This is a genomic window from Nocardia altamirensis NBRC 108246 (genome assembly GCF_001612685.1).
Taxonomy (GTDB): domain Bacteria; phylum Actinomycetota; class Actinomycetes; order Mycobacteriales; family Mycobacteriaceae; genus Nocardia; species Nocardia altamirensis.
The window spans coordinates 1-55,588 of sequence record NZ_BDAY01000081.1; the positions used below are offsets into that span (position 1 = coordinate 1).

Here is a 55,588-nt window from a genome sequence, read left to right on the forward strand (position 1 = left end):
GGTCAGCCGCCGCATCGCCCCGTCCCGCCTGCGCAGCAGCGCCCCGGACCGGGAGCGCCACCGACACAGCGGCCCCGGCAGCGGGTGGCCGGAGACTTCGGTGGGCCACCCGCACCACGAAATCAGCTTCCCAGTACGGCAACTCGGCCGACGCTCGACCGCGACCCTCCGGGCAGGGCCCAGCGGCGTCGCCGACCGACGGCCACAAAGAAATCACGATGGCGCATCGTCCGTCGCGTCTGCTACCTCCTGCTGGCGCTGGCCATCATGGTGCCGAGCGCGATCTTCGCGGTCGCCTACACCACGGCCTCGGTGCCCCAGCCGAGTGCGCTGAAGACCAACCTGGTGGCGACCATCCTGGAGTCCGACGGCAAGACCGTGCTGAACAAGGTGGCCCCGCCGCAGGGCGAGCGCACCGACGTCTCCATCGATCAGATCCCAGCGCATGTGCGTAACGCGGTGATCGCGATCGAGGACCGAACCTTCTACACCAACCCCGGGTTCTCGCTGTCCGGTTTCGCCCGTGCGCTCCGCGACAACCTGCTCGACCGCGACGACGCGGGTGGTGGCTCGACAATCACCCAGCAGTACGTCAAGAACGCGAATGCCGACAACGAGCACAGTCTCGACCGCAAGTGGCGCGAGCTGGTGGTCGCGGCGAAGATGGCCCGACAGTGGAGCAAGGACGACATCCTCACCGCCTACCTGAACATCATCTACTTCGGTCGCGGCGCCACCGGCATCAACGCGGCGGCCAGGGCCTACTACGACAAGAAGGTGCAGGATCTGACGCCGGCCGAGGGCGCGATGCTGGCCGCACTCCCCCGGGAACCGTCGAATCTGGATCCGGAAAAGAATCGGAAGGGCGCGGAGGGGCGCTGGAACGACGTACTCGACGCGATGGTCGACACCGGCGCCCTGCCCAAGGCCGACCGGGCGAAGATGCAGTTCCCCCAGGTGGTTTCGGCGGCACAGACCGGTGACGACAACGCCGATCAAGGCCCCAACGGCCTGATCAAGAGGCAGGTGCTCGCGGAGTTGGCCGACGCGGGCATCACCGAGAAGCAGCTCAATGCTCAGGGCCTGCAGATCACCACCACCATCGACCACAAGACACAGCAGGCCGCGATCGATGCGGTCCAGAAGAATATGCAGGGCGAGCGGCCGGAAACCCGCAGCGCGGTGGTGTCGGTCGACCCGAAAACCGGTGCGGTGAAGGCGTATTACGGTGGCGACAACGGTCGGGGCTGGGACTTCGCAGGCAACCCGTTGCAGACCGGCTCGACGTTCAAGGTGTTCGGTCTCGCGGTCAACCTGGAGCTCGGCATTCCGCTCTCGAAGGAGTACGACAGCTCCGACCTGACCGTGCCAGGCGTCAAGGGCAAGATCACCAACGCTGAGGGCCATGGCTGCGGCACCTGCACGATCGCCGAGGCGCTCAAGCTCTCGTTGAACACCAGCTTCTATCGAATGGAGATGGATATGGGATCCAGCGGCGCGAACAAGATCGCCGCGATGGCCTACAAGGCGGGTATCCCGGACACCATTCCCGGCCTCGGCAAGACGCTGGTGGAGCCGGACGGCTCGCCGCCCAACAACGGAATCGTCCTCGGCCAGTACTCGCTCCGTGTGCGCGATATGGCTTCGGCCTACGCGACATTCGCGGCCTCGGGTGTCTACCGCAAGCCGCACCTGGTGCAGAAGGTCGTCACGGCCGAGGGTCGGGTGCTGCTGGACAACGGCTCGGTGGCCGGCGAGCAGCGCATCTCGAAGGCGGTGGCGGACAACGTGGTCGCGGCGATGGAGCCGATCGCCGCGTCGTCGCGGAATCATGGATTGGCCGGTGACCGCAAGTCCGCCGCCAAGACCGGGACCACTCAGCTCGGTGACACCGGTCAGAACAAGGACGTCTGGATGGTCGGCTTCACCCCGTCGCTGTCGACCGCCGTCTGGGTGGGCACGCCCGACGGCACCCCGCTCAAGACGTCGGCCGGCAACGTCATGTGGGGATCCGGGCTGCCGTCCGACATCTGGAAGGACACGATGGACGCGGCACTACAGGGCACTCCGAAGGAGGAATTCCCCAAACCCGCCTCGATCGGCGGTCAGCCCGGCGGCGTGCCGACCTCCACCGTCGTGCCCTCCTCGACCCCGTCCGTCCTGCCGACCGCACCACAAGGCTGTGGACAACCCTTCCCCATGCTGCCTCCCTCGTTCTTGAATCCTTGTGCGGAGCAACCGCCGCAGGATTCGGGTCGGTAGCCCGGCCGGCGTCTCGCGCTGGTCCGCACACACGAAAGTGGCCCGGAACCGATGGATGGGTTCCGGGCCACTTCCCATGTGCCCGGGAGCGTGGCCTTTACGCTCGACCAGGCGCGCGGTTCCTCCGGGGACGGCAGCCGGCGGAGCCGGCGGGGTGGGTAAGCACTGTCCCGTGCCGCGCTGGTGGAACTACACCTGCGGCGGCTCGATGCCGAGCTCGCGCAGGCTGTTTCGGTACTGCTCCACGTTGGCCAGCTTGATGTCCTCGTAGCCGCGCACCGCGTCGGCGAGCGCGGCGGCCTGGACCGCCCGGTCGTAGCCCGCCTCGTCGAGCGTGTCCGCGAGGGTGGTCACCATCGCGGTGTAGTGGGCGAGCAGCGCGCGCTCGACCCTGCGGACGTGGGCATAGCCGAAGAGATCGAACTTGGTGCCGCGCAGCCGCTTCCCCTTCGCCAGCACCTTCAGGCTGAAGTGGCCACGCGGACCGATGCCGATCTTCTTCTTGCGACCCATCGCGCGCAGGATCGGCGGGTGCAGCTTGTAGGTGAGGTTGGCACCTTCGGGCAGCTGGCCGGCGACATCGTCGAGGAAGGCAGGATCGGTCAGCCTGCGGGCCACCTCGTACTCGTCCTTGTACGCGGTGAACTTGTAGAGGCCACGGGCCACCTCCTCGCTGAACTCGGTGCGATCGGTGACCTTGCGCTGTCCGTCCCAAACACGTTGCACGGCTTGCACATAGTCGCGAGCAATGCGCACACCCTGGAAACCGATCAGCTCGGCGGCACGCAGTTCGACCAGCCGCTTGGTCTCCCCCGTCGCGGTCAAGCCGTCGAAAAGGTCAGCGGGAACGACGATCTCGGCGCGCTTGGGCTGCTGACGGATAGCCACCGCGGCGAACTCGTCCGGCCGTTCGATCGCGATCCGGCCCCAGCGGAACGCCTCGATGTTGGCTTTCACTGCGACACCATTGATCTCGATGGCTTCCTCGATCGCCGCAGCGGGCAGACGAAGACCACCGAGCTGGTAGGCCGCGCCGACCAGCAGGAAGTTGGCGGCCGCGGTGTTGCCGAACAGCACCTCGGCGGCGGTGAGCGCGTCGAACGAGCGCACCTCCCGCGACGCCTGTGCGAGCCTGCCGAGCAGCGCGGGCGTCTCCGGGTACTGAACGGCCTTGTCGTACACCATGTCCCCGGTCGGGGTCTTGCTGGTGGACGCGACCGTCATGGTCGATTCCTTCGAGCCGTACGCCAGGTTCTTGTTGTCGGTGGCGGTGAGCAGATCGAACGCCACGATGCAGTCGGCGGAACCCGGCGTCAGCCGGTTCGCCGGCTCCAGCGCACCGGAGACGAACCGCAGGTGCGAGACGACCGGTCCGGCCTTCTGGCTCAGGCCGATCTGGTCCAGGCTCGCCACGTCGTAGCCTGCCCGCAGCGCGGCGGTGGCAAGCACCTGGTTCACGGTCACGATGCCGGTGCCGCCGATGCCTGCGAGGAAGACGTTCTGTGTCGTGGTCGGCGCGGCCTGCCTGACGTCGGGCAGCACCGGCGGCTCCGGACGCTGCATCGCCTTGCGCTTCTTGGCCTTCCCCGGCTCGGGCAGCTCCACCGTGACGAAGGACGGGCAGTCGCCGTCGAGGCAGCTGTAGTCGGTGTTGCACGAGGTCTGATCGATCCGGGTCTTGCGGCCGAATTCGGTGTCCACCGGCTGCACCGACAGGCAGTTGCTCTTGACGCCGCAGTCGCCGCAACCCTCGCAGACCGCCTCGTTGATGACGACCCTGGTGCGCCGGACCGGCAACGTGCCGCGCTTGCGCTGGCGGCGCGCGTCGGCGGCGCAGTGCTGGTCGTAGATCAGCACGGTCACGCCGGGGATCTCGCGCAGCACGCGTTGCGCCTCGTCGAGCCGGTCCCGATGCCACAGCCTGGTGCCCGCAGCGAGATCACGCTTGCGGTACTTCTTCGGCTCGTCGGCGCAGATGATGATCTGCGCGACGCCCTCGGTGCTGAGCTTGTGCGTCAGCATCGGCACGGCGAGCGCACCCTCCGCGTCCTGTGCGCCCGTCATCGCGACGACGTCGTTGTACAGCAGCTTGTAGGTGATGTTCACCCCGGCGGCGATGCAGGCCTGCACGGCAAGCTGACCGGAGTGGAAGAACGTGCCGTCGCCGATGTTCTGGAACAGGTGCGGCACGTCGGTGAACGGCGCCTGGCCGATCCACTGAGCGCCCTCACCTCCCATCTGGGTCAAGCCGGTGACCTTGCTGTCTTCCCGGCCCGACATGGTCACCATCGTGTGGCAGCCGATGCCGCCGCCTGCGATCGAGCCCTCCGGCACCGCGGTGGAGCGGTTGTGCGGGCAGCCGCTGCAGAAGTAGGCGGCGCGCTTGGCGGGCAGCACCGCAAGCGACAGCGGCTGCGGCAGTGGCCGTTTCATGTCGAGGAAGCCGTCGAGCGCGCGGGCCAGCGGCTTGGCGATCCGTCCTGTAGTGAGTTCGCCGTCCTGGCTGAACAGCGGGCGGCCCGCGGCATCGCGCTTGCCGATGATCTCAGGGGCATCGGCGGTGCCGTAGAGGATCTCGCGGATCTGGGTCTCGATGAAGGCGGTCTTGTCCTCGACCACCACGAGCCGGGTCAGCCCCTTCGCGAACTGCTGAACGCGTTCGGGCGCAATGGGAAACGGCATACCGATGCGCAGCAGCCGGACGCCGGCGCGCATGAGGGCGTCGTCATCGACACCGAGGTCGATGAGCGCCTGCCGGACGGCGTCGAAAGTCGTTCCGGTGGCGGCGATGCCGATCGTGGCGCGGGCCGGGTTCACCTCGATGACGTCGAGTTCGTTGAGGGTGCTGTAGGCCTTGACCGTTTCCCAGCGTCCGCCGTACAGGTCGGCCTCGGCGATCACGCTGTCGGTCGGTGCCGCCATCGGTCGCTGGAGGTAGCGGAACGGCCTGCCCTCCCAGGAGATTTCGGGGACAACGATGTCGATGTCGCCGACCGTGCCGTCGACCGACCAGGCGCCGTCGGCCACGTCGGCCACGATCTTGAGCGCGACCAGGCAGCCCGAGGCACGCGACAGCGCGACACCGTGCAAGCCCATGGTGATGATCTCGCGGGCGTTGCGCGGGAACAGGACCGGGATGTTCATCGCGGCCAGCGAGCGCTCGCTCACCGCTGGCACCGTCGAGGACTTCGAGGCCGGGTCGTCGCCGACCAGCAGCAGCACCCCGCCATTGGCATTCGCACCGTACATGTTCGCGTGCCGCAACGCATCCGTCGCGCGGTCGAGGCCCGGTCCCTTGCCGTACCAGACACCGACAACGCCGTCGTGGGTCGCGGCGCCTGCGGGCAGGTCGGCCTGACTACCCCACACCGAGGTCGCGGCAAGTTCTTCGTTCAACCCGGGCACGAACGAAATGTCGTGCTCGGCAAGCACGCCGGGCATCCCGCCGAGCATCTTGTCGACGCCGCCGAGCGGACTGCCCTGATACCCCGAGACGAACGTGCCGACGCGCCGCCCGGCGCGCAGGTCACGCACGTGCTGTTCCACCAGCTGGCGTGCGATCGCTTGGACCCCGGTCAGAACAACGGTGCCCGCGCCGACCCGGTAGCGGTCGGCGAGGTCGTACGGAGCCGGGATCAGGTCGTGATCGGCGAGCTCGGTCATGCAGTCCACCCGTCCGGACGGCGCCGATCGGGCGGCGTCCTAGTTGAGCACTTGATGCCGCATACCCTGCCCTTAAAGCGCGAATTGAACAATAGTGGCGAAGAAATTTGAGCAGACTGCTCAATTTAGCAGCTTGTGAATGGGCACACACTATGCACGGTGCGAGGTGCGCTGTGACCTCCACCACCGAGCGCCGGATCCCACCCGACGCCGAAGACCCGACCGACCGGTACCCGAAGGGCAGCCAGGGACACTCGAGCGGAGGCCGCACCGACTGCCCGCGCACCGGCTGGCCCTGCAACGCGGCACCCAGGGACACGACCGAAGCGATCGAGCACCCTTTCCATGATGACGTGCTGCGGTAATAGCCAATAGCTTTCGCAAACGGTCGGCTATCGGCATCGACGGCGCCGGTAGTGATCTCGTGCAACTGCACAGGAAATGCGCTGTGAATTATCAAATAATGCCCACCCGGTGATATACGGTGACGGACACGGCGCTACGTTTGCGTACGGATGGTTTCGCCGAGGTGCGGCGGTCCACAGGTTGACCCGAAAGGTGGTGTGCCGGTCCGCTCCTCGGGTGCGGCCGTGGGTTCCAGCTATCCGCCTGCGCGGCAAACGACGACGTTTACCGCGCATCTTCCATGCAGTGGTGGTCCACCCGAGTCGCCGAGAAGTCTGTCGGGGTCGGTGAGTCGATGGTGGCCGAAAGTCGAAGGAAAGCCGTGCGAAGAGTTCCGTTCAGGATTGCGATCCTGATGTTGAGCATCGTCTCGATCGGGCTGGTTGGCCTGCCCGTGAATGCTCAACCGCTGTATCCGACCCCGGATCCGGATGTTTTCTACACTCCGCCCGCCGAACTGGCCGCACTGAAACCCGGCGATGTGGTGCGCGCCCGCAAGATCGACACCGGCATGTATGTCGGCACCGAGGGCTGGCAGGTCGCGTTCCGGTCCACCAACTCGATGAGCAAGCCGGTGATGGGGGTGACCACGGTTCTGCTGCCCATCGGCGTCAAGAACCCGCCGCTCGTCTCCTACCAGGCCCTCATCAATTCGCTTGGTACCCAGTGCAACCCGTCCCGGTCGCTGTTCAACGGCGAGCTGCAGGACGCGGCAGGCGCGATGCTCCCGATCGGGCGCGGCTGGGCGGTGTCGCTGCCCGACTACCTCGGCCCGACCTCGGCCTACGGCGCAGCCAGGCTCAGCGGCATGATGACACTGGACAGTGTCAGGGCGGTACAGAAGGTGGCCGAACTCGGCCTCGCCAATTCGCCTGTCGCCCTGGCGGGTTACTCCGGCGGCGGCATGGCCACCTCGTGGGCGGCAGCGCTGCAGCCCACGTACGCGCCCGATCTGAAGCTCACCGCCGCGGTGGCAGGCGGCATCCCCGCCGATCTCGAGGAGATGGCGCTTTCGCTCGGCTTCGCACCGCACCCCGGTTTCGGGTTGGCGTTCGCCGCCGCGATGGGACTGGAGCGCGAGTACCCGGAGAAGCTGCCGATTTCGGATCAGCTGAACGAAAACGGGCTGTGGTTCCGCGAATTCACCCATGACGCCTGCCGCAGGTTCCTGCTGTTCCACGGGGCCTTCCGCAACGCGGAGCAAATGGCCGCATCGAAGAGCCTGATGGACAGCCCCGTTGCCCGCGAAGTCCTGCGCCAGAACAGCTTGCGGCACTTCGACGGCATCCCGTCCGTTCCGGTCTTCATGTGGCAGGGACGCTTCGACGAACTCACCTTCTTCCCGCCGGTCGCCGAGGTCGCCGACCGCTACTGTCGCGCGGGTGCCCGACTCGAGTTCCGCCCCTACGAGATTGCCGAGCACATGACAACGGCTGTGGCAGGCTTCGCCGACGCGTGGAACTACGTCGAGGCCCGCTTCCGGGGCGAGCCGGCTCCCACCACCTGCTGATCCCGACATCACCGGCACGAAACGGCCCCGGAGAACTTCTCCGGGGCCGTTTTTCGTCCGCGACCGGGCTCAGCTGATCGAGCGGACCTGTTCCTCGTATGCGGCCCTGACCTTCTCGTCGGCGGGATGCAGGGCGCGGTCGCCGTCGACGAGGCGGCGCACCAGGCGCACCGCGCGCTCCGGCGCGGCCGCCAAGGCAATGTCGATCGGGCCGAGATAGTTCGGCACCGCGACCTCCCCCTTGCGGGTGGCGACCGTGCGCAGGATGGCGGCGGCGACGTCTTCCGGATCGACGGTCGGCATGCCGTGGCCGAGGGCCATGCCGGACGACAGCCGGGTACGCACGGCCGACGGCATGACACAGCTGACGCTGACGCCCTGCGGTGCGAACTCCAAACGGGTTGCGGCGGAAAGGCCTACGGCGGCGAACTTGCTCGCGTTGTAGACGGCGAGACCAGGAAGCGGGATCTTGCCGGCCAGCGAGGCCACATTGACGATGTGGCCGCGGCCGCGCTCGACCATGCCCGGCGCGACGGCGCGCATGCCGTGGATGAGACCCCAGACGTTGATGTCCATCGTGGCCTGGCCGACCACGTCCGGCTCGTCGAGGAAAGGACCGGCAGGCATGACGCCCGCATTGTTGACGAGGACGTCGACGTGGCCGAGATCGGCGATCACCTTGTCCCACTGGCCACGCGAGCGCACATCGAGCTCGTAGGCCTTTGCTCCGATCGCGCCTGCCGCCTCCTGCGCGGCCTCGACGTCGACATCGGCGATCACCACCTCGGATCCCTTGGCCGCGAACAACTCCGCGGTGGCGCGGCCGATGCCGCGGCCTGCTCCGGTGATCAGAACGCGGGCGCCGCTGAGCGCGACGTCGGGGTAACCATGACCGAGAATTCTCATGCGAAGGTTCCTTGTTCGAGCGCACGGCGAGTGCTGCGCAGACTGTGCTGATAGGTGTCGAGACGGCGACGGCCGTCCATGAAGTTGGGGCCCATCACCGCGAGGTCGTCGGCGGTGGCGGCCACGTGCAGCACCGTGGTTCCGGTCGCGCGTAGCTGGGCGATCTCGGCATCGAGCTTGGCGCTCATGCGGTTTCGCATCTGGCGTTCGAGGAGGTGCCCTGGGCCGGTCGCGGGGATCTTCCCGGTCGATGCCATCGGGGTGAGGACGACGAGCTCGTCCAATTTCGCGGAGGTCAGCAGATCCACCGACGCGGTCGAGCCTGCACCACCGTCGATGAAGCGGCGTCCGGCGATCGGGACCGGCGGAAACCAGCCGGGCACCGCCCATGACGCGCGCAGCGCAGCGCCGAGCGGCGCGGTCGGCGCATCGGGCGAGCCGAACGGAACCCGTTCTCCCGTCGCATAATCCATGCTCACCAGCCAGGTCGCCGGGTGCGGCACCCAGGATCGGCCCGGGTTCAGTCGCTCGGCGAGCTGCTGCAACCAGCTCGCGTCGCCGCCGCCGACCGGCAACAGCCCGCTGCCCGCGGTGAGCAGACCCTGGCCGGAATCGGTGCGCCGCAACGGCAGCCGGACCGAACCGAGGCGAGGGCGCGGCACCGGCGGGAATCGACCAGGCCCGGACCGCATGTGCGCCAACAGGATCGGGTCGGTGGAGGTGCCGTCCTGCATGGCGGCCAGCTCGTCCACCGAGATTCCGCTGCCGAGCATGGTCACCAGCTCCGCGCCCGCCGAGGTCCCGATGAGCACATCGGCCTCGCGCGGATCCCAGCCGAGTGCGTCACGGACCGCGACCAGCGCCGCGACGATCCACGCCGCGCCGAGCGTGCCGCCGCAACCGATGGCCAGGCCGCGCCGCTGCGACCCGTTGTTGTTACTCATGGTTCCAAACACTAGCAGAATTCAAATACCCTTGGTATCCGAAATCCGACGGTACGTAGAATCGCGGCATGGCACGTCTGACCCGCTCCGAAAGCCAGGCCCGCACCCGCGCTGACCTGATCGCCACGGCACGCGACCTCTTCCTGGCCGATGGCTACGCGAGCACCAGCCTCGAGCGGGTCGCCGAGGAGGCCGGGTACTCGAAGGGCGCCGTCTACTCGAACTTCCGCACCAAGAAGGAACTCGGCCTCGAAGTGCTCGAGCTCATCCACGCGACCAAGTTCCAAGAGGTGACCGACCTGCTCGCGGCCGACGACAGCTTCGACGCACAGCTCGAGCGGTTCCAGGAGTGGGCCGAACGCACCGTCGGCGACGTCGGCTGGACGATGCTGGAATTCGAGTTCGCCACCGTGTCCAGGGACGATCCGGTCCTGCAGGCCGCGCTCGTTTCCAGCCTCGCGGTGGTGCGCGGCGCGGTCGCGGCCCAGGTGCAGACGCTGGCCGACACGATCGGCGTCGACCTGCCGGTACCCGCAGAGGACGCTGCGACGGGCATCCTCAGCATGGGCATCGGCCTCGGCATGCAGCGCGCCATCGACCCGTCGATCCCGGCCCGGTTGATCACCGACGCCGTGCGGCTGCTCATCACCCTCGGCACCGGACCGCTCGCCGCGAAAAGCGGTGTCACGCCGTGAAGTGCAAGGTCCACTCGCCGCGGTAATGCAGCCGGGTCACGCTGCCCGGCGGAATGTCGATCCGCCAGAACGATTTCGGCGGCGCGTCCAGCGTCACCAGCAGTGCCGCGCGGATGACGGCGGGATGGGTGACCGCGATGGTCGACTTGCCGTCCGAGGCGATCTCGGCCATCCAGTACCTGGTCCGCTCGATCACGTCCACCACCGACTCCCCGCCGTGGCCGCGGAACATCGGATCGGTGAGCCAGGCGTACAGCTCGTCCTGCGGCACCGACATCAACGCGCCGCCGCGCCACGCACCCGCGTCGAGATCCCGTAATCGCGTGTCCTCTTCGCCGGGCAGCCCTAACAGCGCCGCGGTCTCGACGGTGCGGCGTTCCGGTCCGGTCAGGACGCGATGGGCAGCAAGCGGCGCACTACCAGAGATGGCACGGCGGCCTGCTTCGGTCAACGATTCGTCGACTGGAAAACGTGCCTTCCGCATCGCCTCGGTCATGCCATGGCTGACCAGGTCGAGTCTGAGCACCTTTTGCACGCTCGAAGCGTACGACTATGCGCATGTGGCTGTTCCGCTGCTCACGAAATCAGTGGGTTTTGAAGCGGTCCCAGGTTGTCGGTGGGTGGGTGCAGACTGAAGAGCATGGCTCAGTTCTCGCCCGCTACACAGGAGTGGTTCGACGGTGCGTTTCCTGCGCCGACGAGCGCGCAGTTGGGGGCGTGGGCGGCGATTGCGGCGGGTGAGCACACGTTGGTGATCGCGCCGACCGGGTCGGGCAAGACGTTGTCGGCGTTTTTGTGGGCCATCGATCAGTTGGCTACTCGAGAGAAGTCGACAGAGCAGGTCGGGACCTCAGTCCTGTATGTGTCACCGCTCAAGGCGCTCGCGGTGGATGTGGAGCGCAATCTGCGGGCGCCGTTGGTCGGGGTGACACAGACGGCGAAGCGGCTCGGATTGGATCCGCCCGCGATCACCGTCGGGGTGCGGTCCGGGGATACCACGGCGGGCGAGCGTCGGACGATGCAGCGGACGCCGCCGGACATCTTGATCACCACGCCGGAGTCGCTGTTCCTGATGCTCACCTCGGCGGCCAGGGAGACGCTGCGGGATGTGCGCACGGTGATCGTTGACGAGGTGCACGCGATCGCGGGTTCCAAACGTGGGTCACATCTGGCGCTGTCGCTGGCCCGGCTCGATCAGTTGACTACAGCGTCGCGAAGCGACTCCGTGGAGGGTGAGCCCGGGCGTCCTGCGCAACGCATCGGGTTGTCGGCGACCGTGCGGCCGCCGGACGAGGTCGGGCGGTTCCTGGTGGGCAACGCGCCGATCACCATCGTGTCGCCGCCCGCGCCGAAGACCTTCGACCTCTCCGTGCGAGTGCCGGTGGCGGACATGACCGAACCCGGCGAATCCGATCAGCCCGGCTCGATCTGGCCGCACGTGGACGAAGCCATCGTGGATCTGGTGCTCGAGCATCGGTCATCGATCGTGTTCGCGAATTCGCGCAGGCTCGCCGAGCGGCTCACGGCCCGGCTCAACGAGAACTATGCCGAGCGGCTCGGGGAGCCCGTCGACACCGAACACAAGCCGCCCGCACAGCTCGGCGCCTCGACCGAGGTGATCCACGGTGCGGGCCCACTGCTGGCTCGTGCGCACCACGGATCGGTGAGCAAGGAGCAGCGCGCGCTCATCGAAGACGACCTGAAGAGCGGCAGGCTGCGCTGCGTGGTCGCCACCAGCAGCCTCGAGCTCGGCATCGACATGGGCGCGGTCGATCTGGTGGTGCAGGTGGAGGCGCCGCCCTCGGTGGCGAGCGGACTGCAGCGGATCGGCAGGGCCGGACATCAGGTCGGCGAGATCTCGCGCGGCGTGCTGTTCCCGAAACATCGCACCGATGTCATCCACTGCGCGGTGGCCGCGCAGCGGATGACCGCCGGACAGATCGAGGCCATCCAGATCCCGGCGCATCCGCTCGACATCCTGGCCCAGCAGACCGTCGCCGCGTGCGCGCTCGAACCGATCGACGTCGACGCCTGGTTCGACATGGTCCGCGGGACAGGAAGTTACGCGACGCTGCCGCGGTCGGCGTACGAGTCGGTGCTCGATCTGCTGTCCGGGCGGTACCCGTCCGACGAGTTCGCCGAGCTGCGGCCGCGGCTGGTGTGGGATCGAGACGCGGGCACGCTCACCGGGCGGCCCGGCGCGCAGCGGCTCGCCGTGACCTCGGGCGGCGCGATACCGGATCGTGGTCTCTTCGCGGTGTACATGGTCGGCGAAAAGGCTTCGCGGGTCGGCGAACTCGATGAAGAGATGGTCTACGAATCGCGGGTCGGCGACGTGTTCGCGTTGGGCGCGACCAGCTGGCGGATCGAGGAGATCACCTTCGACCGGGTGCTGGTGACGCCCGCGTTCGGCCAGCCGGGACGGCTGCCGTTCTGGCACGGCGACGGCCTCGGGCGGCCCGCCGAACTCGGCGGTGCGCTCGGCGAATTCATGCGGAAGGCAGGCCAGCACCAGGAGAACCTCGAAAAGCTCACCGCGGCAGCGGGACTCGACGCCTTCGCGACCGGCAACCTCGGCACCCTGCTCGACGAGCAGCGGACCGCCACCGGTCATCTGCCCACCGACAAGACGCTGGTGGTCGAGCGTTTCCGGGATGAGCTCGGCGACTGGCGGCTGGTGCTGCACTCCCCCTTCGGGCTGCCGGTGCATGCACCGTGGGCCCTGGCCATCGGCGCCAGGCTGCGCGAGCGGTTCGGCGTCGACGTCGCGCCGAACGCCTCCGACGACGGCATCGTGGTGCGGCTGCCGGACACCACCGACGATCCGCCCGGTGCCGAGCTGTTCGTCTTCGAACCCGACGAGATCGACGACATCGTCACCGAACAGGTCGGCGGCTCAGCGCTTTTCGCGTCCCGCTTCCGGGAGTGCGCGGCCAGGGCGCTGCTGCTGCCCCGGCGCGATCCCGGCAAACGCGCCCCGCTGTGGCAGCAGCGGCAGCGCTCGGCCCAGCTGCTCGACGTGGCACGCAAGTTCCCCGACTTCCCGATCCTGCTGGAGACGGTGCGCGAATGTTTGCGCGATGTCTACGATCTGCCGTCGCTGCGTGATCTGCTCGGGCGGGTCGCCCGGCGCCAACTGCGGTTGGTCGAGGTGGAGACCGCGACACCGTCGCCGTTCGCGAACGCTCTGCTGTTCGACTACATCGGACAGTTCATGTACGACGGGGACAGCCCGCTCGCCGAACGCCGCGCCGCCGCACTGTCGCTCGACTCGGGGCTGCTCGCCGAGCTGCTCGGCCGGGTGGAACTGCGCGAACTGCTCGACGCCGCGGTCATCGACCAGACCGAGCGGGAACTGCAGCGGCTCACCCCGGAACGCCATGCGCGCGATGCCGAAGGGTTGGCCGATCTGTTGCGCCTGCTCGGTCCACTGACCGCGGCTGAGGCCGAGGCACGCTGCGTCGCCGATCCCACGGACTGGTTCGCCGAGTTGGTGACCTCGCGCCGCGCGCTGGAGGTGTCCTTCGCGGGCCGCACCTGGATGGTGGCCGTCGAGGACGCGTCCCGGCTGCGTGACGCGCTCGGCGTGCCGCTGCCGATCGGGACGCCTGCGGCCTTCATCGAGCCCGTCGCCGATCCACTCGGCGATCTCGTCGGCCGCTACGCCCGCACGCATGGACCGTTCAGCACCGAGGCGGTCGCCGCCCGCTTCGGCCTCGGCACCGCCGTCGTCGCTACCGCCCTGCACCGACTGATCACCGAAAAACGGATCGTAGAAGGCGAATTCACGCCGGGTGCGGCAGGCTCCGAATGGTGCGACGCACAAGTGCTTCGCCGCCTACGCCGCCGCTCGCTTGCGGCGGCAAGGCACGAGGTCGAACCGGTGTCGACCGCCACCTTCGGCCGTTTCCTACCGTCCTGGCAGCACATCGGCACCGGCGAGCTCCGCGGTGTCGACGGCGTCGCGACCGTCGTGGAACAGCTGGCGGGCGTGCCGATCCCGGCCTCCGCCTGGGAGTCACTGATCCTGCCCGCCCGGGTCCGCGATTACTCCCCCGCCATGCTCGACGAGCTGATGGCCACGGGCGAGGTCATCTGGTCCGGCCACGGCGCCATCACCGCAAAGGACGGCTGGGTCGCCTTGCACCTCGCCGATCAAGCCGCCTTCACCTTGGCCCCGCCAGACGACATCGAGCTCTCCGAGGTGCAACTCCGCCTGCTCACTGCGCTCGGCGCCACCCTCGCCCCGTGGACGCCCGCACCAGATCCGGTGGGGTCGATGGATCCGATATCGCTCGACCCACCAGGCCCTGGCGATGCCGCTGCCTCGTCACCGACACCTCCCGGCTCGCCAGGACGCGATTCGGCGGCCAAGAACGGCGCCGACCGCAGCGGCAAGGAACACTCGAAAGTAGTGGGGCCGAAGCACACTCGCCGATCGTCGACAGACGCCGCGGCCGTGCCCGGTTCGGCAGCTCCACGACTTGCGCCCGTGTTGCACGGCGGCGGGGCGTACTTCTTCCGCCAGCTGTCCGACGCCACCGGGTTGCTCGACGACAGCGGGGTTGCGGACGCGCTGTGGGAGTTGGTGTGGGCAGGCATGGTTTCCGGCGACACGTTCGCGCCGGTTAGGGCACTGCTGTCGGGGACGACTCGGACCACGACGGCGCATCGCACGCCACGCCGTGCACCGCGTGGGCGGGCCTATCTGCCGCGGCCGAGCATGCCGACGCGGTCCGGGCCGCCGATGGTGGCCGGGCGCTGGTCGCTGCTGCCGGAGCGGGTGTCGGACAACACTGTTCGCGCACACGCGACGGCGGACATGCTGCTCGAGCGGTACGGGGTGCTAACGCGTGGATCGGTGCAGAACGAGGGGGTGTCCGGTGGGTTCGCGCTGATGTACCGGGTGCTGACCGAGTTCGAGGACCGCGGGCGTTGTCGCCGTGGCTATTTCATCGATTCCTTGGGCGGCGCCCAGTTCTCCACCACCGACGTGGTCGATCGGCTGCGTTCCTTCGACAGCGAACGCGTGCGACCCGGCGAGACAGCGCAGCAGACCGGTCACGCACTCGCGCTGGCCGCATGTGATCCGGCGAACCCGTACGGTGCGGCACTGGTCTGGCCGAAGGGCGACGGCGACGGCGGGCACCGGCCGGGTCGCAAGGCCGGAGCCCTTGTCGTGCTCGTGGACGGCGAGCTCGTGCTCTATCTCGAACGCGGCGGCAAAACCCTGCTCACCTTCACCGAGGACCCGAACGCCCGCCAGTCCGCCGCCAAGGCGCTCGCCGACCTGGTGCACACCCGCAGAGTCGACTCCCTCGTCATCGACAAGGTCGACGGAGAAACCGTGCACGGCAACACCTTCGCGGGTTTCCTCACCGAGGCGGGTTTCTCCGCCACCCCCCGCGGCCTTCGCCTCCGGGGCCGCCCGTGAGCCGCCGACCTGCCCGCGGTGTGCTTGGGGTGCCGCATGCCCGAGGGTGACACGGTATTCCTGACCGCTGCTCGACTCCGTGCGGCGCTGGAAGGGAAGACCTTGACCGGCAGCGACTTTCGGGTGCCCCGGTATGCCACCGTCGACCTGCGCGACGAGGTGGTCACCAGCGTCGGCAGCTACGGGAAGCATCTGTTCATCCGGACACCGACGGTCAGCATCCACACCCATCTGAAGATGGAGGGTTCGTGGCGAACCTTCCACTGCGGGCAGCGGTGGACCAAGCCGAGGGTGACCGCGCGGCTCGTGCTGCGCACCGACGAGGTCGAGGCCGTCGGGTTTTCGCTCGGCAAGGTGGAGGTGCTGCGGATCGACGAGGAGCACCAGGTCATCGCACACCTCGGACCGGACCTGCTCGGTCAGAACTGGTCGGTCGAGGAGGCCGTGCGCCGACTGCAGCGATATCCGGACCAGCCGATCGGACTCGCGCTGCTCGATCAACGCAACCTCGCCGGGATCGGCAACATCTACCGCAGCGAGATCTGTTTCCTGCGCCGCGTCCATCCCACCACTCCGGTCGGCGCGGTCCCCGATCTGCTCGCGTTGGTCAACGAGGCACACCGGGTGCTGACCAAGGCCGCGCACGAACCACCGTGGCGCCCACTGGCCTACGGCCGCACTCGGCGACCGTGCCAGCGGTGTGGCACGCCCATCGTCGTGCACCTCCTCGGCGACTCCGCACCCGATTCGGACCGGATTGCCCACCGTGAGCGCGGCATCTACTTCTGCCCGCGCTGCCAACCTGCCCCCGGCAACTGAGTCGAGGCCGATTCCCGCCGACAAAGTTCGCGTCGAGACCAAACCCTTTGGTCAACCGCACCGAATCAGTTGTGCAACCTGTCGGACCGCCCGGCGTGCCAGCACGCTATCACCGGCCGTTCCTGTAATTTGCCACTCAGTTGCTAACGATCGGCGCATTCGGCACGACTACTTCCCTGGCGTTCACCACACGGCACAGGAGCGGATCATGACGACGGCAGCGAGAACGGGCAGACGACTGCTCTTCGCGATCGGCAGCCGCCTGCTCTTCGCCACCCTGGCGACCCTCGCCACCGTGCTGTTCAGCTACGTACTGCTGCATCAGAATTCGAATGCCGATCCGCCGCGGGCCCCGTATCCGCCACTCACCACGGTCGTCCCCGGCCCTTGACGCCGACCACACTTCGGACCTAACTTGCAACTTGTAAGTTAGTGAGGAGTGTGGCATGAACGACCAACGGCAGTATGTGGTCATCGGCGGCGGACTGGCCGGGCTGGCCGCCGCGGTCTGGCTCGCCGAGGCAGGCAAGCAGGTCACCCTGTTGGAACGACGCGGCAGGCTCGGCGGTCGCACCCATGCGATGAAGGTCGACGTGGTCGACGACCTCCCCGACAACGGCCAGCATGTGATCGGCAGCGGCTACGACCATCTGTTCCGATACCTGACCAGCATCGGCACCCGCCAGTACGTCGCTTTCCCGCACCATGCCACCCTGCGTTGGCCCGACGGCCGCAGCGTCACCATGCAGACGAAGGGACTCGGCGCACTGCGCACCCTGACAGGCGCGCACCCCGACGCCTCGCTGGTCGAACGAGCCAGGACCCTCGTCGCCACGCTGAAGCTCGGCCGGCAATGCCTGAACCAACCCGCCGACCTGGCCGACCTCAGCACCGAGCAATGGTTCGACCGTGTCGGCATGCCGGCGAAAGCCCGTGAGGCGCTGTGGGATTGGCTTGCCCTCGGGGTCGCCGCCGAACCGGTGCAACGCGAATCGGCGAAGGTGCTCGCCGACGTCATGGCCACCGGCATCCGCCTCGGCATCAAACATCGGCGGCCGGCCACCATCGGCTACCCCACCACCGACCTGGACACGCTCTACATCACCGGTGCGCTGAAATTCTTTGCACAGCACGGGGTTCAGGTCCGATACCGGGCAGTGGCCCGCCGGATCACCATCGTCGACGGCAGCGTCACCGGGGTGACGCTCGCCGACGGCACCACCCTGCCCGCGGACGCGGTGGTGTGTGCGGTGCCGAACTCCAACATCAACGGCCTGCTCGACGACCTGCCCGAGCACGCCGAAATCTACGCGGCCGCAGACAAACTGGGCTACACGCCGATCGTCAGCACCAACCTGTATCTGGATCGCCCGCTCGGCACCACCGCCGAATTCGAGGCGCTGATCGGCGGCACCGGCGTGATCGACGAGGTCTTCGACCGCCAGCGGATGACCGGCCGCGCCACCGATCGGGCCTGGTTGTACTGCCTGACCACCAGCGGAGCCTACGAGCAGATCCACAAGAGCAACGAGGAGATCGTCGCCGAACAGGTCGAGCTGCTGCGCCGGTACTATCCGGCCGCGAAGGAAGCGAAAGTCCTTCTCGGACACGTGGTTCGGATGCCCAAGGCGACGTTCTCCCAGGTAGTCGGCACGCACGCGCTGCGGCCTGCGCAGAGGACCTCGGTGCCGACGCTGGTGCTCGCGGGCGACTGGACCGCCACCGACTGGTCGGCGACGATGGAAAGCGCGGTCCAGAGCTCGGCCAACGCGGTCGATTTGCTGCTTGCGCTACCGTCGGTGCCGTGACCACGGAGCGCACCGCGTCCGAGCACATCGCTCGGTCGCCGTCCACCGGGGCTTCGATCGCCGAGGCCCCGACCGATCAGCCGTCCCCGAAGCGCAGGATGTCGGCTGCAGACCGGCGCGCTCAACTCCTCGATGTCGCCCGCGACATCGTGGCCGCCGATGGTTTCGGCGCGGTCAGCATCGACCGGGTGGCGCGCGAGTCCCAGGTCGCCCGCGCCCTGGTGTACCAGCAGTTCACCGACCTCGGCGGCCTGATGACCGCGCTGCTCGATCGTGAATCGGCGATCGCGCTGGCTGGGGTCGGCAGCGTCGACTGGTCCGACGCCGTCGACGTGGACCGGGTCGGCCGCGGCATCCTCGCCTATCTGCATGCGGCGCCGACCAGTTGGCGGATCATCCTCAGCCCGCCGGACGGCGGCCCGCCCGACCTGCGCACCAGGCTCGAACTCGGCCGCGCCTACGCCCGCGCGATCGGCGCGCGCCACCTCTCCCGCTACACCGGCGTCCGCGTCGACCCGGACGGTCCCACCGAGCGGATCATGTTGGCAGCCCTGGAGGAGCTGGCCCGGCTGCACCTGACCGATCCGGTTCAGTACCCGGACGAGCTGGTGCTGCGCTATCTGCGCTCGCTCGTCGGCTGGGCGGTCCGCCTCGAAGCACCGGACACCCTCGGGACACCTCCCTCCTGAGCAACCAACCTCGACCGGCTTCGTGGCCCTGACCTGCGGCGACGGCCACCTCATGAAAATCTCACGGACAGCTTGGTTTCCTACTTCCAGGCGCGGAACAGCGCGCCAGGGAGAAAGGAAAACAGCATGAAGATCAGCACCCTGCTCGCGGCCGTCGCGCTCTCGGCAGGCCTCGTCGCCGGAGGGTCGGCGGTGGCCAACGCGGAGACGATCTACGTCGGCACGTACGGCACCGAGGCGGCCTGCCGCGCCGACGGGTCGAACGCGCCTGCACACCCGGACTGGAAATGGTGGGAGTGCCAGCAGACCCCGACCGGTGAGTGGGATCTCTACTACTCCACCAACTGATCTCGGCGACCCGGTGGTTCGGCGGGGGCCGGGCCACCGGGCGGCCCACTGTCTCAAATGACCTATTCTCAGATCTCGTGCGGGTGTTGGTAGTGGAAGACGATGAGGGTCTCGGCATCGAAGTCGCGGCCGGATTGCGAGCGGCCGGTTTCGCGGTCGACCTCGCCTACGACCTCGCCGACGCCGACCTGAAGATCGCCGTCAACACCTACGACGTCCTCGTCTTGGACCGCGGCCTGCCCGACGGAGACGGGCTGCACCTGGTCGCCGCGCAGCGCGCCGCCGGAGCCCGGGTGCCGGTGCTGATGCTCACCGCCCGCGACGGCGTTGCCGATCGCGTCGCCGGTTTCGAGCACGGCGCCGACGACTATCTCGTCAAACCGTTCGCGCTGCCCGAACTCGCCGCCAGGGTGCGCGCGCTCAGCAGGCGCCGCGAACATCCGGCACCCGCGCGCCTGGTACTCGGCGATATCGACATCGACCTGCCGCGCCGACGGGTCGTGCGCGCAGGCATCCTGCGCTCGCTGACCCCCAAGGAATTCGCGGTGCTCGAACTGCTCGCCACGCGCGCGGGCAGCGTCGTCTCCCGCAGCGAACTCATCGAGTGCTGCTGGGACGAGATGGCCGAGCCCGCCTCGAACGTGGTCGACGCGGTCGTCGCGCAGCTACGTCGCAAGCTCGGACCACCGCCGGTGATCGAAACCGTCCGTGGCACCGGATTCATGATCGGAAGTGAAGCATTCGCACGTTGAGCCAGGCCGAGCCGCGCGGCGACGTCACGAGCCTGACCAATCCCCGCCCCGCCGTCGCCAGGCTGCGCCGCACCCGCTGGCTGCTGACCGCGCTGATCACCGTGATCACCGCGACCTGCCTGGTCATCCTCGGCGTCCTCGCGGCGACCATCGACGCACGGTCCAGGCACAACGCGGTCGACAACAGCCTCGACCGGGTGGTGACGGGGCTGTGGCGCGCCCTCGACTTCGACCCGGACGAGCAGGCCATCAACCTGGACCAGATCAAGCAGGACGATCTGGCCAACGGCGAGATGGCGGTCATGATCGTCACGACCGACGACAACGGACGCTGGCGCGAGATCTACGGACATCTGCGCTCCTGGCTGCCGTCGAGCAACGGCGTTGCCGCGATGGCCGATGACGCCGTGCGGGCCGCCGGCACCGTCTTCCAGGACAGCCGCGACAGCGCGGGACGGCCGGTGCGGCTCGCGGCGACGCCGGCCTACTGGGAGGACACGAAGACCCAGGCCGTCGTCATCGCAGGCACGAATCCCGGTCTGCACGACCGGGATCGGACGTTGTTGCTGTGGGGCTTGGTGGTCGGCGGACTCACCCTGGTCGCCTTGTCCGCCATTGCGGCACACGGTATTTCGGGCCGGAGCATGCGTCAGGCGCTGGCGTTGATCGAGGAACAAGAACGCTTCCTCGGCGACGCCGCACACGAATTGCGCACGCCGCTCACCACTTTGGGGCTGGTCACCGCGCCACGCAGGCGCAACCCGCACGAGGTGGAGCGCGCGCTCACCGATGCCAGCGCACTCGGGGCCAAGATGGAGCGGATCGTCGCAGGCCTGCTCGCGCGGGCCAGGATGCAGGCAGGCGTGACGACGATGGAGCGGGTGCAGTTGCTGCTCGATCAGCTCACCGAAGCGGTGGTCGAGGAATTCAAGTCCGAGATCCTCGTGCAGACCCATCCCACGGTGGTCGTCGGCGACCCGAACCTGTTGAGCCTCGCGGTGCGCAACCTGATCGAGAACGCCATCACGCACGGCGCCGTCAATCCCGGCGCGCCGGTCGAGGTGTACGTCGGCGACGGGCGGGTCAGCGTGCGCGATCACGGCGCCGGACTGAATCCGCAGCTGTCGAGCAACCCGTTCCAGCGCGGCGTCACCGGCGGCCGCGGCAGTGGCATCGGCTTGGCGCTGGTCGCCTGGATCGCCGAACTGCACGGCGGCGCGGCGACCATGGAACCGGCGCCGGGCGGCGGCACCATCGCCACCATCGCCCTGCCGCCGCCAACGCTGTAGCTTGCGTCGAATCAGGCTGTCACCTGATGGAATTGGATGAGGTTGCCGCAGGTGTCGTCGAACACCGCGGTGGTCGTCGTGCCCATGTTCGTCGGCTCCTGGGTGAACTCGACGCCACGCTTGCTCAGCCGCTCGAATTCGGCATGCACGTCATCGACGCCGAAGGTCGTGACCGGGATGCCGTCGGCACGCAGCGCATCCCGATAGGGAGCGACGGCGGGGTGCCCGGCGGGCTCGAGCAGCAGCTCCGTGCCGTCCGGATCCTCCGGCGAGACCACGGTCAACCAGGAGGCGGCGCCGAGCGGAATATCGTTCTTCTTCACGAACCCGAGCACATCGGTGTAGAACTGCAGCGCCTTCTGCTGGTCATCGACAAAGACGCTGGTGACGACGATCTTCATGGATTTGCCTTTCCGTTGTCGGCGAGCCATCGATCAACCAGGCCCACCAGTGGTTTCCGGTCGATGTAGTGGAACTTGGACCGGCCGGCCCGCTCCGTCCTGACCAGCCCCGCCTGCTCCAGCACATCGAGATGTTGCGAGACCGCCTGACGCGAGGAACCGAGCCCGTGCAGCATGGTCAGCCGCCCGCAGATCTCGAAGAGCGTCTGACCGTCCCGCTCGGCCAGCCCGTCCAGAATCGCCCGGCGGGTCGGGTCGGCGAGCGCCTTGAACACGTCACTCACAGCTCCGACAATAGGCAAGTATTTACTTGCATGTCAATCCCCGCACCCGCGGTCCGCGTGCTCGGCCGGCGGGCGGCGGGTGTTCAGCCGTCCAGCGGAACCGGCTCCAGAATTTCGGGGCGCGGCTCGGGGGCGGCGACGCGCAGTGCGTCGGCGGAGGTGTCGTCGGGCTGGGTCTGCGAGCGGATCTCGGCTTCCACGCGAGCCTGATATGTGGTTATCTCGCGGGCGATTTCGGCGTCGTCCCAGCCGAGGACGGGGGCGACGAGACGGGCAACCTGATCGGCGCAGGCACTGCCGCGGTGCGAATATTCGATCGAGATCCTGGTACGACGGGCGAGGATGTCGTCGAGATGCAGCGCGCCCTCGGCTGCGGCCGCATAGACGGCCTCGACCTGCAGGTACGAGGGCGCCTCGGTAATCGGTTGCAGGAGTTCGGGTTTGCCGTCGGCCATCGCCATCACCTCGTCGATGAGGGAGCCGTAACGGTCGAGCAGGTGCTTGATCCGGTAGGGGTGCACGCCGTACGCCTCGGCGAGTTGGACGGTCTGGTTGACGAGGGCGAAGTAGCCGTCAGCGCCGAGCAGCGGGACCTTTTCGGTGATCGATGGCGATACCCGAGCCGGAATGTCTTGTGCCGCTTCGTCCACCGCGTCATAGGCCATCACACGGTAGGTGGTGTACTTGCCACCCGCGATGCCGACGAGACCGGGCGCGACGCGGGCGACCGCGTGTTCCCTGGACAGCTTGGAGGTTTCGTCGCTCTCGCCGGCCAGCAGCGGACGCAGGCCCGCGTACACGCCGTCGATGTCGTCGTGGGTCAGCGGGGTGACCAGCACCTCGTTCACCCGGTCGAGCAGGTAGTCGATGTCGGCCTTGGTCGCCGCGGGATGGGCGAGGTCGAGGTTCCAGTCGGTGTCGGTGGTGCCGATGATCCAGTGCGTGCCCCACGGGATGATGAACAGCACCGAGGTGGGGGTGCGCAGGATGATCGCGGCATCGCTGACGATGCGGTCGCGCGGCACCACGATGTGCACGCCCTTGGAGGCGCGCACATGAAAACGACCGCGCTGGTGCGACAACGCCTGCACCTCGTCGGTCCAGACGCCGGTCGCGTTGATCACCACGTGCCCGCGCACCTCGGCGGTGCGGCCGTCCTCGCTGTCGCGCACCTTCACGCCGACCACCCGGTCCGACTCGCGCAGGAAGCCGACGACCTGGGTGGAGGTGCGGATCACCGCGCCGTAGTGCGCGGCGGTGCGGGCGACGGTCATGGTGTGGCGGGCGTCGTCGACGACGGTGTCGTAGTAGCTGACGCCGCCGATCAGCGAGCTGCGCTTGAGGCCGGGCGCCAGCCGCAGCGCGCCCATTCGGGACAGATGCCGTTGCCCTGGTACGGATTTCGCGCCGCCCATGGTGTCGTAGAGCACCAGGCCCGCCGCCACGTACGGGCGTTCCCACGCCCGATGGGTGAGCGGGTAGAGGAAGCGCAGCGGCTTCACCAGGTGCGGCGCCAGCGTGGACAGCGCGAGCTCGCGCTCACGCAGCGCCTCGCGCACCAGACCGAACTCCAGCTGCTCCAGGTATCGCAGGCCGCCGTGGAACATCTTCGACGAGCGGCTCGATGTGCCGGAGGCCAGGTCACGGGCCTCGACCAGGGCAACCTGCAGCCCGCGCGTCGCGGCATCGAGCGCAATGCCCGCACCGACCACCCCGCCGCCGATGACGACCACATCGAAGTGGTCCTTACCGAACCGCTCCCAGGCCGTCCTACGCTGCTCCGGACCGAGGAACTGGGATTCCGGTTTCTTGGTCATGCTCGACTCCTCCAGCCGCGCCGGTTGTCGACGACGTAGTGGTCTTTCTCGGGCATTCGTTCGAGCTGCTCCCGTACAGGCTATGCGAACCGGTACGGATCTCTTCGACCGTCACCCCGTCCGTGTCGTCGATCACTACCCATCGGTAACTGACACCGACCCTAATCGAGCGACGCGGCGACGGCAGGGCAAGGCAGCGGCGAGACCCGCGCACGCCACAATCGACCACACGCGGGCCCGGTTTTAGTAACCTGCACGAATGCGTCGCTATGTGGCCGCCATCGACCAGGGCACGACTTCGAGTCGCTGCATCGTCTTCGATCGGCAGGGGCGCGTTGTCGGCGTCGCCCAACGGGAACACGAGCAGATCTTCCCGCGCCGGGGCTGGGTCGAGCACGATGCCGAAACCATCTGGACGAATACCGAATTCGTGCTCGGCGAGGTGCTGAAGCAGACGAAGCTCGGCAAGGACGACATCGCCGCGGTCGGCGTCACCAACCAGCGCGAGACCACGGTGGTCTGGGATCGCGCCAGCGGCAAGCCGATTCACCACGCCATCGTCTGGCAGGACACCCGCACCGACCGGCTCACCACCGAACTCGGCGGCGACATCGGGCCGACCCGCTATCAAGAACGCACCGGCCTGCCGCTGTCGACCTACTTCGCGGGCCCCAAGCTGCGCTGGATCCTCGACAACGTCGACGGTGCGCGTAAGCGCGCCGAGGCGGGCGAGCTGTGCTTCGGCACCATCGACAGCTGGGTGCTGTGGAACCTCACCGGCAAGCACATCACCGACGTGACCAACGCCTCGCGCACCATGCTGATGGATCTGCGTACCCGGCAATGGGATTCGCAGATCTGCGCGGAGTTCGGGGTGCCGGAGTCGATGCTGCCCGAGATCCGCAGCTCCTCGGAGGTCTACGCGGAGATCACCGCTGGCCCGCTGGCAGGCGTCCCGGTGGCAGGCATCCTCGGCGATCAGCAGGCCGCCACCTTCGGCCAGGCCTGCCTGTCCCCCGGCGAGGCCAAGAACACCTACGGCACCGGCAATTTCATGCTGCTGAACACCGGGACGACGCCGGTGGTCAGCAAGCACGGGTTGCTGACCACCGTCTGCTACCAGCTCGGCGACCAGGAGGCCGTGTACGCGCTGGAGGGCTCCATCGCGGTGACCGGCTCACTGGTGCAATGGTTTCGGGACAACCTCGGCATCATCTCGTCCGCGGACGAGATCGAGCCGCTGGCCCGCAGCGTCGAGGACAACGGCGGCGCCTACATCGTGCCCGCCTTCTCCGGCCTCTTCGCGCCCCGCTGGCGACCGGACGCGCGCGGGGTGATCGCCGGGCTCACCCGGTTCGTCAACAAGGCACACCTGGCGCGAGCGGTGTTGGAGTCCACCGCCTTTCAGACCCGCGAGGTGGTCGACGCGATGCGCGCCGACGCGGAATCCGAATACCTCGACCTCGAGCTGACCACGCTGAAGGTGGACGGCGGCATGGTCAGCAACGACCTGCTCATGCAGTTCCAGTCCGACATCCTCGACGTGCCCGTGGTGCGGCCGGTGGTCAACGAGACCACCGCGCTCGGCGCCGCCTACGCGGCAGGTCTCGCGGTCGACTACTGGTCGGGGACCGACGACATCAGGGAGAACTGGGCGGCCGACAAGACCTGGCAGCCAACGATGTCCGAGGACGACCGCGCCGAACACCTGAAGGCATGGAACAAGGCCGTCGAACGCACCTACGACTGGGCCGACTGACCGGCGCGCAGCGGCGACCGTTCGTCAGCCCGCGGCGCCTGCCAGCCTGTCCACCGCCGTGGTCAGGGTGTCGGCGTCGGAGGTGGTGAAGCACAGGCGCATCGAGTTCCGGTAGCCGCCGTCGACGGCGAACGCCGAGCCTGGCACGTAGGCGACGCCCGCGTCGAGCGCACGGGGTAGCAGGGCTTCGGTGTCGGTGCTGTCGGTGAAATCGGCCCAGACGAACATGCCACCGGTGGCGTCGGTGCAGCGCAGCCGGTCGCCGAAACGGGTACGCAGCGCGTGCACAAGGGCTTTGGCGCGTTCGCCGTATGCGTGCCGGACGGTGTCGATGTGGCTGGTCAGCCAGGCTTCATCGGTGAGCAGCTCGGTCGCGATCTGCTGGGTGAGCGCCGAACCACAGAGATCAGCACCCTGTTTGAGCAGTTCCACGGCACGGCAGACCGGATCCGGCGCGACCATCCAGCCGACCCGCAACGTCGGCGAGATGATCTTCGAGGCGCTGGAGAGCCGGATCACGTTGGGCGCGTAGGTCGCCACCGGCTCCGGGGTCGGCCGGTCGAACCACAGCTCACCGTACGGATCGTCCTCGATCACCCAGAACCCGTTGGCGACAGCGAGTTCGGCGAGCTCCCTGCGGCGCGCCGGACTCTGCGTCACGCCGCCCGGGTTGTGGAAGTTGCTCACCGTGTGCACGAAGGCAGGCCGCTCACCCCGCGCGAGCAGTTCCTTCAGCACGTCGACGCGCATGCCTTCGCCGTCGAGCGGCACCGCGACGATCCGCGCACCGGCGGCCCGGAAGACTTGCAGCGCACCGACATACGCCGGGTCCTCCACCACGACCAGCGCGCCAGGATCCAACAGCACCTCGGCGAGCAGCGACAACGCCTGCTGCGAACCGTGCGTCACGAACACCTCGGCGACCTCGACCGGACGCCCGAGCCGCGCCGACTCGCGCGCCGCGAGCACCGCACGCAGCGGCGCCCAGCCGGACGACTCGGTGTACTGCAGGCACCCGGTCCCCCGCAACGCGTTGTCGGCCGCGATCGCCAACCGCTCGCGCGGCATCAGCTCGGCATCCGGCAACCCACCGGCGAGCCCGATCACCTCGGGCCGCGCGGTGAGTTTCAGCAGGTCACGTATCGCCGAGCTACGCAGGCCGCCGAGCTTGCCCGCGAGCGGCGGAAGGGTCGCCGACATAGCTCAACTGTGACATACCGCTACCAAGATATGAAACTAGTTTCCCATTATTTGAGACGGGTATCGATCGAGTACAGCAGGAACTTGCCGTCACGCACCACCGTCGTGATGGTCTGCGGGTAGAGCCGCTCCGTCCCGTCCGGCTTGAACTCCTGCAGGTCGACCTCGTACGTCCCCGATGCGGTCTCGGCGATCCGCAGGCAGTGCTTGGTGCCGACGGGGATCTCGGCGTTGATGGCGTCCTGGATGTTCGTCGCGGGTGACACGTTGATCGTGTCGTCCGCGACGAACTTCCTGGCCCGCTCGCCGCTGCGCTCCACGTAGAAGGCGTACTGGAAGCCGAGAATCGCGCCTGCACCGCTCGCGGTGTCGCCGGGGCCGTTGCCGACGGTCACGTTGCCGTCCTTGCTCGCCGGACAGCTCCCCGCCTTGGTCGACACCGGCGGCGGCGCCGCGGTGTCGCCATTGTTGTTGCTGGACACCATGATCACGGTCACCGTGAGCCCGATGAGGATGGCGACCGCAACGAGACCGGCGAGCCAGTTCCTGCCCTTGTGCGAGTTGGCCTGCCGCGGCGGCGGTGGCGTCGGAGACGTCGGCGCCAGCCGCTGCGCGATCGGATCGTCCGCCCAGGACAGGCCGGGCACGGCCAACGGCGGCGGCTTCGGCACGCTGCCCGTATCGGTCGGACGCGTCCACCAGGTGTCCTTGTCGGCGTCGGCCTGCGCCGACTCGGCAGCCGGAACCCGTTGCTGCGGAGGCGGTCCCGGCCGCTGCGCGGGCGGCGGCGTCGGATAGACCGTCGAATCGGGTGCGCGATACTGCGCGGCCTGCGGCGGCTCCGGTTCGGCCGCGGGCCGCCACACCAACTCGGGATGGTCCGCGGCCTGATCTGGCACCGGCCAGCGCGGACCGGTGTCACCCATCGGCGGACCGAATTCCGAGACAGGCGGACCGAATTCCGAGACGGGAGGACCGAATTCGCCCACCGGCGGACCGAAATCCGACGCGGGCCGCTCGTCGGATTCGTTCTCCCTCGGATCACCGTCGGAGGTCACACCCACTCCTTTCCCCAGGACACACGTGTGGGGCGGTCGCGAACGACCGCCCCACCCGTCGAATCACATCGTGTCAGTACTGGAGTGAACCACCCCACTGGGTGGTAACGCCACCCACTTCGACAGTCTGCGGAGCCAAATCGCCCGGCTGCAGCGGAAGTTTAACCTGCGCCGCCGCTTCCAGTGCTGCGGCACCACCCGGCTGCTCCTTGATCCAGTTCTCGACAGCCGCTTTCGCCAGGTTGGCCTGGGTGGTGTCGAAGACCGAGATCGTCTTGTTGTCGGCGAGGCCGACGCCGCCGGTGTAGGTGGTCACCTTGACGGTGTTGGCGTCGACGTACTCGACCGAAACACCGGCCTCACCGGCACCGGCCGGGGTGCGGTACCCGATGGTGCCGACATAGCCCGACTCGTTGTTGAAGTGGTGCGTGTTGGCCGCGTAGCCGGGCAGCAGGTTGCCGCCGTCGATGTTCGCACCGATCTCCTGGTGCGGACCGGTCATCTCGACGACCGGGGCAGGCGGCGCCGCCTCCAGTCGAGGCGCCTGCCAGCGCGGCTGCTGCTGCGGCTGCTGCAACGTCTCCGGCTGCCGCGCCTGGGTGTTCTCGTCGCCGGGCGCGGCCTGCGTACCCGGCGACTGCTGGGTACCCGGCTGCGCAGGCTTCTGCTGGTCCTGCGGGGTATCCGGCGTGATCGCGGGCTGCGCAGGCTGGTCCGGCTTGCTGCCAGGCACCGGCAGCGGCGCGACACGCGGGGTGGTGACACCCGGCTGCGACGGCTGCGCCAGCTTCGGGTCCTTCGGCGGATTCGGCATGGCCGGATCCGGGGTATTGACGCCTGGCTGGCTCGGCGGTGGGTTGGTGACGCCCGGCTGGCTCGGCGGCGGGTTGGTGACGCCCGGCTGGCTCGGCTTGTTCGGATCCGGCTTGGTGGTCTCCGGACTCGACGGCGTCTCCGTCCCTGGCTGCACCGGGGCAGGGGCCGGCGGCGCGGTCGTTGGTGGAGTGGTCGGCTGATCGTTCGGCGCTGCCCCCGCAGGCGCCGCGAAGAGAGTGGCCACGGCGGCCGCGGTAGCCAGTGGCAACGAGGTGCTTGCCATCGCTCGCTGCGCCCGACTCGGCTTACGATGTTTCACTTGTCGCATTCCCTTTCCCGTGTTCGACCTGGTTCGGCCGCACACAGTTGTCTCTGACGAGACGCCCGGTCACCGAACGACGCGTAGGCCGTCCGACGTTTCGACTGGGAAAAGCTTCCATCCCCCCGAACACCGAACCCCGCGACCGCCCGCCGATCGCATCTCTGCCGGAAGTGAACCATATGTGAACCTGATGGGCAATGCGTGTTGAACACTTCGGCAGTAACGGCAGTGCACCGCAGGACCATTCAGTCCAGATCGTCGTGCCGCATCAGCTGACGCGCAGCTTCGGTCACCGAACCGGTCAATGACGGGTACACCGAGAAAGTCTGCGCCAGGTCGTTGACGGTCAAATTGTTCTGCACGGCAAGGGCGATCGGCAAAATGAGCTCCGACGCGATCGGCGCGACCACCACACCGCCGATGACGACACCGGTGGCCGGGCGGCAGAAGATCTTCACGAAACCCCTACGCAGGCCGAGCATCTTGGCCCTCGGGTTGGTGTTCAGCGGCAGCATCACCGTGCGGGCCGGGGTCTGGCCGTTATCGATCGCGGTCTGGCTGACACCGACCGTGGCGATCTCCGGCCTGGTGAACACCGCGGACGCCACCGTCTTCAGCCGGATCGGGCTGACGCCCTCGCCGAGCGCGTGATACATCGCGATGCGGCCCTGCATCGCGGCCACCGAGGCAAGCGGAAGCAGGCCGGTGCAGTCGCCCGCGGCATAAATGCCGGGCACCGAGGTACGGGACACCCGGTCCACCCGCAGATAACCACCGCGGTCGAGTTCGATGCCGACCCGGTCCAGGCCGAGGCCCTCGGTATTCGGCGTCGAGCCGACCGTCATCAGCGCGTGCGACCCGGAAACGGTCCTGCCGTCGGACAACTTGACCACGACACCCTCGGCGGTGCGCTCCACCGCGTCGGCGCGGGCGTGCTTCACCAATTCGACACCGCGCTCGGCGAGAGCATCCTCCAGCACGAGCGCGGCGTCGGCGTCCTCGCCGGGCAGCACGCGGTCGCGGCTGGAGACGAGCTTCACCTGCACACCCATTTCGGTGTAGGCCGAGACGAACTCGGCGCCGGTGACGCCGGAACCGACCACGACCAAGGTCTCCGGCAGGTCCTCGAGGTCATAGAGCTGACGCCAGTTGAGGATCCGCTCACCGTCGGGCTCCGCGCCGGGCAACACGCGCGGGCTCGCCCCAGTGGCGATCAACACAACCTCGGCCTCGATGGTCGACTCGGTGCCGTCGGCCAGCGTGGCGCGCACCCGGTGCGCGGCGAGGCCGGTGGCGTCGTCGGTCAGCTCCGCACGACCGGCAAGGACCGTCACGCCGACCGTCTGCAACTTGGACCGGATATCGGAAGACTGGGCCAGCGCCAACGCCTTCACACGGCCATTCACCTCGGACAGCTGCACGGTCGCCTGGTTCGGGTCGAGCGTGATGCCGAGATCGCGGGCACGGCGCAGGTCGGTGCGCACGCCGGTGGAGGCGATGAACGTTTTCGAGGGAACACAATCCCAGAGCACACATGCCCCGCCGATGCCGTCACTATCGATCAGCGTCACCGACGCACCATGCTGGGCCGCCACCAGCGCCGCTTCGTAACCGGCCGGTCCGCCACCGATGATCGCTATGCGGGTCATTGATACCTCCGCTTCTGGTTGCGCACCGGGATCTCCGGTACCTGTCAACGTTATCGGGCGAGGCAGGTCACATAGTCGCCGCCCGGCCACCACGGAATCGCTACGCGATGCAGGTCCACATAGTCGCCGCGCCCGGAACGCGCCACAGGATTGCCGCATCTGGTCGGGATAGAGTCGATCCCCGGATGTTATTGGCTACCCTTTGCTGGTGCCGATCTACGCCGCCTACGGGTCCAACATGGACTCAACCCAGATGCTCGAGCGCTGTCCGCACTCGCCCATGTCCGGAACGGGCTGGTTGGAGGGCTGGCGGCTCACCTTCGCTGGTGACGACATCGGGTGGGAAGGGCCGCTCGCGACGGTCGTCGAAGAACCAGGCGAACGAGTTTTCGTCGTGCTCTACGACGTATCCCCGGAAGACGAGCAGCGACTCGACCGTTGGGAAGGCTCGGACTTCGGTATCCACAAGAAGATCCGGCTACGCGTGACCCGCAGCGAAAGCGGCGCCGAACCGACACTGTCCTGGCTGTACGTGCTCGACGCGTACGAAGGCGGCCTTCCGTCAGCGCGCTACATCGGCGTCATCGCCGACGCGGCCGAAAAGGCCGGTGCGCCAGAGGACTACGTCCACTCGCTGCGAACCCGCAACAGCCGCAACGTCGGCCCAGGCAACTTCGGATAGTTTTTGGTCGCGTGACCGAGGCGTGGTTGCCCCTTAAAACTCGCTCCATGGTGGATACGACTAGTGGGCACCGATCTTTGATCGGTGCCCACTTGTATGTCTCGGTCTTCGAGCGGGATTCAGCTTTGTTCGGCGCTCAGCACGATGTTGCTCAGCACCCGCACGCCCACCGCGAGCGCACGCTCGTCGATGTCGAACGTGGGCTGATGCAGATCGAGCTGCTCGCCGTGCCCGGACCAGACGCCGAGGCGCGCCATCGCGCCCGGCACCTCCTCCAGGTACCACGAGAAGTCTTCGCCGCCACCGGATTGCATGGTGTCGGCCAGAGCGTCCGGGCCGATCCGGCGGATCGCGTCCTCGAACATCCTGGTGGACTGCTCGTCGTTGACCACCGGCGGCACGCCGCGACGGTAGTTCAGCTGGTAGCGCACGCCGGTCGGGGCCAACAGGCCGTCGACGATCTCCCGCACCATCGGCTCCAGCAGCGACCAGGTCGCGTGATCGCCGGTGCGGACCGTGCCGGTGAGCATGCCGGTCTGCGGAATCGCGTTGGGCGCCTTGCCTGCGCTGACCGCGCCCCACACCATGACGGTGCTGGTCCGCGGATCGATGCGGCGGCTGAGCAGCCCGGGCAGCCCGGTGATCACGGTGCCGATCGCGTAGACCAGATCGCTGGTCAGATGCGGCCGCGAGGTGTGCCCGCCCGGCGAATCCAGGACCAGCTCGATCGTGTCGGCCGCCGAGGTGATCGCGCCGACGCGGACGCCGACCCGGCCGACCTCGAGGCGCGGATCGCAGTGCAGCGCGAAGATCCGCTCCACACCTTCCATCGCACCGGTGGCGACCACGTCGATCGCACCGCCTGGCATGACCTCCTCGGCAGGCTGGAACACCAGCCGCACGCCGACCGGCAGGTCGGGCACCTCGGACAACGCGAGCGCGGTGCCGAGCAGAATCGTGGTGTGGGCGTCGTGGCCGCAGGCATGCGAAACGCCGGGCACGGTGGAGGCGAAGCTGAGGCCGGTGAACTCCTGCAGTGGCAGCGCGTCCATGTCGGCACGCAAACCGATCCGCGGCCCGTCGGGCCCGATGTCGACGATCATCCCGGTGCCGCCGGGCAGCGGCTGCGGGGTGAGACCCGCCTTGATCAACCAGGACGAGACGAACTCGGTGGTGGCGAACTCGGTGCGCGAAAGTTCCGGGTTGGCGTGGATGTGCCTGCGCCACTGGACCAGGTCGACCATGTGCTCGGCCAGCCAGCCCTCGACCGCTGCATACCCCGTTACCGTGGTGTCCGGCATCGCGATGCTCCCAGCAGTGTCCGTGACTGCGCACGCTCCCGCTTGGCCAATCACGCGTCCCGCCGAACGGCCGGTCGTACTCACCGAAGTTCCTCCTGTCGTTGAACGAGCCGTTGCAACAACCTGTCTCTGTGTTCTCCATCGCCGGCGGCGGTGATCGCGGTACGCGCAAGTGCGAGCGCACCATCGATGACCGCGCGATCCGCCGAGGCGTTGACACTCGCCGCGGCGAAATCTGGTTGGTGCGTCACCGCACCGCCGGCATCAATGCCGATAACCGGGTGTATGCCCGGAATGACGTTGGTGACGTTTCCCATGTCTGTGCTTCCGAGCGGTCGCGCGGCCTCGAGCTCGGGTGCGATCGGCACTCGGCCCAATTTGGTTATCTGCTCGCGGTAGGCAAACAGTAACGCCGGATCGGGCGTCAGCTCGGTATATGTCGGTGCGACAGTCCGAATTTCCTGGGTGCAGCCGGTCGCGAGGGCACCCGCCTCGAAACAAGCCGACGCTCGTCGCATCAGATCGTCGAGAGATGCGGAGTCGACTGCGCGTAGGTAATACAGCAGTTCCGCACGTCCGGGCACGATGTTGGGGGCTACGCCACCATGGCCGACTATACCGTGAAGTTGCTGGCCAGGCTGAAGATGCTGACGTAGCAATCCAAGAGCAACCTGCGCGACGGTGATCGCGTCGCCCGCATTGCGTCCCAACTCCGGGGCGGCACTGGCGTGCGCCTCGCGGCCGTGGAACGTGATGGCCAGATCCGCCATCGCCAGCGAAGTCGCGCCGACGATGTCGAACGGGCCGGGATGCACCATCATCGCCATCGCGACGTCGTCGAACACGCCGTGCTCCAGCATCAGCACCTTGCCGCCGCCGCTTTCTTCGGCGGGCGTGCCCAATACGAGCACGGTCAGCCCGAGCGCATCGGCGACCTCGGCGAGGCCGAGCGCGGCGCCGACCGCCGACGCCGCGATGATGTTGTGCCCGCAGGCATGTCCCATCCCGGGCAGCGCGTCGTATTCCGCACAGATGCCGACGGTGAGCGGGCCGCTGCCGTACTGGGCGCGGAACGCGGTCGGCAACTCGGCGACGCCGGTCTCGATCTCGAAACCACGCTCGGCCAGCGGCCGGATGGTCTTGGCGACGCTGCGGGTCTCCTCGAACGCGAGCTCAGGTTCGGCGTGAATCGAATGCGACAGATCGATCAGCGCGTCGCCGACGGCCTTGATCGCCGCGTCCGACTGCTGCATCGCCTCGGCGCGCGCGACCTCGTGGTCGGTGCGCGATTCCTGGTGCCCGCTGCGCGGTGGTGGCATGGAACACAGTGTTGCACTGCGCCGCAAACGCGGCGCGTCCATTACCGCCGCGTGCGCCGCACCAGCCGATCAACCTGCGGCGAAGGCCAGATTCTCCGGTGTCGTCGGCACTGCGAGACCGGCCAGCGCCTTCGCGTGCAGCGCGCTCTTGATCACCGGCAGGTTCGGCTTGCGGTTGCCCGTCAATGCCGCGGCACGCGCGACCGCGGTCGCGAGCAACGACTCGGCCTCGGCCTTGCCGTCGACGATGCCTGCGGCGATCGCCTCGTCGGCCGGGTAGCGGTGGCCGGTCGTCATCGCCTGCACGCAGACCTGGTTGGACAGGCGCTCGGTCAGCAGCGCGTTCATGCCGACGGTGAACGGCATGCCGAGGTGCACCTCGGGCAGGCAGTAGAAGCCGCGGTCGGCGCGCATCACCCGGAAGTCGTGCGAGGTGGCGAGCATCGCGCCCGCGCCGAACGCATGGCCGTTGATCGCGGCGACCGTCGGCATCGGAAACTGCAGCAGCCGGGTGTAGAGCGAATGCACGCGATCCAGGTAGCTGTGCGTCTTGTCCAAGTTGCCGAACAGCCAGTCGGTGTCGAGACCGTTGCTGTAGAACTTGCCGGTCGCCACCGTCACCAGCGCGGCGGGTCCCTCGGAGCTCTCGACCTTGTCCAGCACACTGTGGAACTCGTCGATCCAGTCCGGGTGGAAGCGGTTCTCGCTGTCGGTCTGCCCGTCGTTCCCGAGGTAGACGACGAACACTTCCCCTTCACGTTCCAGATACGGCATGCATGCAGCGTATCGGGCCCATCGCGGTTTCACTACTCGCGGGTAGGTACCTGACTCGGGGCCTACGAGAACCGGCGGCTCCGCGCCCGATCTCGACCACCACGGAGCGAGTCTTACGAGCGACCCGTTCGCGGCCGTCTCGCGGCCGAGCTGTCGAAGCGCATGCGCCGCAGGCGCGAGTCTCGACAGCTCGGACGCGAGACTGAGGGGCCGCGAACAACGCCGCGGCCACGCGGCCAATAAGCTCTAGCTCATGCTTGCCGAACAGGCCGCCGAGGCTATTGCCGAACGTACTGGAGTGCCGCGTCATCGGGTCGCGGTGGTGTTGGGATCTGGCTGGCAGGAGGCGGCGGCGGAGATCGGTGAGCCGGTCGCGTCGGTGCCGATGCCTGAGCTGCCCGGATTCGGTAAGCCGAGCGCGCAGGGACACGGGGGCATGGTCCATTCGCTCACCGTCGGCGCGACGCCAACGCTGCTGCTGATGGGCCGTCAGCACCTGTACGAGGGCTATCAGCCTGCCGACGTGGTGCATCCGGTGAGCGCGGCAATCGCCGCTGGCGCGGAGATCGTGCTGCTGACCAATGCCGCGGGCGGCATCCGCGATGGTTTGCGGGTCGGCGAGCCGGTGCTGATCAACGACCACCTGAATCTCACCGGCCGTACCCCGCTTACCGGTGCAAACTTCGTCGACCTCGTCGATGCCTGGGATCCCGAATTGCGTGCGCTGGCAAAGGAAGTCGACCCCACCCTGACCGAGGGGGTGTATGCGGGCCTGACCGGGCCGCAGTACGAGACCCCTGCCGAGATCCGGATGTTGCGCACCATGGGCGCCGACCTGGTCGGCATGTCGACGGTGCTCGAGGCGATCGCCTGTCGCGGGCTCGGCGCACGGGTGCTCGGCATCTCGCTGGTGACCAACCTGGCCGCGGGTGTCACCGGCGGTCATCTCTCGCATGCCGAGGTGCTCGCCGAAGGTCACGCCGCCGCACCGCGATTGGGCAAGCTGCTGCGCGGCGTGCTGGAACGGGTGTAGATGCTGCGCTTCGGCACCGCCGGTTTGCGTGGACCGCTGCAAGACGGTCCGGACGGCATGAACGTGACGACAGTCAGCAGGGCGACCGCAGGCATCGTCGAGTGGTTGCGCGGCCGGTGCCTCGGCGGCGGCGCGGTGATCGTCGGGCGCGACGCACGGCACGGGTCCGCCGAGTTCGCTACGGCGACGGCGGAAATCTTTGCCGCGGCGAGCTTTCCGGTGACGTTGCTGCCGCGGCCGCTGCCGACACCCGTGGTCGCCTATGCGGTCCGTGCGCTCGGCGCCGTCGCGGGCGTGCAGATCACCGCGTCGCACAATCCGGCAGGCGACAACGGATACAAGGTCTATCTCGATGGCGGTTCGCAGCTGCTCGCCCCGGCCGACACCGAGATCGAGCGCTGCATCGACGCCGTCACCGAACCGGTGGACCGCACGCCGGTCGCCCCTGCCGATGACGAGATCGTCGACAGCTACCTGACCCGGGTGGCCGCGCTGCCGTCGACGATCGGTGGTCCCGGTGCGCGGTCGGCTCTGCGGATCGCGCTCACGCCGTTGCACGGTGTCGGCGGCGATCTGGCGGTCCGCGCGCTCGCCGCGGCGGGGTTCACCGACGTGCACGTGGTCGAGGAGCAGTTCGAACCGGACCCCGACTTCCCCACCGTCGCCTTCCCCAACCCGGAGGAGCCTGGCGCCACCGATCTGCTGCTCGCCTTGGCCGCGCGGGTCGGCGCCGATGTGGCGCTCGCGCTCGACCCCGACGCCGACCGCTGCGCCGTGGGGATTCCGTTGCCGGACAACAGCTGGCGGATGCTGCGCGGCGACGAGACCGGCGTGCTGCTCGGCGATTGCGTACTGCGCACCGCACCGCAGGACGCGCTGGTGGCGACCACGATCGTCTCGTCGCGACTGCTGTCCAAGCTCGCGCAGGCCCGTGGCGCCCGTTACGCGGAGACCCTCACCGGCTTCAAATGGCTGGCCCGCGCAGGCGACGGCCTGGTGTACGCCTACGAGGAGGCGATCGGCCACTGCGTCGACCCGGCCACCGTCCGCGACAAGGACGGCATCTCGGCCGCCGTGCTCACCGCGGATCTGGTCGCGCGCCTGAAGTCGGCAGGCCGCACGCTGACCGACGTGCTCGACGACTACGCGGTCGAGTTCGGCCTGCACACCACCGATCAGGTGTCGCTGCGGCTGGACTCCGCAGCCGCTGCCGCGGACATGGTCGCCCGGCTGCGCAGTGACCCGCCGAGCCGGATCGCGGGCGAGCCGGTCGAGTACACCGATCAGCTTCAGGTCCGTGGCCGCATGCGCACCGACGCCCTGATCTTCGCGGGGCCGACCACCCGCCTGGTGGTCCGGCCGTCCGGCACCGAGCCCAAACTCAAGTGCTATCTAGAGGTCACCACACCCGTCGCGGACCCTGCCGCGCTGCCCGCGGCCAGAGCGGCTGCGGGAGAACGCCTTTCCGAACTGCGCAAGTTCTGCCTGGAGCTGTGATCAACCAGTCATCATCAGATGATGACAGCGATGCACTGCACCCACTGTGGCGGACAGGGCCTGGAGCCGGGCTTCATCGAGGATTCGGGCGACAGTTCGCGTGGCCACGCGCGCTGGGTCGAGGGCCCGCTGGAAATCGGCTTCTGGGGCGCGAAACGCGCGGGCCGCGCGCACTGGCTGGTCGACGCCTTTCGCTGCAAGGACTGCGCCCACCTCCAGCTGTTCACCAGGCCGCAGGAGGAGTAAGCGTCGCGTAGCGACTCGATGAGGGGTGGTGGTCGGGCGACGGGTGGGCGAGACCGGTTCAGCGCGGGCCGAACTGGCGATCGCCCGCGTCGCCGAGCCCAGGGACGATGTAGGCGTTCTCGTTGAGGCCCGCGTCGATGGCGGCGGTGACCAGGCGCACCGGGTGACCGGACGCGGCAAGCGCCTCCACTCCCTGCGGCGCCGCGACGACGCAGACGGCGGTGATGTCGGTGGCGCCGCGGGCGGCGAGCAGGTCGAGGGTGTGGCGCATCGAGCCGCCGGTGGCCAGCATCGGGTCGAGGACGTAGACGGGGAGGTCGGCCAGGCTGTCGGGCAGTGACTCCATGTACGGGACCGGCTGGTGGGTGTCCTCGTCGCGGGCGATGCCGACGAACCCGACCCTGGCATCGGGGATCAACTGGGCCGCCGCGTCGACCATGCCGAGGCCTGCCCGCAGCACCGGAACGAGCAGCGGTGGCTGCGCGAGCCGGACGCCCTCGGTGACCTCGACCGGCGTGGTGACCTCGAACCGCGACACCGGCGCCTCGCGCAGTGCCTCGTAGATGAGAATGCCGGTGAGGTCGCGCAGCGCGGCGCGGAAGGCGGAGTTGTCCGTCCGTTCGTCTCGCATCGTGGTCAACAGGGTGGCGGCGAGCGGATGGTCCACGGTGTGAGTACGCATGAGGGAACGATAAAGTCATCGTGGGTCCGCCGCCGACGCTGCGTCGCGAAAGTTTTTTCGCCTCGGTGGGAACCGAAGGGGAAGCACGCGCGTCGAACCAAGTGGATGACGTACTCTGCCTGGGAACAACAGATCAGATGGGGGAAGCTCTGATGCGGAAGATGTCTGCGGACACCGAGGGCATCGCAGCCTATGGCGCGACCGCCCATACGATGGCCGGGGAGTTGGCCGCGGCCGGGGTGAGCGCCGCGGCCGCAGAGCCTGCGCTGCTCGGACCGATCATGGGGCTGATCGGTGGGGATTTCATGGCCGCCTATGCCGCGGCGCACGCTGGGCAGGTGGCCGCCATCGGGCAGCTGTCCGCCGTACTCACCAGCGTGGGTGGCGCCGCGACCGGTGCGGCGACGGTGCTCAGCGAGACGGACTTGAACAACGCGGGATCGCTGCACGGCGCGGTCACCGAAGTGGACGGGTGAGCCTGTGATTGATCTCGACGCGCTGGCCAAGCCGATATTCGACCTGCTCTCCAGTTTCGGCTCCGGAGTGCTGCCCACCGGCGGCCCGTCCGATGCGTTGCGCAGCACCTCCAGCGCGGTCGACCAGATCCACCAGCTCGGTCGCGACAGCATCAACAACATGAACACGGCATGGGACGGCCAGGCCGCCGACGCCGCGACCGCGAAGGCGCTGCGGGTGCAGACCTCCGCCGCCACCATTTCCGACCGTGGCAACGACATGGCAACCGTGGTGAACCAGGCCGCCGCCGAGATCGAGACGGGCCAGAAGGAGCTCACCGGCATCGCGCAGTCGTTCGTGAACACCGCGGCGAGCGCGGGTCCCGCACTGGCAACGCCAGCGGGCATGACGATGATCGTCGGCTCCGCGATCGACCACCTCGGCCAGGCGCTCAACGTGGTCGGCCGGGTGCGCAACGAACTCACCACGCAGACCGCATCCATGAACGAGCTCACCCCGGCGCCGTCCACCCCCTCGCTCGCCGGCGTGCCGAGCACGACGACCGCCGGTGCGCAGCAGCTGATGTCGACGGCGAGCGGCGCACTCAGCGGGGCAGGGTCGATGGCGAGCAGCCTGATGAGCACGGCGATGAGCACCGCGATGCCGTCGACGACGAACACCAGCACCGGTGCCAAGGGCACGCAGGGCACCCAGAAGTCGCCGACCGGGTCGACGGGGATGTCCGCCGACGGCAAGGGCGTGAAGATCACGCTGCCCGACGGCAGCCAGGTCGAGGCGCCGAACGAGAAGGCCGCCACCGCGGTCAAGTCGGCGATCAGCGCGGTCGGCACCCCGTACGTCTGGGGCGGCAATACGCCGGGCGCCGGACTGGACTGCAGCGGCCTGACCAAATACGCGTACGGCGAAGCGGGCGTAGAGATTCCCCGCCTCGCCGCCGATCAGGCCACCGGCTCTCCGGTCTCCCCCGGCGACCTGATGCCCGGCGACCTGGCCATCTGGGACGGCCACGTCGCCATGGTGATCGGCAACGGACAGTTCGTCGAGGCAGGCGACCCCGTGCAAATCAGCTCAATTCGAACGGAGAACTCAGGGATGGGTTTCTACGGCTTCTATAGGCCGACAGCATGACTCAACCGCAGCAGCCGGGAGTGCCCAACGTCACGGTGGCGGGCAGCACCAACCGATCGGGCACCATCTCGGTGCGGGCCACCGATCAGGGCATGCCGGTGGAGATCAAGTTCGAACGCAGCGAATACCGTTACGGCGCACAGACTCTCGCCAACGAGATCCTGCGGCTCACCAAGCGTTCCACCGTCGCGGCGAAGGCGAGGCGCCGCGAGCTGCTCGCCGAGGCAGGCATGCCCGCCGACATCCTCGACCGGCTCGGCCTGCCGACGCGCCAGGCGGCAGTGGACGAGCTGGACCGGATCGACGACGCCGACACCGGTCCGACGACCTGGATGAGGCCGGTATGAGCACGCACGGCGAGCAAACAACGAGCACAGCGGTCGGCGAGGCGGAGCTATGAGTGCGGAGATGGACGCGCTGGTCGCCAACGCGACCCAGAAACTGGAAGCGCTCGAGGCCGCGCTCTACGGCCTCAAGCAGGTGCGCGGACGCCACACCACCGAGGACGGCGGCGTCACCGTCGAGGTCGACAGCGACGGCGCACTCGTCGCATTGACCCTCGCGGAATCGGTCACCTCGCTGCCACCCGCCGAGGTCGGACAGCTGATCGTCTGGGCGTGCAAGCAGGCCGCGGAGGACGCGAGCAACCAGCGCTCGAAGGTCGTTGCGACACTGAACGAGTCATTTGTTCCCGCGCCGAACGAGGCGAAAGGAACTCTTGGGGGCGGGCCGGATAGTGCCTGACACGGAAGGTCGATAGGCTTCCGCTCATGGCTTCTGGAGACATCGTCCCGATCGAGCTCGGCCTGACCGACGGCGATCTCGTCACCCTGTGGGCACCGCGCTGGCGAGACGGTGACGACGAGTGGGAGGCGTTCCTCGGACACGAGGACTCCCTCTACGGTTTCGAGACCGTTGCGGAGCTGGCCGCGTTCATCCGGACCAACTCCGACAACGACCTCGTCGACCATCCGGCATGGAAGGTGGTCGCCGGGCTCTCGGCGGTGGAACTGGAGCCGGAGGAGAACTTCTCCTTCGATCTGGTCGCCGTGCCCGAGCTGGCCGCAGGCGACCCCGACGTCGACGCCATTGCCGAGCTGGAAGACACGCTCAGCATGGTTCGCAACATCGGCGAGGTGTGCGAGCTGGAGACGGTGACCAAGTTCTTCGGCTCGCATCCGGTGCTCGGCGCGCTGCCCGGCGGGATCAACGCGTTCATCGGCCGGGACGGTGAAGACCTCTGGGACCAGATCGGCGCCGCGATCGCCAAGGGCTGGGACGACGTGCTCGACGCCATCGACTCGGTCGTGCAGACTCCCGACGTCGACGCGGAAGCCGTCGCCGTCGCCGAGGCCGAGCTGCTGGCCGCCGAGGAGAACGTGGTCGACGCCGACGACGCGGCCGACAGCGAAGAGGACGAGGAGTTCGAGCCCGTCGACCTCGACGCGGAGGACGAGGACGAAGAAGAGGACGAGGACGAGTCGTTCTGGAACGAGGTCGGCATCGACCCGGTCAAGATCGTCACCGCGGACGGCACCTTCTTCACGCTGCGCTGCTACCTCGACGACGAACCGATCTTCCTCGGCGCCAACAACACCATCTCGGTCTTCGGCTCCGAGCGGGCCCTCGCCCGCTACCTGGCCGACGACCACGAGCACGAGCTGTCCAGGGTGAGCACCTTCGCCGACGTGCAGACGGCCGCGGTGGACGGATCGCTCGAGATCGAGGTCACCGACGAGAACGTCTACGTGCTGCCCGGCCTCGCCGACGATCTGGCCGAAGGCCCGGAAGCCGTCGACATCGAGCAGCTCGACCTCGCGGTCGAACTGTTCACCGACGCCTCCGACTATGCGGGCGACGAGACCGTGGAACAGGCGCTGGCCAAGTCCAATCCGCTCGGCTGGTACGTCTCGTACCTGCTGAACCCGGACCCGACCAGGATGGCCCCCAACCCGCCGTACACCGCGGAGGCGCAGTCCTGGCGGGACCTGGAGCGCAACTTCGAAGCCAGGCTCGACCAGAAGTAGAAGCTGCGGTTCCGAGCGCGATCGAAAACGACACCCCTCACAACACGAAGCGTGCGGACAGCCTGCGCAGTCGCCGGGCCTCGGGTTGCTGCGGTTCCGAGCACACGAGTCGAGTTGCCACAGAGAAGGCGCACTCCCCACAACAGTTTCAACTGCTGTGAAGCAGTGCGGACGGCCTGTGGGACGGGTGCCCCTGCTGCCGGACTTCGGTTCGCGTTGGTTTCGAGCGCGCATGTCGAGGTGCCACAAAGGATGCGCACTGTTCGCAACAGTTCTAGCTGCTGTGAATAGTGCGGACAGTCTGTGGGACGGATGTGCGGGCGTGCGAGGGTGGGGCTTAGTTGAGGCGGATCCAGATTTGTTCGGCGCGGCCTAGTAGGCGGCCGTCGGAGCCGTAGACGGCGGTGGAGGCGAAGGACTTTCGGCCCTGCTCGCCGTGGTTTTCGCCGATGACGACGCACTGTTCGCCGACCTCGGGGAGATCGGCGACGGCGGCGGTCATCGAGCCGAGCAGGGCGGGACGGTCGAACATCTCTGGCAGCGACCAGCCGCCGGGGCAGTCCATCGCGGCCCACAGGACGGCGGAGCCGAGCGGGAGTGAGGCGTCAGGCGTCCACGGCGCGGCAACTCGGCTGTCGCCGACGGTGCCCGCCTCGATACGCAGACCGTCCTGGCGGGCGGCGCCGCAGACGAAACAGGACGCGAAGATTTCGTTGCTCTGGTAGGAGCTCGCCGCGGCGGCCGCGGTCGCGTACGGCACGGATTGCGGTACGTCCCTGGCAAATTCACCGAGGTGGGACTCCGCGACCAGGGTGTCGCCGTCGTAGAGCCGACCGTCACGCACCTCGAGCGGCTTGTCCAGCGGGATCGGGCTGCGCAGGATCACCGTGACCGCGTCGTCCGCGTGCTGCTCGGCGAGCAGCCCGCCGACGTAGCCGCCGTTGCCCGAATCGGGTGGGCCGTTGAACCGGGCGGGGATCTGCAAGGTCGCCATGTCATTCACGCTAGCGAACCGGGTGACCGCCGCCACCCGACTGTCACCCGGTTCACATCGACCCTGTTGCTGTCGTCGACTACCCGAGCAGCACCGCGTAGCCGGGCTTGATGATGTCGTCGATGATGCGCAGCCGCTCAGGGAACGGGATGAACGCCGACTTCATCGCATTGATGGTGAACCGCTCCAGATCACTCCAGCCGTACCCGAACGTGTCGGCCAGCTTGAGCATCTCCTGGCTCATGGTGGTGTCACTCATCAGCCGGTTGTCGGTGTTGACCGTCACTCGGAACCGCAGCCGGGCCAGCAGGTCGAACGGGTGCTTGTCCAGCGAGGGCACCGCGCCGGTCTGCACATTCGAGGACGGACAGAGCTCGAGCGGGATACGCATGTCGCGCACGTAGTTGGCGACGAGCCCGAGCCGGGCGTCCTCGATCGCGCCGGGCACGCTGATGTCGTCGGTGATGCGCACGCCGTGCCCGAGCCGATCGCAGCCGCAGAACGCCAGCGCCTCGTGGATCGACGGCAGGCCGAACGCCTCACCCGCGTGAATGGTGAAGTGCGCGCTGTTGGCTCGCATGTACTCGAACGCGTCCAGGTGCCTGCTCGGCGGGTACCCGGCCTCGGCGCCCGCGATATCGAAGCCGCCGACGCCGCGATCGCGCCACCGCACGGTGAGCTCGGCGATCTCGCGCGAGCGTGCCGCGTGCCGCATCGCGGTGAGCAGGCAGGTCACCACGATCGGGCGACCGGCCGCCGCGGCGGCCGCCTCGCCCTCGCGGAACCCGGCCAGGGTGTGCTCGACGACCTCGTCGAGGGTCAGGCCGCGTTCCAGGTGCTGTTCGGGGGCGAACCGTACTTCGGCGTACACCACGCCGTCGGCGGACAGGTCCTCCGCGCATTCGCGGGCCACCCTCCGCAGCCCCTCCGGCGTCTGCATGACGGCGACGGTGTGCGCGAAAGTTTCCAGATAGAGTTCCAGCGATCCGCTGTCGGCCGCGTCACGGAACCAGGCGGCCAGTGCCGCCTCGTCGGTGGCGGGTAGGTCCTCGTAGCCGCACTCGGCGGCAAGCTCCAGCACTGTCGCGGGCCGTAGACCACCGTCGAGGTGGTCGTGCAGCAGCGCTTTTGGCGCCTGTCGGATCGAGGCAAGGGTCAATGCGGTCGGTCCAGTCATGTAACGACGGTAGCCGCACCGGGCCGCAACGGCATCCGACTGAGGTGAGTGGCAACCATCTCGTTGCCGGCGCACTGCGATCCGGACCACCGCCGGACACCCCGTACCCGGTACGGGTCTATCGCCGACCCGGTGGATACGCACAGGTCAGCACATCTTCACCGAATCGGCTTGACCTCAATCATTGTTCATGTTCCAGGCTGGTCACCATGAGCATCATCGACATCGACACCCAGACCCGCGCCGCCGACCTCGCGGCGTTCCAGCAGATCATCGACACCGTCGAGCACGCCCAGAACAACGAGCTGATCGACGAATTCCTCGCACTGTTCCGGGCCGACGCCATCTGGACCACCGGCGGCGGCAAACGCCTGTTCGGCCGCGACGCGATCGCCGAGTTCACCAGGCAGGTGCTGCCCGGCGGAATGCAGGGCCTCTCAGTGACTTTCGAGCTGGAGTACGTGCTGTACCTGCGTCCCGATGTGGCAGCCGTCAAAGTGCGCCAGATCTACCACACCCCCGAGGGCAAGGACATCGGCACCCCGATGTGGGTCATGACGAAGGAAGACGGAACCTGGAAGTTGGCCGCCGCGCAGAACACTGGCGCACCCGCCGACGAAATCGCAGACGACGCCGGCCGGCCCATCTTCGGCGCCGCACACTGACCGTCGGACAACGGTCGGCATCGGAAACAGCTGCCGGACAAGGCCGTTCAGGCGCCGATCCGCCCGAGCAGCAGCGGCGCCGCGGGCTTGCCGTCCGGCTCGCCGACGGTGATGGCGTCGTCCACCGCAGCCGCGGCACCGGCGAAGGCATCCGGCGTATCGGTGTGCAACGTGAGCAGCGGCTGCCCTTCGGACACGAAATCACCCGGCTTGACGTGCATTTCGATCCCGGCGCCTGCCTGCACCGGATCTCCCTGCCTGGCCCGGCCCGCACCGAGACGCCATGCGGCGATGCCGACGCCCATGGCGTCGAGCCGGGTCAGCACGCCTGCCCGGTCGGCGCGCACCACCTCGGTGTGCTTCGCCGTCGGCAGGGCCGCGTCCGGGTCGCCGCCCTGTGCACGGACCATGGCGCGCCAGTGGTCCATCGCCCGGCCGTCGGCGAGCACATCGGCCGGATCGACGTCTATGCCTGCGAGAGTGACCATTTCGCGGGCAAGAGTGATCGTCAGCTCGACGACGTCAGCGGGTCCGCCGCCCGCGAGCACCTCGACCGACTCGGCCACCTCCAGCGCGTTGCCTGCGGTGCGGCCGAGCGGTGTATCCATGGCGGTCAGCAACGCGACCGTCCGCACGCCGGCGTCGGTGCCCAATTCGACCATGGCCGTTGCCAATTCGCGGGCACCGTCGAGCGTCTTCAGGAAGGCGCCTGCGCCGACCTTCACGTCGAGCACCAGCGCGGCGGTGCCCTCGGCGATCTTCTTGCTCATGATCGAGCTGGCGATCAGCGGGATGGATTCGACCGTGCCGGTGACGTCACGCAGCGCGTAGAGGCGCTTGTCGGCCGGGGCGAGATCGGCGCCCGCCGCGCACACCACCGCGCCGACCGCGGGATCGGCGAGCAGCTCACGCATCCGGGGCACCGGCACATCGGCCTGCCAGCCTGGGATGGCCTCCAGCTTGTCCAGGGTGCCGCCGGTGTGCCCGAGGCCGCGCCCGGACAGCTGCGGGACCGCCGCACCGCACGCGGCGACCAGCGGCGCCAGCGGCAGCGTGATCTTGTCCCCCACCCCGCCTGTCGAATGCTTGTCCACGGTCGGCCGCGGCAGATCGGTGAAATCCATCCGGCGACCGGACGCGATCATCGCGGTGGTCCACCGTGCCGTCTCCCTGCGCGTCATCCCGCGCCACACGATCGCCATCGCCAGCGCCGACATCTGCTCGTCGGCCACCACCCCGTGCGTGAATCCGTCGACCACCCAGTCGATCTGCGCGTCCGACAGCTCGCCGCCGTCCCGCTTGGTCGTGATGATCGAAACCGCGTCCAATGCCGTCACATCGGCCAGTCTGACACGAGACGCACTCGCACCCCTGGTTCTTGTCGGTGGGCTTCGATAGCCTCTGCGCATCATCGATGCTCTGATGCTGACCATGCCCACCGAAGCCGAGATCGACGCGGCACTCGACGAGAACTGCTGATCGTCAGATCTGTCCGGCGTCCAGGTCGTCGGGGCCGAAGGCGTCGGGCAGTAGGGAGCTCAGCGGGATGGGTCCGCCTTTGTGGTCGATCATGAGGTCGGGCCCGCCGTGTTCGTAGAGGAGTTGGCGGCATCGTCCGCAGGGCATCAGGATTTCGCCGCGGGAATCGCAGACCGCAACGGCGAGCAGCCGGCCTCCGCCCGACGAATGCAAGTTACCGACGAGTACACATTCGGCACACAGGCCCAAACCATATGAGACATTTTCCACATTGCAGCCGCGCACAATTCGGCCGTCGACACTGAGAGCCGCCGCGCCGACCGGAAACCGCGAGTACGGCGCATAGGCATGGGCCATGACTTGAATAGCGTTGTCACGCAGGGATTTCCAGTCGATTTCCGACATGGGGAACCTCTTCTCGACCGTCCCGAACCTGGCCGTACAAGGCCAACGGTTGAACCCTTCCAGCACCAAGAAAGGCAAACCTAACCCGCCCGACTGTAGCGCAACGCACGGCACGCCGAATTAGTTCCGGCAAACCTCGAGGATTAGAGTCCAACTTAGATCGGTTCAGGGTCCCGGCGGCGGGCCAGCGCCCCTAACAAGGCGCAACCACCTGGGCATTTGCCCCCAACGCAGCCAGCTTCGGATCTGTGAACCGGGTCCATCAACGACGTTGGAGGCACCGCACTCTATGACCACGATAGAAGCTCCGGCCAAGCCGAAGCGGAAGACGCTGTACCGAGGCGACCCGGGCATGTGGTCCTGGGCGCTGCACCGGATCACCGGTGTCACGATCTTCTTCTTCCTTTTCGTGCACGTCTTGGATACCGCGCTGGTCCGGGTCAGCCCCGACACCTACAACCGGGCGATCGAGACCTACAAGACCCCCATCGTCGCCCTGATGGAAATGGGCCTTGTCGTCTGCGTGCTGTTCCACGCGCTCAACGGCGTCCGCGTGATCCTGGTGGATTTCTGGGCCAAGGGCCCGAAGTACCAGCGCACGATGCTGTGGGTCGTCCTCGCGATCGTCTTCGTGCTCGCAGCACCGGCGATCGGTCGCATGTTCTTCTACCTCTTTACGGAGCACTGAGATGAGCGCACCCGTTCTGGGCAAGTCTTACGACCGGCCGGCCAGCCTCGACTCGCCGCGCTCGCCCCGCGCCCGCTCGAACAACAACTTCGAGAAGTACGCGTGGCTGTTCATGCGCTTCTCGGGCCTGCTGCTGATCGTGCTCGTGCTCGGCCACATGTCGATCATGCTGCTGCTCGACGGCGGCGTGAAGCGGCTCAACTTCGGCTTCGTCGCTGGTCGCTGGGCCAGCCCGTTCTGGCAGCTCTGGGACCTGACCATGCTCTGGCTGGCCCAGCTGCACGGCGGCAACGGCCTGCGCACGGTGATCGCGGACTACTCGCGCAAAGACTCGACGCGGTTCTGGCTGAACACGTTGCTGGCGATCTCGATGATCCTCATCCTCGCCGTCGGCACGTACGTCATCTTCACCTTCGACCCCAACATCAGTTAGGAACAGGCCACCTCCGATGAGTGACTCGCGGATTCAGGAGCATCGCTACGACGTCGTGATCGTCGGTGCCGGTGGCGCAGGCATGCGCGCGGCGATCGAGGCAGGGCCCCGGGCGCGCACCGCAGTGCTGACCAAGCTGTACCCGACCCGCAGCCACACCGGCGCGGCACAGGGTGGCATGTGCGCCGCGCTGGCGAACGTCGAAGAAGACAACTGGGAATGGCACACCTTCGACACCGTCAAGGGTGGCGACTACCTGGTCGACCAGGATGCCGCGGAGATCATGGCCAAGGAGGCCATCGACGCGGTGATGGACCTGGAGAAGATGGGTCTGCCGTTCAACAGGACGCCGGAAGGCAAGATCGACCAGCGCCGGTTCGGCGGGCACACCCGCGACCACGGCAAGGCCCCGGTCCGCCGCGCGTGTTACGCCGCCGACCGCACCGGTCACATGATCCTGCAGACGCTCTACCAGAACTGCGTCAAGCACGACGTGGAGTTCTACAACGAGTTCTACGTGCTCGACCTGGTGATGAGCGAGACCGACCGCGGCCCCGTCGCGACCGGTGTCGTCGCCTACGAGCTGGCCACCGGCGACATCCACGTCTTCCACGCCAAGTCGATCATCTTCGCGACCGGCGGCTCGGGCCGGATGTACAAGACCACCTCGAATGCGCACACGCTGACCGGCGACGGCATGGCGATCGTGTTCCGCAAGGGTCTGCCGCTGGAGGACATGGAATTCCACCAGTTCCATCCGACGGGCCTGGCCGGGCTCGGCATCCTCATCTCGGAGGCCGTGCGCGGCGAGGGCGGCATCCTGCGCAACGCCAGCGGCGAGCGGTTCATGGAGCGCTACGCCCCCACCATCAAGGACCTCGCGCCGCGTGACATCGTCGCCCGCTCGATGGTGCTCGAGGTGCTGGAAGGCCGTGGCGCCGGGCCGAACAAGGACTACGTCTACATCGACGTGACCCACCTCGGCGAGGACGTGCTCGAGGAGAAGCTGCCCGACATCACCGAATTCGCCCGCACCTACCTCGGTGTCGACCCGGTGACCGAGCTGGTGCCGGTCATGCCGACCTGTCACTACGTGATGGGTGGCATCCCGACCAAGATCCGCGGCGAGGTGCTGCGCAACAACACCGACGTGGTGCCGGGCCTGTACGCCGCAGGCGAATGCGCGTGCGTCTCGGTGCACGGCTCCAACCGCCTCGGCACCAACTCGCTGCTCGACATCAACGTGTTCGGCCGCCGCTCCGGTATCGCCGCCGCCGAATACGCGCAGCGCACCGAGTTCGTGGAGATGCCGGAGAACCCGGCGCGGATGGTGCAGGACTGGCTCACGCTGATCCTGTCCGATCACGGCAACGAACGCGTCGCCGACATCAGGACCGAACTGCAGTACACGATGGATATGAACGCCGCCGTGTTCCGCACCGAGGACACCCTGAAGCAGGCCCTCACCGACATCCACGTGCTCAAGGAGCGCTACACGCGGATCACGGTGCAGGACAAGGGCAAGCGCTACAACAGCGACCTGCTCGAAGCAGTAGAGCTCGGCTTCCTGCTCGAGCTCGCCGAGGTCACCGTCGTCGGGGCGCTCAACCGGAAGGAATCGCGTGGCGGTCATGCGCGCGAGGACTACCCGGACCGCGACGACGTGAACTTCATGCGCCACACGATGGCCTACAAGGCCGGGCCGGAACTTCTCTCCGACATCCGCCTCGACTTCAAGCCGGTGGTGCAGACCCGTTACGAGCCGATGGAGCGTAAGTACTGATGACTGCCGTACTCGAGACACCCCCGGCCAAGGCCGCCCCTGTTCCCGAGGGGTCGGTGATGGTCACCGTCAAGGTCGCCCGGTTCAATCCGGAGGACGAGAAGGGTGCGCACTGGGAGTCGTTCCAGGTGCCGGTCCTGTCGACCGACCGCTTCCTGAACGTGCTGATCTACATCAAGTCCTATCTGGACGGCACGCTCACCTTCCGTCGTTCCTGCGCGCACGGCGTGTGCGGGTCCGACGCGATGCGGATCAACGGGGTGAACCGGTTGGCCTGCAAGGTGCTGATGAAGGACATGCTGCCCAAGGGCGACAAGGCATTGACGATCACCGTCGAGCCGATCCGCGGCCTGCCCGTGGAGAAGGATCTCGTGGTGAACATGGAGCCGTTCTTCGACGCGTTCCGCGCGGTGAAGCCGTACCTGATGACCTCGGGGAACGAGCCGACCCGCGAACGGATCCAAAGCCAGGCCGACCGTGCGCGCTTCGATGACACCACCAAGTGCATCCTCTGTGCCTGCTGCACCACCTCCTGCCCCGTGTACTGGAGCGACGGCAGCTACTTCGGTCCCGCCGCCATCGTCAACGCGCACCGCTTCATCTTCGACAGCCGCGACGAAGGCGCCCGCGAGCGTCTCGACATCCTCAACGACGTCGAAGGTGTCTGGCGCTGCCGCACCACCTTCAACTGCACCGACGCCTGCCCCCGCGGCATCGAAGTCACCAAGGCCATCCAGGAAGTCAAGCGCGCCCTGCTCTTCACCCGCTAGCCCCAGCTGAACCCAAAGGCCGCCTCCATCGAGAGATGGGGGCGGCCTTCACTGTTCGCAATTGAGCCCCTCGCGAAACGGAAAGCTCATCCTCGGCGGAACGGAAACTTTTCCAAGTGGTCGAGCAGCAAGCCGAACAGTATCGAGATGACGATGAAGGAGCCGAACCAACGCAGTGCCTGGTCGGTCGCCTTCCGCAGCCAGTGCTCTCGCCACCCAGGCCGCCGTGGCTCACCTGTTGCCTCGACCCAAATCCCCCAGCGCACCACCGCCCATGCCGCGACAAACACGAACGTGGGGAAGTAGCTGAAGGGACTCTTGGGCGGGTAACCACGCCACTCCCCGAATGCCACCAGCACCAGACCGATCATGGCCAACAACAGCGTGAGTCTGGTTGCCCAGATCACCTGTGTGAGTCGAACAGACACCCCAACCCGTGCTGACGGGCTCGCTGGGCCCGCGAATAGCGCTCGAAGGTTGAATCCTCCTTGGTCGCTTAGCTGAGCAACCAGCTTGCGCGCGTCATCTCGACGTTCACTGAGCCAACTCGACCAGAAGGTCGCGACATTCCGCGGTGGTCGCGCAAAGCCCCGGTAGTACATCAAGCCACGCACCTGAGACCGTCCACGCAGGAAACCACGGCCGATGATGTCGTCTCGTTCGATAATGCCACCGCGCCGAACTGTCTGCCAGCGCAACAACTTCCGTATCTCCCTGCCGTTGCGACGGCGTCGCCCCGGCCGATGATGGTGACAACGCCGCCATTCCCCGAGCACGCGGTTGCGGCAGGGACGACCGGTAGACGTGAGGGGATATCCGCAAAATACGGGCCAGATGTTCCCACGAGACCACCACACCATCACGGCCAATACCGCTAGTACGACCGGGAAGACCAGCGCGAAGGTCAGCGGCCACGGAACTCCCCGAGGGCTCAGATACTCGAGCGCTCCAGCGAAGAGCCCCAACATGCGTCTGAGATGATCAAAGATCTCCCCCATGTCGTGATGGTACGGGTCGGTCCGCTCAGTCGATCACCGATTGGACATGATGATCCGTGCCTAGGCGGCGTAGCCGGTGGCTTTGGTTACTTCGATGCGGACTGCGACGCGGGTTTGGTTTGGGGCTGGCTCGTCGTGGTCTTTGCCGTCGTATTTCCAGGACAGCTGGTGGCCTACTCGGAGATTCGTGTCGTGGGTGATGGTGGCGGTGCCGCGCAGCTCGACGTAGTTCTCGCCGTCTGCGAAGTCGATGACGGTCACGCTGACGCGTGGGTCGCGCAGCATGTTTCGGTGCTTGAGCCTGCCCTCGAGGGTGGAGAACAGCAGGTCGTTGCCGTCGCGGCCGACCCACATCGCCGAAGTCTGCGGACTGCCATCGGCATTCAGCGTGGCGAGCACCGCGTAGTTCTTGCCGTCGAGCAGGGCGATGGTGGCATCGCTGAGCGTGATTCCCATGCTCGCGACACTAGTGACCGTGGTCGGCAGGCCCGCAGCGACTAGTTGTCGTAGGAGGCGACGCCGACCGGCCCTGAGCCGAGGCAGACGACGAGCCCCTCGGTGTAGGAGGCGACGCGCAGCGCAGCGCCGCTGCCGACCAAACGGACGAACACGGTGTTCAAGCCTTGACGCACCGGCACCACCACGAATCTGCCGTGTTCGAAAGCGACGAGGATCCGGCCGTCCCGACTGGCGAGGTAGTTGAGCTGTGCCGTCCATTCGTGCTCGAGCATCGGGCCGTCGAGGAGCAGCGAGACCGGATCACCACCCTGGATTCGATATCCACAGTGCGGGTCCGGCGCAGGAACGATGCGCCGGTTCCACCAGACCTGTGCCTCGACGATCCGGCCGGTGTCGGTGATCATGCGCAGGTGCGGCGTCGAATCGGCGAAGGCGCCGGGCGCGGCGATGGGCGAGAGCACCTGACCGGCCAGATTCTGTGGGTAGGCAAGGGGATTCAGGACATTCCACGGGACCTCCTGTTCGAGCAGTGGCACACCATCCCAGCCGTCGAGGGCCGACTTCACGTTCGTCACATACGTTTTGGTCGGACTGGGCCGCCATGAGCCGACGAACGTGTAGGTGGAGCACAGACTGCTCACGACAAACGCAACCAGCAGCGGAATCGCACTGCGCGGACCAGGCATTCGCGCGGAGCGACGCGGACTTCCCTGCAGGACCAGCGCGCCCGCCGCGGACAACGTCACCCCTAGGTCGGCGAAATACCGCAGCGACTGCATGAGCTCCGCCGCGGTGTTCGGCCCACCGCGGACAAGCGCCACCGGAATCTGCATCAAGACCACCGCGGCGGCGGCAAGCACCCACACCGTCCAGACCCGACGCCGCTGCCGAATCGACAGTGCCGCAAGCACAATCAGCACGATCCACGCCACGATCACCGCTGAGCTCGGCGGATCGGCCCACGGCGCCGCGGGCAACCAGCGCTCCCACCGCCACGGCCCGCCGACCACCGCGGGCACCACCCCGAGCGAGGTCGCGTTGGGCAGCAGATCACGCACGTCCTGCGGGCGGTGCTGGAGGCCGGAGACGCCGATCACCGCGAGATACCCGGCCAGCCAGCACAGCACGGCAACGACCGAGCCGGCCCACAGCCGTCCACCACGACGAATCACCGTGCGCACAGCGGATTCTCGCCCGTCGACATAGTCGGCGAGCACCGCGACGGCGAACGCGATGAACGGGATGATCACCGACTTCTCGAAGAACAGCAGCGCCACCACGAGCACGACAATCCCGGACCAGGCGTATCGCCGCCGACCGGTGCGCACCAGCAGCACCGCGTCCCCGATCACCCAGGCGAGCGCGAATTGCAGTGGCAGCGCGTTCAATGCGGCCGACCACCACGCGAACGCAGGCAACGTCACCGGCGAGAACAGGAAGAACGTGAAGGGGACGAGCAGCGCCCACCGCGCGCCCATCAGCACGACCAGCATGCGCAGCACCGACACCGCGACCGCGAGCTGCAGGACGAGCAGCGAGAGCACCGGGCCGATCCACGCCAGCGGCGACACCGCGTTCACCAGCCATGCGGTGGCGAAGGCGAGCGGCATGAAATGCCCATCGTGGTTGTGCAACAACAGCTCTGCGGACAGCAACGGATATCGGCCTGCCCGGCCGACCAGGATCAGGTCATCCCAGTAGAAGTAGCCACTGCCCGCCACCCAGCCACGAAGCACCAGCTGCAGCGCGATCAGGCCCGCCGCAACGACGACGGGTCGCGGCCACCGCGGCGACGCCGTCATCGCAGGCCGCGGGGGCGCGGCCTGCGACGGCGCTACCGCGGCGGTGTCCATGCCGACCCACCCTAGTGCGGACCCGCGGCGTACTACCGCAACGCGAGCGGGCACAACACCTTCGGCCTACCTCCGAACTGCCGAATGCGGCGGCATACGTATACCGCCGCCGAAAGTACTGATAGGCGACTGATTCAGCACCCCCATGCCGACCCATAACGTAGTTCTTGTCCAGCAGGACACAAAGAAACCGCAGATCAGCAGCCTTGGAGGCCACCATGAACACTCTCGTCGCGCAGTACCTGGAAGCCTGGAACACCACCGACGCCGCCGCCCGCAAGGCCGCCATCGCCCGCGTCTTCACCGAGTCGGTCGGCTATGTGGACCCGCTGGTCGCGGTCACCGGCCACGACGAGCTCGACGCGGCCATCGCCGGCGTGCATGCCCAGTTCCCCGGCTGGACCTTCACCCTCGCAGGCCCGGTCGATGCCCACCACGATCAGGTGCGCTTCACCTGGAACCTCGGCCCGGTCGACGGACCAGCCGTGGTGGTCGGCTTCGACGTCGCGGTGGTCGAAAACGGCCGCATCGCCAAGGTTCTCGGCTTCCTCGACAAGGTCCCCGACGCGGCCTGACTCCGCTATCCCCTGAATCTCGTTCCACCAGAAGGAAGTACCGCACCATGACGATCACGGCCCCGGCCTACCTCGATACCCTCCGCGCCCCAGGACCCGCCTTGCTGCGCATGTCGCTGCGGGTCGACGCGGTGGTCACCGGCGTCAACGGCCTCGCCTACCTCGCACTCTCCGGCCCGCTGGAATCGCTGCTCGGCCTCGACAGCCGCATCGGCATTCCGATCGGCGTCTTTCTCACCCTCTACGGCCTCGGCGTCGCCCTCATCAGCGCACCGGCGAACATCAACTCCGCCATGGTCCGCGTCGTCATCGCAGGTAACGCGGCATGGGCGGTGCTCAGCCTGGCTGCACTGGTCGAGGGCGCACTCGACCTGAACCTGGTCGGCAGCGTCTGGACGGTCATGCAGGCAGCGACCGTCGGCGGCTTCGCGGCGTTGCAGTACCTGGGCTTGCGCCGCGCCCGGTGACCCGAAACCCCTCCGACCACAACTGCATCGACCTGACGCGGTATCGGCTACCCGCTGGTGCCGCGTTCGTCGTTGTCCGACGATCGGCCGCAACGGCGGTATCGGCCGCGAAACCCGATGGCGACTACACCGGCGCTATTCGATTAGCAATCAATCTTTCTGGGCCTTCGCAGGCAATATGACACCGAACTCCAAAAAGGAAAACTTCCCGAGATATTCAATCGCGAAGTCGCCGGTCGCAAATAGTAGTGCGAGCGTTATTCGCGAAATCAGCAATTCCGGCGGCGCTGTCAAAAAGTTGCTTGTAAGTTGGCCATCGACAGCGTCACCAGGTTTGCCATACCAATCGTCAGCCGACGACGATCCGTCGTGCGGCGGCTCGGGAGGAAGGCGCTCCGCATGTACGTGCTCCGAACGGCCATCGCGGCCACCGTACTGATCTGTCCTGCCCTGGCCGCAGCGGCGACGCCGGGCTCCCCGGCGAACGACGTGCTCGGCCTTCCTGCGATCACCGACCGTGCGACACCGGGCACCGCCATCGCGAATTCCCATGGCACAGCGAACAATTCCAGCCGCGCGGTACTGCATACGCTCCTGTCCCCCACCGCGGGCAACACCGCGACGCCCATCGGGGCGCTCGGCACCGGCAGCGCGGCAGTCGGCATCAGCCTTGCGGCCCTGCTCAGCACCGGCCTCGTGGCACTGGGCACCGGCAGCGTCGCCGCGGCCCCCTTCGCGGCAATGGCGGGTACCGGCAGCGCAGCAGCGGGCACCGGCAGCGCAGCCCTGGCTCCGCTCGGCGTAGTCCTCGGCGTCGGTGCGGCACTGGCGGGCACCGGCAGCGCG

Annotated in this window: 52 protein-coding genes; 30 read left to right on the top strand and 22 right to left on the bottom strand. The window is 67.7% G+C overall.

Annotated features, from left to right (window positions below):
* Nucleotides 1-84 precede the first annotated feature (84 nt).
* Nucleotides 85-2,262: a transglycosylase domain-containing protein gene (locus NA11_RS34285; RefSeq protein WP_439957127.1), complete on the top strand. Its 2,178-nt coding sequence runs from the start codon at nt 85-87 to the stop codon at nt 2,260-2,262.
* Between the two features lie 189 nt (nt 2,263-2,451).
* Here the strand turns inward: NA11_RS34285 and NA11_RS34290 are convergent, their stop codons facing one another.
* Complete coding sequence (locus NA11_RS34290) at nt 2,452-5,925, bottom strand: indolepyruvate ferredoxin oxidoreductase family protein (protein WP_069166224.1); 3,474 nt, start codon at nt 5,923-5,925, stop codon at nt 2,452-2,454.
* 173 nt (nt 5,926-6,098) lie between these two features.
* On the opposite strand from NA11_RS34290, the gene NA11_RS34295 reads away from it, so the two are divergent.
* Together NA11_RS34295 and NA11_RS34300 are read left to right on the top strand one after the other, a co-directional pair.
* Nucleotides 6,099-6,290: a hypothetical protein gene (locus NA11_RS34295; protein WP_069166225.1), complete on the top strand. Its 192-nt coding sequence runs from the start codon at nt 6,099-6,101 to the stop codon at nt 6,288-6,290.
* A gap of 395 nt (nt 6,291-6,685) precedes the next feature.
* Nucleotides 6,686-7,840 (top strand): lipase family protein, encoded by a 1,155-nt coding sequence (locus NA11_RS34300; RefSeq protein WP_069166258.1) that lies wholly within the window; start codon nt 6,686-6,688, stop codon nt 7,838-7,840.
* Nucleotides 7,841-7,909: 69 nt separating this feature from the next.
* On the opposite strand, the gene NA11_RS34305 is transcribed toward NA11_RS34300, so the two are convergent.
* Together NA11_RS34305 and NA11_RS34310 are read right to left on the bottom strand one after the other, a co-directional pair.
* Complete coding sequence (locus NA11_RS34305) at nt 7,910-8,746, bottom strand: SDR family oxidoreductase (protein WP_069166226.1); 837 nt, start codon at nt 8,744-8,746, stop codon at nt 7,910-7,912.
* Nucleotides 8,743-9,690, bottom strand: coding sequence for a patatin-like phospholipase family protein (locus NA11_RS34310; RefSeq protein WP_069166227.1), 948 nt, complete (start codon nt 9,688-9,690; stop codon nt 8,743-8,745). The genes NA11_RS34305 and NA11_RS34310 overlap by 4 nt, the downstream gene beginning before the upstream one ends.
* 68 nt (nt 9,691-9,758) lie before the next feature.
* On the opposite strand from NA11_RS34310, the gene NA11_RS34315 reads away from it, so the two are divergent.
* Nucleotides 9,759-10,385: a TetR/AcrR family transcriptional regulator gene (locus NA11_RS34315; RefSeq protein ID WP_069166228.1), complete on the top strand. Its 627-nt coding sequence runs from the start codon at nt 9,759-9,761 to the stop codon at nt 10,383-10,385.
* On the opposite strand, the gene NA11_RS34320 is transcribed toward NA11_RS34315, so the two are convergent.
* Nucleotides 10,375-10,920 carry a histidine phosphatase family protein gene (locus tag NA11_RS34320; protein WP_069166229.1) on the bottom strand — a complete coding sequence of 182 codons (546 nt, stop codon included), beginning with the start codon at nt 10,918-10,920 and terminating at the stop codon, nt 10,375-10,377. The two genes, NA11_RS34315 and NA11_RS34320, sit on opposite strands and share 11 nt — an antisense overlap.
* Nucleotides 10,921-11,025: 105 nt before the next feature.
* Between NA11_RS34320 and NA11_RS34325 the strand changes: the two genes are divergently transcribed.
* From NA11_RS34325 to NA11_RS34360, 8 genes are all read left to right on the top strand, one after another.
* The gene (locus NA11_RS34325) at nt 11,026-15,819 is read left to right on the top strand and encodes an ATP-dependent helicase (RefSeq protein ID WP_141718010.1); all 4,794 of its coding nucleotides are present in this window, start codon (nt 11,026-11,028) and stop codon (nt 15,817-15,819) included.
* 36 nt (nt 15,820-15,855) lie between these two features.
* Nucleotides 15,856-16,638: a DNA-formamidopyrimidine glycosylase family protein gene (locus NA11_RS34330; protein WP_069166230.1), complete on the top strand. Its 783-nt coding sequence runs from the start codon at nt 15,856-15,858 to the stop codon at nt 16,636-16,638.
* A 208-nt stretch (nt 16,639-16,846) separates the two neighbouring features.
* Nucleotides 16,847-17,029 (top strand): hypothetical protein, encoded by a 183-nt coding sequence (locus NA11_RS34335; RefSeq protein ID WP_069166231.1) that lies wholly within the window; start codon nt 16,847-16,849, stop codon nt 17,027-17,029.
* 55 nt (nt 17,030-17,084) lie between these two features.
* Nucleotides 17,085-18,446, top strand: coding sequence for a hydroxysqualene dehydroxylase HpnE (gene hpnE, locus NA11_RS34340; protein ID WP_069166232.1), 1,362 nt, complete (start codon nt 17,085-17,087; stop codon nt 18,444-18,446).
* A gap of 98 nt (nt 18,447-18,544) precedes the next feature.
* On the top strand, nt 18,545-19,135 hold the full coding sequence (locus tag NA11_RS34345; protein WP_069166259.1) for a TetR/AcrR family transcriptional regulator: 591 nt from the start codon (nt 18,545-18,547) through the stop codon (nt 19,133-19,135).
* Nucleotides 19,136-19,261: 126 nt separating this feature from the next.
* A complete protein-coding gene (locus NA11_RS34350) occupies nt 19,262-19,483 on the top strand; it encodes a hypothetical protein (RefSeq protein WP_069166233.1) in 222 nt (73 codons plus the stop codon).
* Between the two features lie 77 nt (nt 19,484-19,560).
* Nucleotides 19,561-20,235 carry a response regulator transcription factor gene (locus tag NA11_RS34355; RefSeq protein ID WP_069166234.1) on the top strand — a complete coding sequence of 225 codons (675 nt, stop codon included), beginning with the start codon at nt 19,561-19,563 and terminating at the stop codon, nt 20,233-20,235.
* Entirely contained in the window at nt 20,232-21,524 is a 1,293-nt protein-coding gene (locus NA11_RS34360) for a sensor histidine kinase (protein WP_084655301.1), read from the top strand. Before NA11_RS34355 ends, NA11_RS34360 begins: the two co-directional genes overlap by 4 nt.
* Before the next feature lie 11 nt (nt 21,525-21,535).
* Here NA11_RS34360 and NA11_RS34365 read toward each other — a convergent pair whose 3' ends face one another.
* The 3 genes from NA11_RS34365 to NA11_RS34375 form a co-directional block, all read right to left on the bottom strand.
* Entirely contained in the window at nt 21,536-21,925 is a 390-nt protein-coding gene (locus tag NA11_RS34365) for a VOC family protein (protein WP_069166235.1), read from the bottom strand.
* Nucleotides 21,922-22,209 (bottom strand): ArsR/SmtB family transcription factor, encoded by a 288-nt coding sequence (locus NA11_RS34370; protein ID WP_174567772.1) that lies wholly within the window; start codon nt 22,207-22,209, stop codon nt 21,922-21,924. The genes NA11_RS34365 and NA11_RS34370 overlap by 4 nt, the downstream gene beginning before the upstream one ends.
* An 83-nt stretch (nt 22,210-22,292) precedes the next feature.
* The gene (locus NA11_RS34375; RefSeq protein WP_069166236.1) at nt 22,293-24,026 is read right to left on the bottom strand and encodes a glycerol-3-phosphate dehydrogenase/oxidase; all 1,734 of its coding nucleotides are present in this window, start codon (nt 24,024-24,026) and stop codon (nt 22,293-22,295) included.
* Nucleotides 24,027-24,285: 259 nt separating this feature from the next.
* On the opposite strand from NA11_RS34375, the gene glpK reads away from it, so the two are divergent.
* Nucleotides 24,286-25,785: a glycerol kinase GlpK gene (gene glpK, locus NA11_RS34380; RefSeq protein WP_069166237.1), complete on the top strand. Its 1,500-nt coding sequence runs from the start codon at nt 24,286-24,288 to the stop codon at nt 25,783-25,785.
* Nucleotides 25,786-25,809: 24 nt separating this feature from the next.
* Here the strand turns inward: glpK and NA11_RS34385 are convergent, their stop codons facing one another.
* The 4 genes from NA11_RS34385 to NA11_RS34400 all read right to left on the bottom strand — a co-directional run bounded on the left by NA11_RS34385 (nt 25,810) and on the right by NA11_RS34400 (nt 30,830).
* A complete protein-coding gene (locus NA11_RS34385; RefSeq protein ID WP_069166238.1) occupies nt 25,810-26,985 on the bottom strand; it encodes an aminotransferase-like domain-containing protein in 1,176 nt (391 codons plus the stop codon).
* A gap of 47 nt (nt 26,986-27,032) precedes the next feature.
* On the bottom strand, nt 27,033-28,043 hold the full coding sequence (locus tag NA11_RS34390) for a DUF8176 domain-containing protein (RefSeq protein WP_069166262.1): 1,011 nt from the start codon (nt 28,041-28,043) through the stop codon (nt 27,033-27,035).
* Nucleotides 28,044-28,116: 73 nt separating this feature from the next.
* Entirely contained in the window at nt 28,117-29,142 is a 1,026-nt protein-coding gene (locus NA11_RS34395) for a hypothetical protein (protein WP_084655302.1), read from the bottom strand.
* A 284-nt stretch (nt 29,143-29,426) separates the two neighbouring features.
* On the bottom strand, nt 29,427-30,830 hold the full coding sequence (locus tag NA11_RS34400) for an NAD(P)H-quinone dehydrogenase (protein WP_069166239.1): 1,404 nt from the start codon (nt 30,828-30,830) through the stop codon (nt 29,427-29,429).
* A 208-nt stretch (nt 30,831-31,038) separates the two neighbouring features.
* On the opposite strand from NA11_RS34400, the gene NA11_RS34405 reads away from it, so the two are divergent.
* Nucleotides 31,039-31,512, top strand: a complete 474-nt coding sequence (locus NA11_RS34405) for a gamma-glutamylcyclotransferase family protein (RefSeq protein ID WP_069166264.1) — start codon at nt 31,039-31,041, stop codon at nt 31,510-31,512.
* A 119-nt stretch (nt 31,513-31,631) separates the two neighbouring features.
* Here NA11_RS34405 and NA11_RS34410 read toward each other — a convergent pair whose 3' ends face one another.
* The 3 genes from NA11_RS34410 to NA11_RS34420 form a co-directional block, all read right to left on the bottom strand.
* Nucleotides 31,632-32,756 carry a M20 family metallopeptidase gene (locus tag NA11_RS34410; protein ID WP_439957128.1) on the bottom strand — a complete coding sequence of 375 codons (1,125 nt, stop codon included), beginning with the start codon at nt 32,754-32,756 and terminating at the stop codon, nt 31,632-31,634.
* Nucleotides 32,757-32,893: 137 nt separating this feature from the next.
* Nucleotides 32,894-34,066, bottom strand: a complete 1,173-nt coding sequence (locus NA11_RS34415; protein WP_069166265.1) for a M20 family metallopeptidase — start codon at nt 34,064-34,066, stop codon at nt 32,894-32,896.
* 135 nt (nt 34,067-34,201) lie between these two features.
* Nucleotides 34,202-34,906: an enoyl-CoA hydratase-related protein gene (locus tag NA11_RS34420; RefSeq protein WP_069166241.1), complete on the bottom strand. Its 705-nt coding sequence runs from the start codon at nt 34,904-34,906 to the stop codon at nt 34,202-34,204.
* Between the two features lie 253 nt (nt 34,907-35,159).
* Between NA11_RS34420 and NA11_RS34425 the strand changes: the two genes are divergently transcribed.
* The 3 genes from NA11_RS34425 to NA11_RS34435 are packed head-to-tail and all read left to right on the top strand — an operon-like array spanning nt 35,160 to nt 37,682.
* Entirely contained in the window at nt 35,160-35,939 is a 780-nt protein-coding gene (locus NA11_RS34425; protein ID WP_069166242.1) for a purine-nucleoside phosphorylase, read from the top strand.
* The gene (locus NA11_RS34430) at nt 35,940-37,436 is read left to right on the top strand and encodes a phospho-sugar mutase (protein ID WP_069166243.1); all 1,497 of its coding nucleotides are present in this window, start codon (nt 35,940-35,942) and stop codon (nt 37,434-37,436) included. It abuts the gene before it with no gap.
* A gap of 21 nt (nt 37,437-37,457) precedes the next feature.
* Nucleotides 37,458-37,682, top strand: a complete 225-nt coding sequence (locus NA11_RS34435; RefSeq protein ID WP_069166266.1) for a hypothetical protein — start codon at nt 37,458-37,460, stop codon at nt 37,680-37,682.
* Nucleotides 37,683-37,740: 58 nt separating this feature from the next.
* Here the strand turns inward: NA11_RS34435 and upp are convergent, their stop codons facing one another.
* Entirely contained in the window at nt 37,741-38,364 is a 624-nt protein-coding gene (gene upp / locus NA11_RS34440) for a uracil phosphoribosyltransferase (protein WP_069166244.1), read from the bottom strand.
* 152 nt (nt 38,365-38,516) lie between these two features.
* Here upp and NA11_RS34445 point away from each other — a divergent pair, with 152 nt between their 5' ends.
* Genes NA11_RS34445 through NA11_RS34465 form a run of 5 tightly spaced genes read left to right on the top strand, consistent with a single transcriptional unit; the run spans nt 38,517 to nt 41,996 of the window.
* Nucleotides 38,517-38,840: a type VII secretion target gene (locus NA11_RS34445; protein WP_069166267.1), complete on the top strand. Its 324-nt coding sequence runs from the start codon at nt 38,517-38,519 to the stop codon at nt 38,838-38,840.
* Between the two features lie 4 nt (nt 38,841-38,844).
* Entirely contained in the window at nt 38,845-39,969 is a 1,125-nt protein-coding gene (locus NA11_RS34450; protein ID WP_069166245.1) for a C40 family peptidase, read from the top strand.
* Nucleotides 39,966-40,316 carry a hypothetical protein gene (locus tag NA11_RS34455; RefSeq protein WP_069166246.1) on the top strand — a complete coding sequence of 117 codons (351 nt, stop codon included), beginning with the start codon at nt 39,966-39,968 and terminating at the stop codon, nt 40,314-40,316. The genes NA11_RS34450 and NA11_RS34455 overlap by 4 nt, the downstream gene beginning before the upstream one ends.
* Nucleotides 40,317-40,365: 49 nt before the next feature.
* Nucleotides 40,366-40,713 carry a YbaB/EbfC family nucleoid-associated protein gene (locus NA11_RS34460; RefSeq protein ID WP_069166247.1) on the top strand — a complete coding sequence of 116 codons (348 nt, stop codon included), beginning with the start codon at nt 40,366-40,368 and terminating at the stop codon, nt 40,711-40,713.
* Between the two features lie 26 nt (nt 40,714-40,739).
* A complete protein-coding gene (locus tag NA11_RS34465; RefSeq protein WP_069166248.1) occupies nt 40,740-41,996 on the top strand; it encodes a SatS C-terminal domain-containing protein in 1,257 nt (418 codons plus the stop codon).
* A gap of 337 nt (nt 41,997-42,333) precedes the next feature.
* Here NA11_RS34465 and NA11_RS34470 read toward each other — a convergent pair whose 3' ends face one another.
* Nucleotides 42,334-42,990: a hypothetical protein gene (locus tag NA11_RS34470; protein WP_069166268.1), complete on the bottom strand. Its 657-nt coding sequence runs from the start codon at nt 42,988-42,990 to the stop codon at nt 42,334-42,336.
* Between the two features lie 79 nt (nt 42,991-43,069).
* The gene (locus NA11_RS34475) at nt 43,070-44,167 is read right to left on the bottom strand and encodes an adenosine deaminase (protein ID WP_069166249.1); all 1,098 of its coding nucleotides are present in this window, start codon (nt 44,165-44,167) and stop codon (nt 43,070-43,072) included.
* A gap of 209 nt (nt 44,168-44,376) precedes the next feature.
* On the opposite strand from NA11_RS34475, the gene NA11_RS34480 reads away from it, so the two are divergent.
* Nucleotides 44,377-44,832, top strand: a complete 456-nt coding sequence (locus tag NA11_RS34480) for an SgcJ/EcaC family oxidoreductase (protein ID WP_069166250.1) — start codon at nt 44,377-44,379, stop codon at nt 44,830-44,832.
* A 47-nt stretch (nt 44,833-44,879) separates the two neighbouring features.
* On the opposite strand, the gene NA11_RS34485 is transcribed toward NA11_RS34480, so the two are convergent.
* Nucleotides 44,880-46,169: a thymidine phosphorylase gene (locus NA11_RS34485; protein WP_069166251.1), complete on the bottom strand. Its 1,290-nt coding sequence runs from the start codon at nt 46,167-46,169 to the stop codon at nt 44,880-44,882.
* 145 nt (nt 46,170-46,314) lie between these two features.
* Nucleotides 46,315-46,716 carry a cytidine deaminase gene (locus NA11_RS34490; protein ID WP_069166252.1) on the bottom strand — a complete coding sequence of 134 codons (402 nt, stop codon included), beginning with the start codon at nt 46,714-46,716 and terminating at the stop codon, nt 46,315-46,317.
* Between the two features lie 289 nt (nt 46,717-47,005).
* On the opposite strand from NA11_RS34490, the gene sdhC reads away from it, so the two are divergent.
* The 4 genes from sdhC to NA11_RS34510 are packed head-to-tail and all read left to right on the top strand — an operon-like array spanning nt 47,006 to nt 50,390.
* Nucleotides 47,006-47,404: a succinate dehydrogenase, cytochrome b556 subunit gene (gene sdhC, locus NA11_RS34495; RefSeq protein ID WP_084655303.1), complete on the top strand. Its 399-nt coding sequence runs from the start codon at nt 47,006-47,008 to the stop codon at nt 47,402-47,404.
* Nucleotide 47,405: 1 nt separating this feature from the next.
* Complete coding sequence (locus NA11_RS34500) at nt 47,406-47,837, top strand: succinate dehydrogenase hydrophobic membrane anchor subunit (RefSeq protein WP_069166253.1); 432 nt, start codon at nt 47,406-47,408, stop codon at nt 47,835-47,837.
* A 31-nt stretch (nt 47,838-47,868) separates the two neighbouring features.
* Nucleotides 47,869-49,620, top strand: coding sequence for a succinate dehydrogenase flavoprotein subunit (gene sdhA / locus NA11_RS34505; protein WP_069166270.1), 1,752 nt, complete (start codon nt 47,869-47,871; stop codon nt 49,618-49,620).
* Nucleotides 49,620-50,390, top strand: coding sequence for a succinate dehydrogenase iron-sulfur subunit (locus tag NA11_RS34510; RefSeq protein ID WP_069166254.1), 771 nt, complete (start codon nt 49,620-49,622; stop codon nt 50,388-50,390). Before sdhA ends, NA11_RS34510 begins: the two co-directional genes overlap by 1 nt.
* A gap of 86 nt (nt 50,391-50,476) precedes the next feature.
* On the opposite strand, the gene NA11_RS34515 is transcribed toward NA11_RS34510, so the two are convergent.
* The 3 genes from NA11_RS34515 to NA11_RS34525 all read right to left on the bottom strand — a co-directional run bounded on the left by NA11_RS34515 (nt 50,477) and on the right by NA11_RS34525 (nt 53,700).
* Nucleotides 50,477-50,797: a hypothetical protein gene (locus NA11_RS34515; protein ID WP_069166255.1), complete on the bottom strand. Its 321-nt coding sequence runs from the start codon at nt 50,795-50,797 to the stop codon at nt 50,477-50,479.
* A 651-nt stretch (nt 50,798-51,448) separates the two neighbouring features.
* Nucleotides 51,449-51,844 (bottom strand): PPOX class F420-dependent oxidoreductase, encoded by a 396-nt coding sequence (locus NA11_RS34520; protein ID WP_069166256.1) that lies wholly within the window; start codon nt 51,842-51,844, stop codon nt 51,449-51,451.
* Nucleotides 51,845-51,885: 41 nt separating this feature from the next.
* Nucleotides 51,886-53,700 (bottom strand): hypothetical protein, encoded by a 1,815-nt coding sequence (locus NA11_RS34525; RefSeq protein WP_245746394.1) that lies wholly within the window; start codon nt 53,698-53,700, stop codon nt 51,886-51,888.
* Nucleotides 53,701-53,918: 218 nt separating this feature from the next.
* Between NA11_RS34525 and NA11_RS34530 the strand changes: the two genes are divergently transcribed.
* The 3 genes from NA11_RS34530 to NA11_RS34540 form a co-directional block, all read left to right on the top strand.
* Nucleotides 53,919-54,275 (top strand): nuclear transport factor 2 family protein, encoded by a 357-nt coding sequence (locus tag NA11_RS34530; RefSeq protein ID WP_069166272.1) that lies wholly within the window; start codon nt 53,919-53,921, stop codon nt 54,273-54,275.
* Nucleotides 54,276-54,322: 47 nt separating this feature from the next.
* Nucleotides 54,323-54,742 (top strand): hypothetical protein, encoded by a 420-nt coding sequence (locus NA11_RS34535; protein WP_069166257.1) that lies wholly within the window; start codon nt 54,323-54,325, stop codon nt 54,740-54,742.
* Nucleotides 54,743-55,141: 399 nt separating this feature from the next.
* Nucleotides 55,142-55,588, top strand: a 447-nt coding sequence (locus NA11_RS34540; RefSeq protein WP_141718012.1) for a hypothetical protein, incomplete at its 3' end; no start/stop codon positions are given.

Excerpts from the sequence above, each read along its gene's own strand:
- NA11_RS34400 (WP_069166239.1), bottom strand. The coding sequence starts at position 30,830 with ATGACCCGCATAGCGATCATCGGTGGCGGACCGGCCGGTTACGAAGCG.
- hpnE (WP_069166232.1), top strand. The coding sequence starts at position 17,085 with ATGAACGACCAACGGCAGTATGTGGTCATCGGCGGCGGACTGGCCGGG.
- NA11_RS34460 (WP_069166247.1), top strand. The coding sequence starts at position 40,366 with ATGAGTGCGGAGATGGACGCGCTGGTCGCCAACGCGACCCAGAAACTG.
- upp (WP_069166244.1), bottom strand. The coding sequence starts at position 38,364 with ATGCGTACTCACACCGTGGACCATCCGCTCGCCGCCACCCTGTTGACC.
- NA11_RS34470 (WP_069166268.1), bottom strand. The coding sequence starts at position 42,990 with ATGGCGACCTTGCAGATCCCCGCCCGGTTCAACGGCCCACCCGATTCG.
- NA11_RS34420 (WP_069166241.1), bottom strand. The coding sequence starts at position 34,906 with ATGCCGTATCTGGAACGTGAAGGGGAAGTGTTCGTCGTCTACCTCGGG.
- NA11_RS34525 (WP_245746394.1), bottom strand. The coding sequence starts at position 53,700 with ATGGACACCGCCGCGGTAGCGCCGTCGCAGGCCGCGCCCCCGCGGCCT.
- NA11_RS34375 (WP_069166236.1), bottom strand. The coding sequence starts at position 24,026 with ATGACCAAGAAACCGGAATCCCAGTTCCTCGGTCCGGAGCAGCGTAGG.
- NA11_RS34475 (WP_069166249.1), bottom strand. The coding sequence starts at position 44,167 with ATGACTGGACCGACCGCATTGACCCTTGCCTCGATCCGACAGGCGCCA.
- NA11_RS34445 (WP_069166267.1), top strand. The coding sequence starts at position 38,517 with ATGCGGAAGATGTCTGCGGACACCGAGGGCATCGCAGCCTATGGCGCG.
- NA11_RS34350 (WP_069166233.1), top strand. The coding sequence starts at position 19,262 with ATGAAGATCAGCACCCTGCTCGCGGCCGTCGCGCTCTCGGCAGGCCTC.
- NA11_RS34490 (WP_069166252.1), bottom strand. The coding sequence starts at position 46,716 with ATGTCGGAAATCGACTGGAAATCCCTGCGTGACAACGCTATTCAAGTC.
- NA11_RS34315 (WP_069166228.1), top strand. The coding sequence starts at position 9,759 with ATGGCACGTCTGACCCGCTCCGAAAGCCAGGCCCGCACCCGCGCTGAC.
- NA11_RS34290 (WP_069166224.1), bottom strand. The coding sequence starts at position 5,925 with ATGACCGAGCTCGCCGATCACGACCTGATCCCGGCTCCGTACGACCTC.
- NA11_RS34325 (WP_141718010.1), top strand. The coding sequence starts at position 11,026 with ATGGCTCAGTTCTCGCCCGCTACACAGGAGTGGTTCGACGGTGCGTTT.
- NA11_RS34425 (WP_069166242.1), top strand. The coding sequence starts at position 35,160 with ATGCTTGCCGAACAGGCCGCCGAGGCTATTGCCGAACGTACTGGAGTG.
- NA11_RS34305 (WP_069166226.1), bottom strand. The coding sequence starts at position 8,746 with ATGAGAATTCTCGGTCATGGTTACCCCGACGTCGCGCTCAGCGGCGCC.
- NA11_RS34435 (WP_069166266.1), top strand. The coding sequence starts at position 37,458 with ATGACAGCGATGCACTGCACCCACTGTGGCGGACAGGGCCTGGAGCCG.
- NA11_RS34520 (WP_069166256.1), bottom strand. The coding sequence starts at position 51,844 with ATGGGAATCACGCTCAGCGATGCCACCATCGCCCTGCTCGACGGCAAG.
- NA11_RS34395 (WP_084655302.1), bottom strand. The coding sequence starts at position 29,142 with ATGGCAAGCACCTCGTTGCCACTGGCTACCGCGGCCGCCGTGGCCACT.
- NA11_RS34500 (WP_069166253.1), top strand. The coding sequence starts at position 47,406 with ATGAGCGCACCCGTTCTGGGCAAGTCTTACGACCGGCCGGCCAGCCTC.
- NA11_RS34480 (WP_069166250.1), top strand. The coding sequence starts at position 44,377 with ATGAGCATCATCGACATCGACACCCAGACCCGCGCCGCCGACCTCGCG.
- NA11_RS34335 (WP_069166231.1), top strand. The coding sequence starts at position 16,847 with ATGACGACGGCAGCGAGAACGGGCAGACGACTGCTCTTCGCGATCGGC.
- sdhC (WP_084655303.1), top strand. The coding sequence starts at position 47,006 with ATGACCACGATAGAAGCTCCGGCCAAGCCGAAGCGGAAGACGCTGTAC.
- NA11_RS34530 (WP_069166272.1), top strand. The coding sequence starts at position 53,919 with ATGAACACTCTCGTCGCGCAGTACCTGGAAGCCTGGAACACCACCGAC.
- NA11_RS34365 (WP_069166235.1), bottom strand. The coding sequence starts at position 21,925 with ATGAAGATCGTCGTCACCAGCGTCTTTGTCGATGACCAGCAGAAGGCG.
- NA11_RS34345 (WP_069166259.1), top strand. The coding sequence starts at position 18,545 with ATGTCGGCTGCAGACCGGCGCGCTCAACTCCTCGATGTCGCCCGCGAC.
- NA11_RS34330 (WP_069166230.1), top strand. The coding sequence starts at position 15,856 with ATGCCCGAGGGTGACACGGTATTCCTGACCGCTGCTCGACTCCGTGCG.
- NA11_RS34510 (WP_069166254.1), top strand. The coding sequence starts at position 49,620 with ATGACTGCCGTACTCGAGACACCCCCGGCCAAGGCCGCCCCTGTTCCC.
- NA11_RS34465 (WP_069166248.1), top strand. The coding sequence starts at position 40,740 with ATGGCTTCTGGAGACATCGTCCCGATCGAGCTCGGCCTGACCGACGGC.
- NA11_RS34455 (WP_069166246.1), top strand. The coding sequence starts at position 39,966 with ATGACTCAACCGCAGCAGCCGGGAGTGCCCAACGTCACGGTGGCGGGC.
- NA11_RS34385 (WP_069166238.1), bottom strand. The coding sequence starts at position 26,985 with ATGTCGGCGACCCTTCCGCCGCTCGCGGGCAAGCTCGGCGGCCTGCGT.
- NA11_RS34300 (WP_069166258.1), top strand. The coding sequence starts at position 6,686 with ATGTTGAGCATCGTCTCGATCGGGCTGGTTGGCCTGCCCGTGAATGCT.
- NA11_RS34310 (WP_069166227.1), bottom strand. The coding sequence starts at position 9,690 with ATGAGTAACAACAACGGGTCGCAGCGGCGCGGCCTGGCCATCGGTTGC.
- NA11_RS34415 (WP_069166265.1), bottom strand. The coding sequence starts at position 34,066 with ATGCAGCAGTCGGACGCGGCGATCAAGGCCGTCGGCGACGCGCTGATC.
- NA11_RS34535 (WP_069166257.1), top strand. The coding sequence starts at position 54,323 with ATGACGATCACGGCCCCGGCCTACCTCGATACCCTCCGCGCCCCAGGA.
- glpK (WP_069166237.1), top strand. The coding sequence starts at position 24,286 with ATGCGTCGCTATGTGGCCGCCATCGACCAGGGCACGACTTCGAGTCGC.
- NA11_RS34430 (WP_069166243.1), top strand. The coding sequence starts at position 35,940 with ATGCTGCGCTTCGGCACCGCCGGTTTGCGTGGACCGCTGCAAGACGGT.
- NA11_RS34410 (WP_439957128.1), bottom strand. The coding sequence starts at position 32,756 with ATGGTCGACCTGGTCCAGTGGCGCAGGCACATCCACGCCAACCCGGAA.